The organism is Streptomyces sp. NPDC058619 (assembly GCF_042717785.1).
Taxonomy (GTDB): Bacteria; Actinomycetota; Actinomycetes; order Streptomycetales; family Streptomycetaceae; genus Streptomyces.
In genome coordinates this window covers 115,344-173,014 of the sequence record NZ_JBHXQN010000010.1, presented here as the reverse complement: position 1 = coordinate 173,014, position 57,671 = coordinate 115,344, and the positions used below count along the sequence as shown (strand labels likewise).

The 57,671-nt window shown below is 74.7% G+C and carries 38 protein-coding genes (2 of these 38 cut by a window edge); 18 read left to right on the top strand and 20 right to left on the bottom strand.

The features are described 5' to 3' along the window. Nucleotides 1–412, bottom strand: partial view of an LVIVD repeat-containing protein gene (locus ACFWTC_RS13200; protein ID WP_384026976.1) — the 5' end (the start) only. It extends 1,070 nt beyond the left edge of the window; only the first 412 of its 1,482 coding nucleotides appear in the window; the start codon lies at nucleotides 410–412; its stop codon lies beyond the left edge, outside the window. A 78-nt stretch (nucleotides 413–490) separates the two neighbouring features. On the opposite strand from ACFWTC_RS13200, the gene ACFWTC_RS13195 reads away from it, so the two are divergent. After that, nucleotides 491–1,150, top strand: coding sequence for a DUF305 domain-containing protein (locus tag ACFWTC_RS13195; RefSeq protein ID WP_383915542.1), 660 nt, complete (start codon nucleotides 491–493; stop codon nucleotides 1,148–1,150). Nucleotides 1,151–1,203: 53 nt separating this feature from the next. Next, a complete protein-coding gene (locus tag ACFWTC_RS13190; protein ID WP_384026978.1) occupies nucleotides 1,204–2,562 on the top strand; it encodes an FAD-dependent oxidoreductase in 1,359 nt (452 codons plus the stop codon). A 64-nt stretch (nucleotides 2,563–2,626) separates the two neighbouring features. Here the strand turns inward: ACFWTC_RS13190 and ACFWTC_RS13185 are convergent, their stop codons facing one another. The 3 genes from ACFWTC_RS13185 to ACFWTC_RS13175 form a co-directional block, all read right to left on the bottom strand. Next, entirely contained in the window at nucleotides 2,627–2,971 is a 345-nt protein-coding gene (locus tag ACFWTC_RS13185; protein ID WP_383915546.1) for an ArsR/SmtB family transcription factor, read from the bottom strand. A 148-nt stretch (nucleotides 2,972–3,119) separates the two neighbouring features. Beyond that, the gene (locus tag ACFWTC_RS13180; protein WP_383915548.1) at nucleotides 3,120–4,220 is read right to left on the bottom strand and encodes an NADH:flavin oxidoreductase/NADH oxidase; all 1,101 of its coding nucleotides are present in this window, start codon (nucleotides 4,218–4,220) and stop codon (nucleotides 3,120–3,122) included. Between the two features lie 80 nt (nucleotides 4,221–4,300). Then, the gene (locus ACFWTC_RS13175) at nucleotides 4,301–5,620 is read right to left on the bottom strand and encodes a wax ester/triacylglycerol synthase family O-acyltransferase (RefSeq protein WP_384026980.1); all 1,320 of its coding nucleotides are present in this window, start codon (nucleotides 5,618–5,620) and stop codon (nucleotides 4,301–4,303) included. Between the two features lie 271 nt (nucleotides 5,621–5,891). Here ACFWTC_RS13175 and ACFWTC_RS13170 point away from each other — a divergent pair, with 271 nt between their 5' ends. From ACFWTC_RS13170 to ACFWTC_RS13160, 3 genes are all read left to right on the top strand, one after another. After that, on the top strand, nucleotides 5,892–6,983 hold the full coding sequence (locus ACFWTC_RS13170) for a WD40/YVTN/BNR-like repeat-containing protein (protein ID WP_383915552.1): 1,092 nt from the start codon (nucleotides 5,892–5,894) through the stop codon (nucleotides 6,981–6,983). A gap of 11 nt (nucleotides 6,984–6,994) precedes the next feature. Continuing rightward, nucleotides 6,995–7,681 (top strand): uracil-DNA glycosylase, encoded by a 687-nt coding sequence (locus tag ACFWTC_RS13165; RefSeq protein WP_383915554.1) that lies wholly within the window; start codon nucleotides 6,995–6,997, stop codon nucleotides 7,679–7,681. Nucleotides 7,682–7,777: 96 nt separating this feature from the next. After that, nucleotides 7,778–8,692 (top strand): sirohydrochlorin chelatase, encoded by a 915-nt coding sequence (locus ACFWTC_RS13160; RefSeq protein WP_383915556.1) that lies wholly within the window; start codon nucleotides 7,778–7,780, stop codon nucleotides 8,690–8,692. A gap of 58 nt (nucleotides 8,693–8,750) precedes the next feature. Here the strand turns inward: ACFWTC_RS13160 and ACFWTC_RS13155 are convergent, their stop codons facing one another. The 3 genes from ACFWTC_RS13155 to ACFWTC_RS13145 all read right to left on the bottom strand — a co-directional run bounded on the left by ACFWTC_RS13155 (nucleotide 8,751) and on the right by ACFWTC_RS13145 (nucleotide 11,841). Beyond that, nucleotides 8,751–9,836, bottom strand: a complete 1,086-nt coding sequence (locus tag ACFWTC_RS13155) for a lactonase family protein (RefSeq protein ID WP_383915558.1) — start codon at nucleotides 9,834–9,836, stop codon at nucleotides 8,751–8,753. A 57-nt stretch (nucleotides 9,837–9,893) separates the two neighbouring features. Beyond that, nucleotides 9,894–11,030: a nitric oxide synthase oxygenase gene (locus tag ACFWTC_RS13150; RefSeq protein WP_384026982.1), complete on the bottom strand. Its 1,137-nt coding sequence runs from the start codon at nucleotides 11,028–11,030 to the stop codon at nucleotides 9,894–9,896. Between the two features lie 208 nt (nucleotides 11,031–11,238). Beyond that, complete coding sequence (locus ACFWTC_RS13145) at nucleotides 11,239–11,841, bottom strand: GNAT family N-acetyltransferase (RefSeq protein ID WP_384026984.1); 603 nt, start codon at nucleotides 11,839–11,841, stop codon at nucleotides 11,239–11,241. 148 nt (nucleotides 11,842–11,989) lie between these two features. Between ACFWTC_RS13145 and ACFWTC_RS13140 the strand changes: the two genes are divergently transcribed. Further along, nucleotides 11,990–14,332 carry a HelD family protein gene (locus tag ACFWTC_RS13140; protein ID WP_384026986.1) on the top strand — a complete coding sequence of 781 codons (2,343 nt, stop codon included), beginning with the start codon at nucleotides 11,990–11,992 and terminating at the stop codon, nucleotides 14,330–14,332. 202 nt (nucleotides 14,333–14,534) lie between these two features. Here ACFWTC_RS13140 and ACFWTC_RS13135 read toward each other — a convergent pair whose 3' ends face one another. Continuing rightward, nucleotides 14,535–16,022 (bottom strand): FUSC family protein, encoded by a 1,488-nt coding sequence (locus tag ACFWTC_RS13135; RefSeq protein ID WP_384026988.1) that lies wholly within the window; start codon nucleotides 16,020–16,022, stop codon nucleotides 14,535–14,537. A 521-nt stretch (nucleotides 16,023–16,543) separates the two neighbouring features. Here ACFWTC_RS13135 and lanKC point away from each other — a divergent pair. The 4 genes from lanKC to ACFWTC_RS13115 all read left to right on the top strand — a co-directional run bounded on the left by lanKC (nucleotide 16,544) and on the right by ACFWTC_RS13115 (nucleotide 23,318). Next, nucleotides 16,544–19,156, top strand: coding sequence for a class III lanthionine synthetase LanKC (gene lanKC / locus ACFWTC_RS13130; RefSeq protein ID WP_384026990.1), 2,613 nt, complete (start codon nucleotides 16,544–16,546; stop codon nucleotides 19,154–19,156). A gap of 37 nt (nucleotides 19,157–19,193) precedes the next feature. Beyond that, the gene (locus tag ACFWTC_RS13125) at nucleotides 19,194–19,325 is read left to right on the top strand and encodes a SapB/AmfS family lanthipeptide (RefSeq protein ID WP_383915567.1); all 132 of its coding nucleotides are present in this window, start codon (nucleotides 19,194–19,196) and stop codon (nucleotides 19,323–19,325) included. Nucleotides 19,326–19,485: 160 nt separating this feature from the next. After that, nucleotides 19,486–21,471 carry an ATP-binding cassette domain-containing protein gene (locus ACFWTC_RS13120; RefSeq protein ID WP_384026992.1) on the top strand — a complete coding sequence of 662 codons (1,986 nt, stop codon included), beginning with the start codon at nucleotides 19,486–19,488 and terminating at the stop codon, nucleotides 21,469–21,471. After that, a complete protein-coding gene (locus tag ACFWTC_RS13115; RefSeq protein ID WP_384026994.1) occupies nucleotides 21,468–23,318 on the top strand; it encodes an ATP-binding cassette domain-containing protein in 1,851 nt (616 codons plus the stop codon). Before ACFWTC_RS13120 ends, ACFWTC_RS13115 begins: the two co-directional genes overlap by 4 nt. A 109-nt stretch (nucleotides 23,319–23,427) precedes the next feature. On the opposite strand, the gene ACFWTC_RS13110 is transcribed toward ACFWTC_RS13115, so the two are convergent. Beyond that, the gene (locus ACFWTC_RS13110; RefSeq protein WP_384026996.1) at nucleotides 23,428–24,036 is read right to left on the bottom strand and encodes a response regulator transcription factor; all 609 of its coding nucleotides are present in this window, start codon (nucleotides 24,034–24,036) and stop codon (nucleotides 23,428–23,430) included. Nucleotides 24,037–24,398: 362 nt separating this feature from the next. Between ACFWTC_RS13110 and ACFWTC_RS13105 the strand changes: the two genes are divergently transcribed. Then, entirely contained in the window at nucleotides 24,399–24,935 is a 537-nt protein-coding gene (locus ACFWTC_RS13105) for a MarR family winged helix-turn-helix transcriptional regulator (RefSeq protein WP_383915575.1), read from the top strand. 129 nt (nucleotides 24,936–25,064) lie between these two features. Next, nucleotides 25,065–28,166: a BTAD domain-containing putative transcriptional regulator gene (locus ACFWTC_RS13100; RefSeq protein ID WP_384026998.1), complete on the top strand. Its 3,102-nt coding sequence runs from the start codon at nucleotides 25,065–25,067 to the stop codon at nucleotides 28,164–28,166. A gap of 89 nt (nucleotides 28,167–28,255) precedes the next feature. Here ACFWTC_RS13100 and ACFWTC_RS13095 read toward each other — a convergent pair whose 3' ends face one another. Further along, the gene (locus ACFWTC_RS13095; protein ID WP_384027000.1) at nucleotides 28,256–28,492 is read right to left on the bottom strand and encodes a hypothetical protein; all 237 of its coding nucleotides are present in this window, start codon (nucleotides 28,490–28,492) and stop codon (nucleotides 28,256–28,258) included. A 198-nt stretch (nucleotides 28,493–28,690) separates the two neighbouring features. Between ACFWTC_RS13095 and ACFWTC_RS13090 the strand changes: the two genes are divergently transcribed. The 6 genes from ACFWTC_RS13090 to ACFWTC_RS13065 all read left to right on the top strand — a co-directional run bounded on the left by ACFWTC_RS13090 (nucleotide 28,691) and on the right by ACFWTC_RS13065 (nucleotide 37,855). Continuing rightward, a complete protein-coding gene (locus ACFWTC_RS13090; RefSeq protein ID WP_384027002.1) occupies nucleotides 28,691–30,586 on the top strand; it encodes a BTAD domain-containing putative transcriptional regulator in 1,896 nt (631 codons plus the stop codon). Between the two features lie 96 nt (nucleotides 30,587–30,682). Further along, a complete protein-coding gene (locus tag ACFWTC_RS13085; RefSeq protein ID WP_383915583.1) occupies nucleotides 30,683–33,982 on the top strand; it encodes an amino acid adenylation domain-containing protein in 3,300 nt (1,099 codons plus the stop codon). A 46-nt stretch (nucleotides 33,983–34,028) separates the two neighbouring features. After that, nucleotides 34,029–35,438, top strand: a complete 1,410-nt coding sequence (gene glyA, locus ACFWTC_RS13080; RefSeq protein WP_384027004.1) for a serine hydroxymethyltransferase — start codon at nucleotides 34,029–34,031, stop codon at nucleotides 35,436–35,438. After that, complete coding sequence (locus ACFWTC_RS13075; protein WP_383915587.1) at nucleotides 35,435–36,133, top strand: DUF2461 domain-containing protein; 699 nt, start codon at nucleotides 35,435–35,437, stop codon at nucleotides 36,131–36,133. Before glyA ends, ACFWTC_RS13075 begins: the two co-directional genes overlap by 4 nt. Then, nucleotides 36,130–37,248, top strand: coding sequence for a threonine aldolase family protein (locus tag ACFWTC_RS13070; protein WP_383915589.1), 1,119 nt, complete (start codon nucleotides 36,130–36,132; stop codon nucleotides 37,246–37,248). The genes ACFWTC_RS13075 and ACFWTC_RS13070 overlap by 4 nt, the downstream gene beginning before the upstream one ends. 25 nt (nucleotides 37,249–37,273) lie before the next feature. Next, nucleotides 37,274–37,855: a GNAT family N-acetyltransferase gene (locus ACFWTC_RS13065; RefSeq protein ID WP_383915592.1), complete on the top strand. Its 582-nt coding sequence runs from the start codon at nucleotides 37,274–37,276 to the stop codon at nucleotides 37,853–37,855. 114 nt (nucleotides 37,856–37,969) lie between these two features. On the opposite strand, the gene ACFWTC_RS13060 is transcribed toward ACFWTC_RS13065, so the two are convergent. The 10 genes from ACFWTC_RS13060 to ACFWTC_RS13015 form a co-directional block, all read right to left on the bottom strand. After that, complete coding sequence (locus ACFWTC_RS13060) at nucleotides 37,970–39,115, bottom strand: acyl-CoA dehydrogenase family protein (RefSeq protein ID WP_383915594.1); 1,146 nt, start codon at nucleotides 39,113–39,115, stop codon at nucleotides 37,970–37,972. Then, complete coding sequence (locus ACFWTC_RS13055) at nucleotides 39,112–40,302, bottom strand: acyl-CoA dehydrogenase family protein (protein WP_383915596.1); 1,191 nt, start codon at nucleotides 40,300–40,302, stop codon at nucleotides 39,112–39,114. The genes ACFWTC_RS13060 and ACFWTC_RS13055 overlap by 4 nt, the downstream gene beginning before the upstream one ends. A gap of 10 nt (nucleotides 40,303–40,312) precedes the next feature. Then, nucleotides 40,313–41,716, bottom strand: a complete 1,404-nt coding sequence (locus ACFWTC_RS13050; RefSeq protein WP_384027006.1) for a condensation domain-containing protein — start codon at nucleotides 41,714–41,716, stop codon at nucleotides 40,313–40,315. Beyond that, nucleotides 41,716–45,072, bottom strand: coding sequence for an amino acid adenylation domain-containing protein (locus ACFWTC_RS13045; protein WP_383915600.1), 3,357 nt, complete (start codon nucleotides 45,070–45,072; stop codon nucleotides 41,716–41,718). Before ACFWTC_RS13045 ends, ACFWTC_RS13050 begins: the two co-directional genes overlap by 1 nt. Then, complete coding sequence (locus ACFWTC_RS13040) at nucleotides 45,065–49,159, bottom strand: amino acid adenylation domain-containing protein (protein WP_384027008.1); 4,095 nt, start codon at nucleotides 49,157–49,159, stop codon at nucleotides 45,065–45,067. The genes ACFWTC_RS13045 and ACFWTC_RS13040 overlap by 8 nt, the downstream gene beginning before the upstream one ends. 321 nt (nucleotides 49,160–49,480) lie before the next feature. Continuing rightward, nucleotides 49,481–50,755 (bottom strand): MFS transporter, encoded by a 1,275-nt coding sequence (locus ACFWTC_RS13035; RefSeq protein ID WP_383915604.1) that lies wholly within the window; start codon nucleotides 50,753–50,755, stop codon nucleotides 49,481–49,483. 89 nt (nucleotides 50,756–50,844) lie between these two features. Next, the gene (locus ACFWTC_RS13030) at nucleotides 50,845–51,915 is read right to left on the bottom strand and encodes a winged helix DNA-binding domain-containing protein (RefSeq protein WP_384027010.1); all 1,071 of its coding nucleotides are present in this window, start codon (nucleotides 51,913–51,915) and stop codon (nucleotides 50,845–50,847) included. Nucleotides 51,916–51,927: 12 nt separating this feature from the next. Next, complete coding sequence (locus ACFWTC_RS13025; RefSeq protein WP_383915608.1) at nucleotides 51,928–52,572, bottom strand: 4'-phosphopantetheinyl transferase family protein; 645 nt, start codon at nucleotides 52,570–52,572, stop codon at nucleotides 51,928–51,930. Then, a complete protein-coding gene (locus ACFWTC_RS13020; protein WP_384027012.1) occupies nucleotides 52,572–56,510 on the bottom strand; it encodes an amino acid adenylation domain-containing protein in 3,939 nt (1,312 codons plus the stop codon). The genes ACFWTC_RS13025 and ACFWTC_RS13020 overlap by 1 nt, the downstream gene beginning before the upstream one ends. Nucleotides 56,511–56,525: 15 nt before the next feature. Beyond that, nucleotides 56,526–57,671 carry the 3' portion of a cytochrome P450 gene (locus tag ACFWTC_RS13015; protein ID WP_384027014.1) on the bottom strand. Its footprint extends 66 nt past the window's final position, so the window shows 1,146 of its 1,212 coding nt (coding positions 67–1,212); the start codon falls outside the window, past its right edge; its stop codon occupies nucleotides 56,526–56,528.

Sequence of the window (57,671 nt, the reverse complement as noted above, 5' to 3'; positions counted from 1 at the left end):
GGACGGAGATGTCGTTCTGGCCGCCCGGGCAGAGCACCCGGGTGACCGTCTTCGGCGCCTTCGGGTTCCCGATGTCGTAGATCGTGAAGCCGCTGTAGTTGCCCGCGTACGCGTACCTGCCCTGGAACGCCAGGTCGGAGTTGATCACGGTCGGGTCGGCGCTCGGGATGTTGGCCAGCGGCTTGATGTTGGCGCTGTGCACGATCTCGTCCTGGCCGGGGATCTCACCCGGGGCGAGCTCCCGGCCCTCGACCAGGCTGGAACCCTGCTGTCCGCCGGTGCCCGGCGTTAAGTCACCCGGGTCGGGGGTGGCGGCCGCCGGGCCGGCGGCCAGGAGCGTGGCGAGGCCGGCCGCCGCGACGACCGCTCCCAGACTCCTTTTCCGCACTCTGATGGTGTGCAACGAGGTCACTGTGCCCTCCCATGGGAGTCCGATCGGTTCCGCGCCGGGTGGGCGCGGAACCAGGACCCCGGCAGTATCTTCCTTTCCATGGACATGGCAAAAGGGTTACTCGGCCGATTCTCCGGAGCGGTTGTGGCCGCCGGCCTCCTGTCGGCGCTCGCCGGCTGCCGGGCGGACGCACCGCAGGACCGGGCCGACGACGGCCGGGCCGTGATCGTCGCGCCGGGCAGGCCCGGCGAGAAGGCGCGCACCCTCACCCCCGAACAGGCCGCGCGGGAGAAGCCCGACGACAGCGCGAACGCCGCCGACCGCGCCTACGTGCGGAACATGGTCGAGCACCACCGGCAGGCCCTGACGATGAGCGCACTGGCGCCGACGCGGGCCGCGGCGGACGGCGTCAAACGCCTGGCGGAACGGATCACGGCCGCCCAGCAGCCCGAGATCGGGGCGATGGAGAAGTGGTCGGCCCTCCATCCCGCGCCGCAGTCGGACCCCGGCGCGCACCCGCACGACCACGGCACGATGCCGGGGATGGCGACGCAGCAGCAGCTGGCGGACCTGGCCGCGGCCTCGGGGGCCGACTTCGACACGCTCTTCCTGAGGCTGATGACCGCCCACCACGAGGGCGCCGTGAAGATGGCCGGCGAGGCACTGGCCGGCGGCAACAACGTGGCCGTCGAGGAGATGGCCAACGAGGTCGTGGCCACGCAGAGCGCCGAGATCCACCGGATGCGCGCCATGGGCTGACGGCCGCGCGACCCGGTGTCATGCTGGGGACCACCCGCGTGAGGAGCTCCGCCGTGCTTCGTATCGCCGTCGTCGGATCGGGCCCCAGCGGGGTCTACGCCGCGCAGACCCTGGTTCAGCAGCGCGAGGTGCCCGGCGTCCGGGTCGACGTCCTGGACCGGCTGCCGGCCCCGTACGGACTGGTGCGATACGGGGTCGCCCCCGACCACGAGAAGATCAAATCGCTTCAGGGCAGTCTGCGCGCCGTGCTGGAGGACGAGCGGATCCGCTTCCTCGGGAACGTCGAGGTCGGCGGGGAGGCCCTGTCCGCCGAACGGCTGCTGGAGCTGTACCACGCGGTGGTGTACTGCGTGGGGGCGGCGCGGGACCGGCTGCTGGACGTCCCCGGCGAGGACCTGGCGGGGGTGTACTCCGCGACGGACTTCGTGGCCTGGTACAGCGGGCACCCGGACGCCGCCGCGGCCGCCTTCGACCTGGCCCGGGTGGAGTCGGCGGTGGTCGTCGGCGCGGGCAACGTCGCCGTGGACGTGACCCGGATCCTGGCCCGGGGCGCGGCCGAACTGGCCCCGACGGACATGCCGCAGCCGGCGCTCGGCGCGCTCGCGGACAGCGGGGTGCGCGCGGTGGCGATGGTCGCCCGGCGCGGGCCCTCGCAGGCGAAGTTCACCACCAAGGAGCTGCGGGAACTGGGCACGCTGCCGGGGGTGGACGCCCGGGTGGATCCCGCCGAGCTGGCCCTGGACCCCGCGTACGCCGATCCGGGCGCGGCCGCCGCGCTGCCCGCGGTGGCGCGGCGGAACCTGGAGGCGCTGCGCGGCTGGGCGGAGGGCGGCCCCGGCGGCGCCCCGCGCGCGGTCACGCTGCGGTTCTACCTGCGTCCGTCGCGGGTCCTGGGCGGCCCGGACGGCCGGGTCACCGGGGTGCGCTTCGAGCGGACCGCCCCGGACGGGCGCGGCGGGGTGACGGGGACGGGCGCGTACGAGGACGTCCCGGCGCAGCTGGTGCTGCGTTCGGTGGGGTACCGGGGCGTCCCGCTGGCCGGCCTGCCCTTCGACCCGGCGCGGGGTACGGTCCCGCACGCGGCGGGCCGGGTGCTGCGCGCGGGCCGGGCCTCGGTGGGCGAGTACGTGGCGGGGTGGATCAAGCGCGGCCCGACCGGGGTGATCGGCACCAACCGCCCGTGCGCGAAGGAGACGGCGTCCTCGCTGCTCCAGGACTCGGGGCGGCTGGCGGGGCGCGAGCTGCCCGGCGACCCGGTGGACGCGATGCGCGCGGCGGGCCTGCGTCCGGTGCAGTGGCCCGGGTGGCTGGCGATCGAGGCGGCCGAGAGCGAGCTCGGGCGCTCGCTGGGACGCCGCTCGGTGAAGATCCCGGACTGGGACGGGCTGCTGGGCGCGGCCGGCCGGACGTAGGGCGGGCTGCCGGGTCGCGGCGGCCGGACCCGGAGCGGGCTGCCGGGTCGCGGCGGTCGCGCGGCTACGCCAGGCGGGCTTCCTCGGCGGCCGCCGCCGTGAGGACGGAGTCGAGGAGGCCCGGGAAGAGCGCCTCCAGCTCCTCGCGGCGCAGGGCGTTGAGCTTGGTGGTGCCGCGGTAGGTCTGGCGTACGACGCCGCTCTCCCGCAGCACGCGGAAGTGGTGCGTGGTGGTCGACTTGGTGACCGGCAGGTCGAAGTGCGAGCAGGCCAGGTCGGCGGCGGAGACGGCGAGGTCCCGGGTGATGGAGAGGCGGACCGGGTCGGAGAGCGCGTGGAGCACGCCCTCCAGCCGGATCTCGGCGGCCTCGGGATGGGCGAGGGCGCGGGCCGTGTCGTGTTCCGTCATGTCCCTGCTCCACTCGCTCGACCCACCCGGCTTGCTCGGCTCGCTCGACCAGCTCGCCGGGGCCCTTCGCGCCCGGCCCCATCGTACGAGAGCCGTCGTAGGACCGGTGGGGCGCGGCGCGGGCGGGCGCGCCCGCGCCGCGCCCGGTTCACCAGGAGCGGTGGTACTGCTCCGGGGTGCGGAGCTCCGCGCCCAGTTCGGCGGCCGCGCGGCGGGCCCAGTAGGGGTCGCGCAGCAGTTCGCGGCCGAGCAGCACCGCGTCCGCCTCGCCGTTGGCGAGGATCTTCTCGGCCTGCTCCGGCTCGGTGATGAGGCCGACGGCGGCGACCGGGAGCGAGGTCTCGGTCTTGACCCGGGCCGCGAACGGCACCTGGTAGCCGGGGCCGACCGGGATGGTCACCCCGGGGGCGAGCCCGCCGGTGGAGACGTCGAGGAGGTCCACCCCGTGCTCCTGGAGCAGGGCGGCCAGCCGGACCGTCTCGTCGGCGCTCCAGCCGTCCTCCTCCAGCCAGTCGGTGGCGGAGATCCGGAAGAACAGCGGGAGCTCCTCGGGCCACACCGCCCGTACGGCGTCGACCACTTCGAGCGCGAAGCGGGTGCGGTTCTCGAAGGAGCCGCCGTACGCGTCGGTGCGCCGGTTGCTGTGCGGGGAGAGGAACTCCCCGATCAGGTAGCCGTGGGCTCCGTGCACCTCCACGACCTCGTAGCCCGCGGCCAGCGCCCGCTCGGCGGCGGCCGCGAACTGCGCGGTGATCGCGTGGATCTGATCGGTGGTCAGCTCGTCCGGCACCGGGTGGCCCTCGTGGAACGGCACCGCGCTGGGGGCGACCGGCCGCCAGCCGTGGGCCTCGGGTCCGACGGGGGCGCCGCCCTTCCAGGTCCGGTCGGTGGAGGCCTTCCGGCCGGCGTGGGCGATCTGGATCGCGGGCACCGCGCCCTGGGACTTCACGAAGGCGGTGATCCGGCGGAGCGCCTCGACCTGGGTGTCGTTCCAGATGCCGAGGTCGTAGGGGGAGATCCGGCCTTCCGGGGAGACGGCGGTGGCCTCCTGGACGATGAGCCCGGCGCCTCCGACGGCGCGGGCGGCGTAGTGCGCGAAGTGCCAGTCGCCGGCCACGCCGGCGTTCGGGCCGGAGGGCTCGGCGCTGTACTGGCACATCGCCGCCATCCACACGCGGTTCGGGACGGTGACCGACCGCAGCGTGTACGGCGCGAACAGGGCGGCGAAGGCGGTGGGGGCAGCACTCATCAGGACTCTCCAGACGTCACCGGGCGCGCCGGGGATCGGCGGCTAAGTACGAAGCCCACCGTACTACGAATTGCCTCGTACTACGAGACCTCTCGTACAAGCGCGTCCAGCTCCGCGCGCAGCGCCCCGGCCAGGGCCGCCAGATCGGGTACGGCGGCCGCGTCGGCGACCAGCCCGTAGTGGACCGTCCCCTTGTAGGTGGAGACCGCGACGGCCAGGGACTGGCCGCGCGCCAGCGGCGCGAGGGGGTAGACCTCGCGGACCCGGCTCCCGCCGAGTGAGAAGGTCAGTCCGGGCAGCGGAACACTGGTGACCAGGATGTCGAAGAGCAGCCGGGCGGCCTGGGCGACGAGCGGGCCGCCGAGGCGGTGGCCGAGGGGGTGGACGTGGTCGGCGAGCAGGGCGACCGCCCCGGCGCCGCGGGCGGGCCCGGCGTCCTTGTTGCGGTCCATGGCGGCCCGCACCCGGTCCAGGCGCAGCAGCGGGTCCCGCTCGGCGAGGGGGAGGCGCAGCAGGTAGCCGGAGAGCCGGTTCCCGCCGCCGGACCCGGGCCTGCCGCGGCGGGAGACGGGGATCAGCGCGCGCGGGCCCGGCCCGCGGGGTGCGGGGTCGCCGCGCTCCTCCAGCCAGCGCCGCAGCGCGCCCGCGACCATCGCGATCAGCACGTCGTTGACGGTGCCGCCGGCGGCCTTGCGCACGAGGTTGACCTCGTCCAGGTCGAGGGCGAGGCCGGCGACCGCGCGGGCCCCGGGTCCGTCCGGGTCGGCGACGAGCGCCCCTGGCACGCCGAGCGGGAGCCCGGCGCGGGCGACGGCGGCGCCGATCTCCAGGGCCTGGCCGACGTCCTGCATCCGGGCGGCCAGGGCCCCGGGCAGCCTGCGCAGCGCGGAGTCGGCGTCCCGCTGGGCGGGGACCGGCCGGGCGGGGGCCCGCGGGGCCGGGCCCTCGTCGAAGAGCGAGGCCGCCAGCGCGAGCGCGCCGAGGCCGTCGGCGAGCGCGTGGTGGAACTTGAACAGCACCGCGAAGGCGTCCGGGCCGGGCCCGGCGAGCACGTGCGCCTCCCAGGGCGGCAGGTTCCGGTCGAGCGGCCGGGCCATGAGCGGGCCCGCGGCCTCGTGCGGGGTCGCGTCCCCGGTCCGTGCGAGAAACACGTGCCGCGTCGCGTCGAAGTCCGGGTCCGGCGACCAGGCGGCCGCTCCGACCGGCAGCAGCACGTCGTGGATCCGGCGGCGCAGGCCCGGCACGGCGGCGCAGCGGGCGGTGAGCAGTTCGGCGGCGCGCTCGGCGGCGCCGGGGCCGCCGGCCTCGAAGACGGCGAGGGCGCCCAGGTGCATGGGGTGGGCGGCGGATTCGATCCGCCAGAAGGCGAGGTCGAGCGGCGACAGGTGCTCCGTGGCCACGTAGGTCCTCTCGCATGCGACGGCAGTGGCCTGAAGTCAATCCATTCCGAACACCCCTATGCAAGCAGCAGTCATTTCTGTCGGGTAAATGATCGGGCAAATGATCTGCACCGATCAGCCCCGTGACCCCGGTGGCGCCCGCCGGTCCACTGTCGGTGGGCGGGTGCAGACTGGCCGGAAAGACCCGCACGGACCGCCGCACCGCGAGCGGGCCGGGCGGGAGCCCCGTAGGAAGACCCGCCGGGGACAACGACGTCCGGAGGTGCCGGCCATGGCCGACGTACTGCTGCTCGTGGGAACCCGCAAAGGACTCTTCGTCGGCCGCCGGCAGGGCGGCGGCGCGTGGGAGTTCGACGGACCCCACTTCAACGCCCAGGCCGTCTACGCGGTCGCCGTCGACCGGCGGGGGCCCGCGCCGCGGCTGCTGGTCGGCGCGGACAGCCTGCACTGGGGACCGTCCGTCTTCAGCTCCGACGACCTCGGGGCGACCTGGCACGAGCCGGCCGCGGCGGCCGTGAAGTTCCCCAAGGACACCGGCGCCTCCTTGGAGCGGGTCTGGCAGTTGCACCCCGCGGGCCCCGAGGCCCCCGGAGTGGTCTACGCGGGGACCGAGCCGGCCGCACTGTTCCGCTCCACGGACCGCGGCGACTCCTTCGAGCTCGTCCGGCCGCTGTGGGAGCACCCGAGCCGGTCCAAATGGGAACCCGGGGGCGGCGGGGAGGGCTTGCACACGGTGATCACCGACCCGCGCGACCCGGACGCGCTGACCGTGGCCGTCTCCACGGCCGGGGTGTTCCGCAGCGCGGACGGCGGCGCCAGCTGGTCGCCGTCGAACGACGGGGTCTCCGCGGTCTTCCTGCCCGATCCGCACCCCGAGTTCGGCCAGTGCGTGCACAAGATCGCCCAGGACGCCGCGGACACCGACCGGCTGTACCTGCAGAACCACTGGGGCGTCTACCGCAGCGACGACGCGGGGGCCCGGTGGACCGACATCGGCGGCGGCCTCCCCTCCGACTTCGGCTTCGCGGTCGCCGCGCACCCGCACCGGCCGGACACCGCGTACCTCTTCCCGCTCAACGCGGACTCCGACCGGGTGCCGGCCGGGCACCGGTGCCGGGTCTTCCGCACCCGGGACGCGGGCGCCACCTGGGAGCCGCTCTCCAAGGGCCTGCCCGACGGGGACCACTACGGCACCGTGCTCCGCGACGCGCTGTGCACGGACGACGCCGACCCGGCGGGCGTCTACTTCGGCAACCGCAACGGCGAGCTGTACGCCAGCCACGACGACGGCGACAGCTGGCAGCTGCTGGCCGGGCACCTGCCCGACGTCCTGTGCGTGCGGGCGGCCACGTTGGGCCAGTAGAGTGATCGACCGTGGCAGCACGACCGTTGAACGAGATCGTCGAGCAGGGCTGGGCCCGTGCTCTGGAGCCGGTGGCGGGGCAGATCGCCGCCATGGGCGACTTCCTGCGCGCCGAGATCGCGGCGGGGAGGAGCTACCTGCCGGCCGGATCCCACGTGCTGCGGGCCTTCCAGCAGCCGTTCGACGAGGTCAAGGTCCTCATCGTCGGCCAGGACCCCTACCCCACCCCGGGGCACGCCGTGGGCCTGTCCTTCTCGGTCGCGCCCGAGGTGCGTCCGGTACCGCCGAGCCTGGACAACATCTTCCTGGAGCTCCACCGGGACCTCGGCACCGGCCGCCCCGCCAACGGGGACCTGACCCCGTGGACGCGGCAGGGCGTCCTGCTGCTCAACCGCGCGCTGACGACCGCGCCGCGCCGTCCCAACGCCCACCAGGACAAGGGCTGGGAGGCCGTCACCGACCAGGCCATCCGCGCGCTCGCCGCGCGCGGAAAGCCGCTGGTGTCCATCCTGTGGGGCCGTGCGGCGCGCAACCTGCGGCCGCTGCTCGGCGAACTGCCGGTGGTGGAGTCCTCGCACCCCTCCCCCAGGTCGGCCGACTACGGCTTCTTCGGTTCCAGGCCGTTCAGCAGGACGAACGACCTGCTCATGGGCCTGGGTTCACAGCCTGTGGACTGGCGCTTGCCGTCAGTCAGTTGATCGTATCTGACATTCACCGGATAAATACGGACAGATGCCACCCGAGAAGGCCCTGCCCGAACACCCGGTTCCGATAAGCCAGTAGCATGCGGCGCCATGAGCTCCCCCACTGGGCCCGCAAATGGCCTGCCCGTACGAATGCCGCGACCCCGCCAGACCGGACGGCACCGCCGGCCCGAGCCCGCGGCGGCGCCCGAGGGCGCGCCCGCGCTGGTGCTCGCCGTGCCCGGTGCCCCTTCGGCCTCCTCCCGGAGCCTCGCGGAAGAGATCATCAGCATCGGCCGCTCCGAGCTGCCGGGCCTCGACGCCCGGATCGGCTTCATCGACGGTGACGACGCCTCCGAGTTCCCGTCGCTGTCCGGCGCGTTGGACGCGGTCGCGTCCGATCGCGCGGCGCGCGCGGAGTTCGCCCGCGCCGCCGGCCACGAGGTGCCCGCGCCGACCGGCCCGGACGCCGTGGTGGTACCGCTGCTGGCCGGTCCCGACGGCGATCTGCTGCGCCGGATCCGCCAGGCCCTGATGGAGTCCTCGGCGGCGACCGAGCTGGCCGACGTGCTCGGCCCGCACCCGCTGCTCGCCGAGGGTCTGCACGTGCGCCTGTCCGAGGCGGGCCTGGCCCGCGCCGACCGCGCCCGGCTCTTCACCGTGACCACCGCCGCCGACGGCATCGTGCTGGCCACCACCGGCGGCGAGGAGGCCGTGCAGGCCGCCGGGATCACCGGCATGCTGCTCGCCGCCCGCCTCGCCGTGCCGGTGAAGGCCGCCGCGCTCGACGAGGAGGGCTCGGTGGCCGCGGTCGCCGAGCAGTTGCGCCGCGAAGGGTCGACGCAGCTGGCCCTGGCCCCGTACCTGATCGGTCCGGAGGCGGCCGAGGGCCTGCTGGACACCGCCTGCAAGGATGCGGACTGCGCCACCGCCGAGGTGCTCGGCTCCTACCCGGCGCTGGGCAAGCTGGCCGTCGCGCAGTACTCCGCGGCCCTCGGGATCACGCAGGGCGCCGCGGCCCACTGACCCGCACCCCGAAAGGGCCCGTACCCGCGCGGCGCGGGTACGGGCCCTTCGGCGCGCCTCAGGCGAAGACCACGCAGGCGGCCGCGGGAACGGCCACCGAACCCGCCCGGACCGGCCGGCCGGTCAGCGGCTCCACGTCGAACCAGGTGACGTCCCCCGAGCGCTCGTTGGCCGCGTACAGCCTGCGCCCCGAGCGGTCCGCGACGAGGTCGCGCGGCCAGCTGCCGCCGCAGTCGACGGTACTCGTGAGCTGCGGTTTCTCGGCGCCTCCGGCGAGCGAGAAGGTGGCGATCGCGTCGGTGCCCCGGACGGCGGTCCAGAGGAAGCGCCCGTCGGGCGGGACGGCGACCGCCGAGGGGTAGGGCCGTACGGCTCCCGCAGCGGCCCCGGAGGCAACCGGGACCTCCGCCACCGGGTCCAGCCGCCCGGACGCCGGGGCCCAGCGGCAGACGGTCAGCTGCGGCTCCAGCTCGTGCAGGACGTAGACCACCGCGCCACCCGGGTGGAACGCGAGGTGGCGCGGTCCGGTGCCGGCCCGGAGCGCGGTCTCGGCGTGCACCCGCAGCGCGCCGGTGGCCGGGTCGAGCGCGCAGACCCGTACCGAATCGGTGCCCAGGTCCACGCTGAGCACCCAGCGGCCCGTCGGGTCGGGCAGCACCTGGTGGGCGTGAGGGCGTTCCTGGCGGCCGGCGTCGGGCCCGGAGCCCCGGTGAGCGAGGACCGAGGCGGGCCCGCCCGGAGCCCCGTCGGCGGCGAGCGGCAGGCTGCTGACGCTCCCGGAGGTGTAGTTCGCGGTGAAGAGCCGCCGCCCGGCCGTGCTGAGGTGCGTGGGACCGGAGCCGCCGACGGGGACGGCCGGGCCGAGCGGTTCGAGTCCCCCGGTGGTGGACCGGAAGGCGGCCACCGCGCCCCGTTCCGCCTCGCTCACCGCGTAGAGCACGCCGGTGTCCCGCGCGTAGGCGAGGTAGGAGGGGTCTTCGACCGACCCGACGGCCGAGAGCACGGTGAGCGCCCCGGTCTGCGGGTCCACGGCCGCGGTGGTGACCCCGCACCCGCCCCCCGAGGTGAACGAGCCGATGTGGACCCGGTGTCCGCCGCCCGGGTCGGTACCGTCCACGCCGTCCACGATGTCACCGCTGTCCACGGGGTTCGCCCTCTCCGCCGCTCTCGGATCCGTTCGGAGCCGACGGTAACAGAAGGTCTAGACCAAGTCCCGCCCGTGGGCCCGCTCCTGAGCACCGGGGTGGTGGACGTACGCCGTGCTGCTCGGCCGGTCGTCGTACGTGCGGTGGAAGACCGGGGTGGCCGAACCGGAGATCGGCGGCACGATCCAGGACCAGTCCGCGCCGACGTCACGGCCCTTGCGCTCCTCGCGCTCCACGTGGGTCAGGAACCGGCGGGACTCGGTGTGGTGGTCGGCGATGGTCACTCCGGCCCGGTCGAAGGAGTCCAGCACCGCGCGGTTCAGCTCGACCAGCGCGCGGTCCTTCCAGAGCGAGCGGTCACTGGAGGTGTCCAGGCCCAGCCGGCGGGCGACGGCGGGCAGGAGGTTGTAGCGGTCGGTGTCGGCGAGGTTGCGGGCGCCGATCTCGGTACCCATGTACCAGCCGTTGAACGGGGCGGCCGGGTAGTGGACGCCGCCGATCTCCAGGCACATGTTGGAGATGGCGGGTACGGCGTGCCAGCGCAGCCCCCAGGCCTCCCAGCCCGCGTCCTCGGGGTGCCGGATCGGGACTTCGAGGACGGCGTCCGCGGGGGTGTCGAACCAGCGGGGCTTGTCGTTCACCCCCTGGACCACCAGCGGGAGCAGGTCGAAGGGGGTGCCGGAGCCGCTGGCCCAGCCGAGCCGGAGCAGGGCCCCGGTGAGCGGGGCGTTGCGGGCGTCCCCGACGGTCACGGAGGGGTGGTCGCCGTAGCCGGCGTAGCGGACCAGTTGCTCGCTCCAGATCAGCGGGCCGGGGCGGTCCGGGGCGTCCGGTGCGAAGACCGTCACGGTGGGCCGGATACGCCCGCCGTTGGTCGCCTCCCGCAGGTGCGCGAAGCACTCGTCGGCGATCTCGTCGGCGGCGACGAGGTCCCGGCGGTCGCGCACCCGCAGGGAGTTCCAGTAGAGCCTGCCTATGCAGCGGTTGCTGTTGCGCCAGGCCACGCGCGCCCCGTGGACCAGCTCCTCCGGGGTGTGCCGGTAGGTTCCCGTTTCCGCGAGCTCCTCCCGCACGGCGACGAGCCGGGCGCACGGACCGCCGGCCTCCGGGTTCTCCCGGTGGAAGAGCCGGATGAACTCCTCGGCCGCCTCCCACATCTGAGCGGCGGTGACACGCTGTGGAGGTATTTCCATTACGGGCGATCCCCCCTGTCCGACCGGATCCACCCTGACGTGCGGGATGAATGCAATGAACCCTCGCCCATTTTACATGTCGCAGGTCAGCGCCGTGCCGCAAGCGCGTACGGAACACTCCTCCGAGTGGTCCTCGGCCGACGGGCTGCGGGAGGGTGGAGTGGGGCGTATCATCCGCCTCGGTCGGGCAGTTGGTCGTGCGGGGTGCTCAGCGGCAGGGCCGGCTCATGTAGAGCGCCTGCTCGCCGGCGGCGGGCGTGCCGCCGTACAGGCTCGTGTCGAGGCCGCAGAGGGAGAACCCCATGCGCCGATAGGCGTGCACGGCCGGGGCGTTGACGGTGCTGACCTCCAACCACAGGTGCTCGGCGCCCCGTTCGCGGGCGAAGTCCGCCGCGCACTCCATGAGCCCGCGGCCGACGCCCCGCCCCCGGGCGTCCGGCGCGACCTCGATGTCCTCGACCGTCAGCCGCCGGTTCCAGGCGGAGTAGCCGACGGCGGCGAACCCGCAGACCCGGCCGCCGTCCAGGGCGACGTAGGTCCGCGCGTCCCCCGCGCTGTCCGTCCCGACGGCGCCGAGCGCCTGCTCGTCGTGCTCCTCGGGCGGGAACACCTTGCGCACCGGCGGGTCCACGGGCACCTCTCGCAGGGCGAAGCCGGTGTCGGTCACCGCCACCTCGAAGACGGTGGAGGTGGTGAAGGAGCCGTCCAGGGCCTCGATGGCGCCGGCGTCCCCGGGGCGGGCGGGCCGGTAGACGATCCCGTCGGCGGAGCCGGGTGTGGTGCCGGGTGCGGTGCCGGGTGCGGTGGTCATGGGAACCACGGTACGCAAAAAATCCCCCGGTCGAATTGGCTGGGCCAATTGACTGCCGAGGGATGGATGAGCGTATATTTATCAGTTCACGACTTCATTTGAATTGAAGACGTGGAGCAGCTTACGAGGACACTGTATCGCGGCAGGAGTGCAATTGCCAACCGAGGAATTCCGGAAAGAGCAGCAATTCGTCACCGGTCTCTATCGACGCCTCGACGATCTGCGTGACCAGGCCGAACGCGCGGTCGGTGGCGCATTGCGCGAGGTCGGCACCGGGTTCCAGGCCCGTCTGGAGCGGGACGTCGTGGTCGCCGAACAGTCGGGCCTGCTTTCCGCTCTGAATGCCGGGGAGAACGGCCTCTGTTTCGGCCGTCTGGAGTTCTCCGACGGCCGCGACCCCCACATCGGCCGGATCGGAATCCGGGCGGACGACGCGGACCGCACCCCGCTGGTCCTCGACTGGCGCGCCGAGGTGGCGCGCCCGTTCTACCTGGCGACCGGCCACACCCCCATGGGGCTGCGCCGCCGCCGCCACATCAGCACCCGGGGGCGGGAGGTCACCGCCCTGCACGACGAGATCCTCGACCTCGCCGACGCTGAGCGCACCGGCCACGAGGGCGCCGACGCGGACGCCGTGCTGCTCGCCGCGCTCGACGCCGCCCGGACGGGCCGCATGCACGACATCGTGCGCACCATCCAGGCCGAACAGGACCGGGTGATCCGCTCCACCCACCGCGGGGTGCTGGTCGTCGAGGGCGGTCCCGGCACCGGGAAGACCGCCGTCGCACTGCACCGCGCCGCCTACCTGCTGTACGCCCACCGCGAGCTGCTGGCCAGGCGCGGGGTGCTGATCGTCGGCCCCGGCCCCGCCTTCCTCGGGTACATCGGCGGGGTCCTCCCGGCGCTCGGTGAGACGGGCGTGCTGCTCGCGACGCCGGGCGAGCTGTTCCCCGGCGTCCGCGCCACCGGAACCGACCGTCCCGGCGCCGCCGCGGTCAAGGGCCGGGCCGCGATGGCGGAGGTGCTGGCCCGGGTGGTGGCCGACCGGCAGTGCCTGCCGGAGACCCTGCCGGCGGACAGCGGCGAGGAGTACGACACCGTCCCCGAGCCCGCTCTGGAGATCGACCACGACGACTACGGGGTCCTGCTGCTGGACCGCACGATCGCCCACGCGGCCCGGGACCACGCCCGCGCCACAGGACTGCCGCACAACCGGGCGCGGCCCGCGTTCGCCTTCCGGGTCGTCGACGCCCTCACGGCCCAGCTCGTGGACCGGCTGGGCGCCGACCCGTACGGCGGGCCGAACCTGCTCGGCCCGGACGACGTCGCCCAGATCGGCAAGGAGATCGCCATGAGCCCCGCCGTGCACGCCGCGGTCGACGCGCTGTGGCCCTCCCTCACCCCCGAGCGGCTGGTCCGCGACTTCCTGGCCGGTCCCACCCACCTGCCCGCGCACGAGGCGGCCCTGATCCGGCGCGAGGACACCGGCGCCGCCCCCGACTGGACGCCGGCCGACGTACCGCTGCTGGACGAGGCCGCCGAGCTGCTCGGGGAGGACGACGACGCCCTGCGGGCCGCCGAGGAGCGGGAGCGGCGGCAGCGCGTCGCGTACGCGCAGGGGGTGCTGGACCTCTCGCAGGGCTCGGACTCGTACGAGTTCGAGGACGAGGAGAACGAGTTCCTCTCGGCGCACGACATCATCGACGCCGAGCGGATGGCCGAGCGGTACGAGGAGGCCGACCACCGGAGCACCGCGGAGCGCGCCGCGGCGGACCGGACCTGGGCCTTCGGCCACGTCATCGTGGACGAGGCGCAGGAGCTGTCGGAGATGGCTTGGCGGCTGCTGATGCGCCGCTGTCCGACGCGGTCGATGACCCTGGTCGGCGACCCGGCGCAGACGGCGGAGGAGGCGGGCTGCGGGGCGTGGGAGCGCGCCCTCGCCCCGTACGTGGGCGACCGCTGGGAGCTGGTCCGGCTGGACGTGAACTACCGCACGCCCGCCGAGATCATGGAGGTGGCGGCGGCGGTGCTGCGGGAGCGCGACCCCGCGTTCGAGCCGCCGCGCTCGGTACGGTCGACCGGCGTGCGGCCGTGGGCACGCGCCGCCGGCGACGACCTGGCGGGAGCCGTCGCGGAGGCCGTGGAGCGGGAGCTGCGGGAGCGGGGCCGGCCGGAGCGGGGGCTGTCGGAGCGGGGGCGGCTCGCGGTCATCGCTCCGCGCGCGCTGCACGCCGGGCTGGCCGGCGTCCTGCCCGGTGTCCGGGCGGGCGCCGAGCCGGACCTGACGCGGGAGGTGGTCCTCCTCGACCCCCGGCAGGCGAAGGGGCTGGAGTTCGACACGGTGGTCGTGGTGGAGCCCGCCGCGCTGCCGCCGAGCGACCTGTACGTGGCGCTGACCCGCGCGACGCAGTCCCTCGGCGTGGTGCACACGGCGGGCCGGCTGCCGGCGGGGCTGGCCGGGGCGCCGACGGAGCTGCTGCGGCGCTGCTGAGGGCGGTGCCCTCCGGCCGGGGGGCTGACGTACGCGGCCGGGGGCGGTCGGTGCCGTACCGGCCGGACGCCGGTGGGGCCCGTCGGGAGGCCGGTGCGGCCCGGCGCCGGGGGCGTCGGTGCCGTACCGGGCGGGAACCGGTACGGGCCGACGGGGCCCGGCACGGCACGGCCCGGCGCGGCCCGGCGGGAACCGGCACGGTTCAGGCGCGGACCAGCGGGCTCCGGGGGTCGCTGCGCAGGGGCGCCGCCAGCTCGGCGAGGGCCCGCTCCAGGCCGTGCAGGTGGACGAGGGCGGCCGGTTCGGTGGCGGCCGGACGGACCGGAGCGGGCCGCTCCAGCTCCCGTTCGCCCGCGGTGAGCGCCTCCACCGCGGCCTCGACGCGCCAGCAGGCGGCCGCGAGCCGGGCGTCGTGGGACGCCGCCGGGTCGGCGGCGACCGCCGCCAGGCCGCGCACCTCACGCGCGCACGCGTCCAGCAGGGCGATGACCTGGCGCGCCCGCGCCTTGCGGGCCCGGAACGGGCTGAGCGGGTGCACCAGCGGGGCGAGGGCCATCCGCACCCGTGCGAGCAGCAGCTCCAGCTCGGCGGCGTGCGGGGTGGGGTCGGCCCCGGCGGTGCCGGCGAGGCGGGCGGCCGCTTCGCCGGTGGCCGCGTGCACGCAGCGCAGGGCGCGCTGGATCCAGGCGTGGTTGGTGGCGTGGGTGGTGACGGGGAGCACCAGGACCACGGCGAGGGCCGCTCCGACGGCGCCGATGGCGGTCTCCTGGAAGCGCAGGAGCAGCAGGCCGGGGTGCAGGACCCCGAGGAGCCCGTAGAGCAGTCCGGCCATGACCGTGACGAAGAACATCATCCAGGAGTACGAGGGGGCCGCCGTGTAGAAGATCCCGAAGACGCACACGGCGACCAGCGCGGCGGTGGGCGCGGGCGCCCCGTGCAGCGGTACGGCGATCACCAGCCCGGCGGCGATGCCGACGACGGTGCCGACGACGCGGCGGAAGCCGCGGACGAGGGTCTCGCCCCGGGAGGCGGTGTTCACGAAGATCCACCAGGCGGTGCCGACGGCCCAGTACCAGCGGTCCTCGGAGAGCGCCTGGCCGATGCCGAGGGCGAAGGAGCAGGCCAGGGTGGCCTGGAAGGCCTGCCGCGTGGTGGGCCGGGCGATGCCGGAACCCGGCAGCCCGGGCGGGGCGGCGGCGGGCGGGGTGCGGCGCTCGATGGGCCACAGCACGAAGCGCACGGCGGCGGACGCGAGCAGGGCCAGCCCGACGGCGGCGTACAGCTCGGGGAGCTGGCCGGGTACGGCGTGCAGGAACTGCGTCACGAAGAACATCATGAAGCCGAAGATCCCGAGGGCGTGCCCGCGCGGACCGAAGCGGCGGGCGTAGACCCCGGCGAACACCACGGCGAGGAACGCGCCGTCCCGCGCGAGCGGCGCCCCGTGCAGGGTGGTGGCCAGCGCCAGCACCGGGAACCCGGCGACCGGCAGCAGGGCGGTGGTGATCCGCTGGGCGCGCACGGTGGGGTCGAGCACGGTGAAGAGGGCGAGCATGGCCGCCAGTCCCCCGGTGATGGAGGCGGTCAGGGAGAGCCCGGCGACCTCGGCCGTCACGACGGCGAGAGCGACGCCGACGACGGCGCGGGACGAGTTCCTCAGTCTCACGCGCCCCGGATCCGGAGCCACGAACATCCTCTTCACGGCGGTGTGCCGCCCCCCTTGCGATGGCGCACGCCGGGCGCGGTCCGCCCGGGGGTGGTGGGCGGCGTACGGGCACGGCGAAGGCGCCGCGCTCCGAACCGGCTTCGTTGCCGTCCGGCGCTGCGCGGCGCCGTAAGTACATGGATACGCCACAGATAACCACCCGGAGGGGCAATGGCTCAACCGGACTCCGCCGGACTGGACCAATGGCACAGCCCGGAGCCGCGATCATCGGCCACTTACGGACCAACGGACCGACCGCCGACCTGCCGCCCCCTTCCCCACCGGTCGGGCGTCGGGTCGGCGCCGCCGGCGCGAACGAGATCCGGCGCACCGTCCGGGAGGGGCTGGGTGCCCGCTGCTGATCGGAAAGCTTCTCCTCTGATCATTTTCTGATCGTTCCCCCGTCAAGTGACGCATGCGTACTGCACACCCCGTCGGTGACAGCCGTGACTGTCGCGGTGACTCCCGCGAGTGGCACGGTTAGTCCGCAGCCGACCGAGGGAGCAGGAGTGAACAAGGGGTACGCCGCCTTCTGCGACGCCGACCGGTGGTTCTACGACGCGCCGTACCGGCGGGCCGAGGAGAACTACCGTGCCGCGCTCGCCGCCGTACCGCAGGGGTGGCAGTCGCACCGCAGCGGGGACTGGTACGCCTTGCGGCCCCTCGGATGCGAACTGCCCTCCCAGGGCTGGAAGATCCACGTCTCCGCCTGCCTCGACAACGCCGAGTCCGTGTTGGAGCGGGTCTACGACTACTGCACGGCGCGGCACATCGCCTTCAAGTTCGTGCCGAGCCGCTACCTGCTGCACCTGCGCAACGCCAAGTACGCCGACCGCGCGGCCAGCGGCAAGTTCCTGACCGTGTACCCGGCTGACAAGGAGCAGTGCCGGCGGATAGCCGAGGACCTCGACGCCCTGCTGGCCGGCGAACCCGGCCCGTACATCCTGAGCGACCTGCGCTGGGGCGCGGGCCCCGTGCACCTGCGCTACGGCAGCTTCACCCTGCGGCACTGCTACGACGAACACGGCGAGCTGGTCCCCGCGATCGAGGACCCGGACGGCGTGCTGGTGCCGGACCCGCGCGGGCCGGTGTTCCAGCCGCCGGCGTGGCTCGACCTGCCCGGCTTCCTGAAGCCGCACCTGGACGCGCGCTCCGCCGTCACCCTGGCCGGAGTGCCGTACACGGTGGAGCGGGCCCTGCACTTCTCCAACGGCGGCGGGGTGTACGCCGGACGCGACACCCGCACCGGCGAGCCGGTGGTGCTCAAGGAGGCCCGGCCGTACGCGGGTCTCGCCGCCGACGGCGCCGACGCCGTGACCCGGCTGCACCGGGAGCGGACGGCCCTCGAACGGCTGGCCGGGCTGGACCGCGTACCGGCGGTCCGCGGCACCTTCACGGTCGGCGACCACCACTTCCTGGTCATGGAGTACCTGGAGGGCAAGCCGCTCAACACCTACTTCGCCCACCGGCACCCGCTCATCGAGGCGGACCCGGATCCCGCGGAGCTCGCCTCCTACACGGACTGGGCGCTGAAGATCCACCGCCTGGTGACGGAGGCCGTGGACGCCGTCCACGCCCGCGGGGTGGTCTTCAACGACCTGCACCTCTTCAACGTCATGGTCACGGAGGACGAGGCGGGCGAACCGTCCGTCGCGCTCCTGGACTTCGAAGCCGCCGCGCACATCGACGAGGGGCTGCGGCAGACGGTCGCCAATCCGGCGTTCGTCGCGCCGCCCGGGCGGCGCGGCTTCGCCGTGGACCGCTACGCCCTCGCCTGCCTGCGGCTCGCGCTGTTCCTGCCGCTGACGAGCCTGCTCGTACTGGACCGGGCGAAGGCCGTGCATCTGGCCGACATCGCCGCCGAGCAGTTCCCCGTACCGCGCCGGTTCCTCGACGAGGCAGTCGAGGAGATCCTCGCCGGTCCGGACGGGGCCACCGCCGCGGCCGTGGCCGGCGGCGGGCGGATACCCGCCCCGGACGGGCCCTACCTCCCCGTGGAGCCCGGCGACTGGGCGGCCGCCCGGGAATCGATGACGGCGGCGATCCGCGCCTCGGCCACCCCCGACCGCGAGGACCGGCTCTTCCCCGGCGACATCGCCCAGTTCGCGGCGGAGGGCGGGGGCATCGGCTTCGGGTACGGCGCGGCCGGGGTGCTGTATGCCCTGGCGGAGACCGGGTCCGCACCCTGGCCCGAGGCCGAGGAATGGCTGCTGGCCCGGACCAAGGAACCCGGCTCGGGGACCCCGCTCGGCTTCTACGACGGGCTCGCCGGAACCGCGTGGACCCTGGAGCGGCTCGGCCACCGGGACAGGGCGCTCGCCCTCGCCGAACAGCTGCTGCGCCAGCCCTGGCAGGACGTCGGCCCGGACCTGCACAGCGGGCTCGCCGGCATCGGACTGGCCCTGGACTCGCTCGGCACCTCGACCGGGGAGGGCGCCCTGCACGACGCGGCGGTGCGCTGCGCCGAGCTGACCGCCCGCTCCGCCCCCGACCTGGCCCGCGCGGGCCTGCTGCACGGCGGGTCCGGCCCGGCGCTGCTCTTCCTGAGGCTGTACGAGCGCACCGGCGACCGGGAGTACCTGTCGCACGCCGGCCGCGCCCTGCACCGCGACCTCGACCGCTGCGTGACCAGCGTGTTCGGCACGCTCCAGGTGGACGAGGGCCGGCGCACGATGCCCTACCTGGGCGCGGGCAGCGTGGGCATCGGCATGGTGCTGGACGACTGGCTGGGGCACGGCGCGGACCCTCGGTTCGAGCAGGCCCGGCTGGAGATCGTACGGGCCGCCCAGGCGACCTTCTACGCGCAGCCCGGGCTCTTCCGCGGCGCCGCCGGAATGGTCCTCCACCTGGCCCGGACCACCACGCCGGGGCCCGGCACCCGGGATGCCGACATAGCCCGCCAGATCGACGCACTGGCCCGGCACGCGGTGCCGTACCAGGGCCGTCTGGCCTTTCCCGGCGAGCAGTTGATGCGCCTGTCCATGGACCTGTCCACGGGCACCGCGGGCGCCCTGCTCGCCCTCGGCGGCGCCGCGCCCGGCGGGCGCGCGCAGCTGCCGTTCCTCCCGCCGCCGCGGCGCGCCGCGGCGGCCCCAGAGCCGGTCCCGAACCCGGGGCCGTGACCCATCGGAACACTCCTTCGAAGAAGAGGAAAACGACATGACCCTTCTCGACCTGCAGTCGATGGAAACCCCCAAGGAAGAGACCACCGAGGCCGCGCACGGCGGTGGCAGCCGGGCCAGCCTGCTCCTCTGCGGAGACAGCAGCCTGAGCGTCACGACCTGTAACTGACCCAGGTCCTACCCGGGCCCGGGCGGTTCGCCGCCCGGGCCCGCACCACGTCCCATCCCGCACCACGTCACGCATTACGTCACGCATTACGTCACGCACCGGTGTCGGGCACCCGCTGCCTGCGCCCGATGTCCGCACCACACGTCTGGAGCATCCGCCGATGACCCCGCCCGATCCCACCGGCGAGGCGGCGCTCGCGCAGAGCGGTGACCGGGCCCTGGTGGCCGCCGCACGGCACACCGCCGGGCGGACCGCGGCCGTCGGCGCGTGCTCGGTCGCCGCCGCCTTGGCGGCCCTCGCCGAACCGGCCGTCCTCGGCCACGCCCTCGACCTGCTGCTGCGGCAGGACCCCGCCGGCCCCGTGTGGACCGCGTGGTGCGCCGCGATCGTCCTCGCCGAAGTCCTGCTGGACGCCCTGACGACCCGGCTGACCGGGCAGGTCGACGGCCGCTCCACGGCCTGGCTGCGCCGCCTCGGGCTGGCCCGGCTGCTGGGCACCGCCCCGCACCACGCGCAGCGGTACGCGCCCGGGGAGCTCGCGGCGCGGCTGACCGCCCACGCCACCGAGGCGGGTACCGCGCCGGCCGCCGCGGCAGGCGCCGTCGCCTCGCTGCTGCCCCCGCTCGGCGGGCTCGTGGCCCTCTTCCTCATCGACGTCTGGACGGCGCTCGCCTTCGTCGTCGGCATCCCGCTGCTGGCCGTGCTGCTGCGCGCCTTCGCCCGGGACTCGGCCGCCAGCGTCTCCCGCTACCAGCGGGTGCAGCTCGTGATGGCGGGCCGGCTCGTCGAGGCGCTGGCCGGGGCACGGACCATCGCCGCCGCCGGCACCGTGGGTCGGGAACGCGCCCGGATCCTGGCCGGACTGCCCGAACTCGGCGTCGAGGGACGGCAGATGTGGCGGGTCTACGGCGGCACGACCGCCCGTACCTCGGCCCTCATGCCGCTGCTGCTGTACGCGGTCCTCGCCGTGGGCGGCATCCGCCTCGCGGCCGGCGCGCTGGGGGTCGGCGCGCTGCTCGCCGCCGTACGGTACGCGGGCCTGGCGGCCGGGGTCGGCGCCGTCACCGGCCGGCTGGCCGCCGTGGTGCGCGGCCGGGCCGCGGCGCGGCGCACCGCAGCCCTCTTCCTCCTCCCCGAACTCCCCTACGGCACAGCCGTGTTGCCCGAGGGCGGGCCGGGAGCGCTGGAGCTACGCGGCGTCCGCGTGGAACGTGCCGGGAAGGCGGTCCTGGACGGCGTCGACCTGCTGGTGCCCGGCGGCGCCACCGTCGCCGTCGTGGGCCGGTCCGGATCGGGCAAGACGCTGCTCGCCGCAGTGGCCGGGCGCCTCACCGACCCCGACGCCGGCGAGGTGCTCCTCGACGGGGTCCCGCTGGCACGGCTGTCGGAGCGGGCGCTGCGGGCCGAGGTGGGCCATGCCTTCGACCGGCCGGCGCTGCTGGGCGGGACCGTGGCCGGCGCGGTCGCCTTCGGCGCGGAGCCGCCGCCGAGCCCCGAGGAGGTCGGGGCCGCGGTCCGGGCGGCCGGAGCCGAGCCGTTCGTACGGCGGTTGCCCGGCGGCTGCGACACCCCGCTGGCCGACGCCCCGCTGTCGGGCGGCGAGTTCCAACGCCTGGGCCTGGCCCGGGCGTTCCTGAACCCGGGGCGACTGCTCGTGCTCGACGACGCCACGTCCGGCCTCGACACCGTCACCGCGCGCGAGGTCGAGCGCGCGCTGGCGCACGCGGTACGGCCGGGCACCCGGATCGTGGTGGCGCACCGGATCTCCTCGGCGGCCCGGGCCGATCTGGTGGTCTGGCTGGAGGACGGCCGGGTCAGGGGGACGGGCGGTCACGCCGTGCTGTGGCGGGACCCGGCCTACCGGGCGGTGTTCGCGGCCCCGGCGGACGGGGGGACGGCGACGGACCGGGAGGCGGGAGCCGAACCGGGGGCGGAGGGCGGACCGGTGGCCGCAGCCGGACCACGGGGCGGGGCCGGCCCGGCGACAGGAGCCGAACCGGAGACAGTGGCCGGGCCTGCGGCAGGAGCCGGGCCTGCGGCAGGAGCCGAACCGGCGACGCGGCCCGGAGCCGGGCCGTCCGTACGGAAGCCTGGAGCCGCGCCGGGGGCCGGGCCGCGGACCGCCGTCGGGGAGCCCGCCGTATGAGCGGCGGCGAGGGCGCCTGGGGACGGGTGGCGCCGGAGGCCCGCCGGTTCCTGCGCCGCCGCACCCGTACGCTCGGCACGCTGGCGCTCTGGTCGCTGCTGGAGTCCGCGCACACCTTCCTCGGCGGATACGGCGTGGCCCGCGCGCTCGACGACGGCTTCCTCGCGGGGCACACCGGAACCGGACTCGCCTGGCTCGGCGTCGCCGGGGTGGGCGCGCTGCTCGGCGGGATCGCGCTGCGCGGGGTGTTCGGCGGGCTCGCCGACCTCGTGGAACCGCTGCGGGACGGCCTGGTGCGCCGGGCCGTGCGCCACGCCCTGGACCGGGCGGTGGACGATCCGTCCCGCGCCGCCGACGCGAGCGCCGTGTCCCGGCTGACGCAGCAGACCGAGATGGCGCGGGACTCGTTCGCCGGGCTGGTGCTGACGGCCCGCTCCTTCCTGTTCACCACCGCGGGCGCGCTGGCCGGCATGGCAGCGCTCGCGCCCGTCCTGCTGGTGGTCGTGATCCCCCCGCTGCTGCTGGGGCTGGCGGCGTTCCTGGCCACGCTGCGCCCCATGGCGGCCGTGCAGCGCGAGGCCCTCGACACCGACGAGTCCCTCGCCGCGCGGGTGGGCGAATTGGCCGCGGGGCTGCGCGACGTGGTGGCATGCGGAGCCGGCGGCGCGGCGGCGGCCGGTGTGGAGCCGCTGATCGGCGCCCAGGCGCGGCTCACCGCGCGGCTCGCGCGCTGGGGCGCCGTTCGGACGCTGGCCCTCGGCTGCGCCGGGCGGGCGCCCGTCATCGCCCTGCTGGCCGCCACGCCCTGGCTGCTCGGCCGGGGCGTCACCGCCGGGACCCTGGCCGGCGCCCTGACGTACCTCGTGCAGTCGCTGCTGCCCGCGCTCAACACCCTGATGGCCGCGCTGGGTTCCGCCGGGACCCGGCTGGTGGTGGTGCTGGACCGGTTCTGCACGCCGCCGGCCCCGACCCCGCCGGTGCCCCCGGCGCCCGGGCCGGCGGCGCACCGGCGGGCGGCCTCCCGGCCCGCATCGGCGAAGGCCTTCCCGGACCCGGATCCGGACCCAGATCCGGCGCCGGTGCCCGCCCCGGCCCGGCCGGGCGCTCCCGCCGCCGCCGAACTGCGCGGCGTGGGCTTCGCGTACGGGCCGCACGCGCACCCCGTACTGGACGCGCTGGACCTGACGCTGCGGCCCGGCGAGCACCTGGCGGTGGTCGGCCCGAGCGGGATCGGCAAGTCCACGCTGACCGCCCTGCTCGCCGGGATGCTCGCGCCCGACCGGGGCACGGTGCTGGTGGCCGGCGCCCCCGCCCGGCCGCGGCCGGGCGGCGCCCCGGATCCGCGCCGGACGCTGCTGCCGCAGCAGGCGTACGTGTTCACCGGCACGGTCCGCGAGAACCTGACCCACCTGTGCCCCGAGCCGGAAGCCGTGCCGGAGGCCCGGCTGGGGCGGGCCGCGGCCGCGCTGGGGTCGGGGGAGCTGCTGGAGCGGCTCGGCGGCCTCGACGCGGTCGTCGACCCCGGCGCGCTCTCCCAGGGCGAGCGCCAGCTGCTGGCCCTGACCGCCGCCCACCTCTCCCCCGCCCCGCTGCTCCTGCTCGACGAGGCCACCTGCCACCTCGATCCGCGGGCCGAGGAGCGCGCCGAGCGGGCGCTGGCGTCGCGCCCCGGCACCCTGGTCGTGGTGGCTCACCGGATCTCGTCGGCGGTACGGGCCGACCGGGTCCTCGTACTCGACGGGACCCGGGCGGTGTGCGGCACGCACGCGGAACTCCCGGCCAGGTCGCCCCTGTACCGGGATCTCGTCGGGATGTGGGGCGCGGACGGCGGGGCCGCGCCGGGCTGAGGACGGCCGGATCGCACCGGGTCGCACCGGCCCGCCGCGCGCGGCGTGCGCCGGGGCGGGCGGCCGGGTCTCGTGGGGCCGGACCGCCCGCGTGCGCCGGGCGCGGGGGCTACACCCAGCCCTTCCTGCGGGATATGCGTATCGCGTCGATGCGGTTGCGGGCGCCGGTCTTGCGGGTCACGGCGGCCATGTAGTTGCGCACCGTTCCGCTGGCCAGGTGCAGGGAGCGGGCGATCTCGGCGACGGAGTCGCCCTCGGCGGTGCGGGCCAGCACGCTCAGCTCGCGCGGGCTGAGCGGCACGGGGTCGGCCTCCATGAACGCGGAGGCCAGGGACGCGTCGATGAACCGCTCGCCGGCGGCGAGCTTGCGCACGGCGCGGACGAGCCGGCCGGGGGAGCCGTCCTTGTCCACGTATCCGCGGGCCTCGGCCTGGAAGGCCCGGCCGAGCGTGCCCGGCGTACCGGCGGTCGCCAGCACGAGGAGCGGGGTGGGCGGGGCCAGCACGCGGCGACGGGAGCGGCCGTCCCCCGCCAGGACGGCCGTCGCCCCCGGACAGTCCACGTCGACGACCGCCACGTCCGGGCATAACGTTTCCGCACGCCGCGCAGCCGTATGCCATCCCGCCGACGTGACGTCGAAGTCCCCCTCGGATCTCAGCAGGGCGGCGAGGGCGGACCCGACGAGGCTGACACTGTGCAGAACGAGCACTTTCGTCATCACTGACTCTCCTTGGGGACTGACGGCCGAGCGGCACCAAGCGGCTGCCCCGGTACCACCCGGGCGGAACGTGGTCGCAGGGGGCGTGCGGGGGCGCATGGCCGGAATGGGGCGCCCCTCGACTACAGCCGCACGCCGCCGTGCCCACCTGGTGCTCCGCGATCACCCCGGCGCGGGGTCCCTTCACCCCCGTCGGCTCCCCCACCCGCACGAGGGACCGCCAACGCCCCTCGACACGCTCAATTTCGGCCATGTCGGCGCCCTCCCGCCGCGCCGGACGGAGCTGCGGCACACCCCTCGTCCACGTCACCACGCGCTGTTATCGTGCAGCGCCCGGAAGACCTACGGAGGGGGGACCAACGGTGACGCGCACGGGGGAAACGGGGGAGGCGGAGGCGTTCAGCCGCGCCGCGGTGGCGGTCTTCCGGCTGAACGGACGCTTCACCGCGGCGCTCGACCGGCTCGCCCTTCCCAGCGGGCTCAGCGCGGCACGCTGGCAGATACTCAGCTCGGTCGCGGGCGAGCACCTGTCGGTCTCGGACGTCTCCCGGCGGGTGGGGACCTCCCGCCAGAGCGTCCAGCGCATCGCGGACCTGCTGGTGGCGCAGGGTCTCGCGGCCTACTCGGACAATCCCGCCCACCGGCGCGCCAAACTGCTCGCCCCCACCGAGCAGGGCCTGGCCGCGATGCGGGAGGTCGATTCCTGTCTCGCCGAACTGACCCGGCAGCTGTGCGAGCGGCTCGGCGGAGAGGACGAGACCCGCCGTTTCTCCGAGGTGCTGCGCGGGCTGTCGGACACACTGGCCTCCCTCCCCGCCGCGGAGGCACCCCCTCCGCGGGCGAAACCCCGGCGCCGGAAGAGTCGGCCGGAAAATGCCCTTATTTTTCCAAACTGTTGACTGCACCGGGGATTCCTCTTTGCGGTAGCGTTCCGGCCTGAAGCGGGGGCTTCACTGCCGGGGGATCTTTTGAATCGGTTTGTCTTCAGAGTGCTGGGACCGCTGGTCGTCCAGACCGATGAGGGACCGTTGCGGATCAACGGACGGCGCCAGGCCACCGTCCTCGCCATGCTCGTGCTGAACGCCGACCGCGTCGTGTCGGTGGACACCCTGGTGGACTCCGTCTGGCCCGAAACACCCCCTGCGACCGCCCGCAACCAGATCGCCATCTGCGTCGCCACCCTGCGCAAGTCCTTCAAGCAGGCCGGGGTGTCCGACCTGCTGATCACCTCACCCCCGGGCTACCTGCTGGCCAAGGGCGAACACCGTATCGACGTACAGGAGTTCACGGAGCGCTCCGAGCAGGGGCGCGACGCCGCCCGGCACGGACGGGCCGAGGAGGCCTGCGCGCTCTTCGAGGAGGCGCTGAGCATCTGGCGGGGGTCCGCGCTCGACGAGCCCGCCGGCTCCCGGCTCGAAGCCGAGGCGACCCGGCTCGAACAGATGCGGCTCGCGCTGATCGAGGAGCGCGCCGGGCTGATGCTCCAGCTGGGCCGGCACCGGGCGCTCACCGGTGAACTCGCCGAGCTGGTGGCTCGGCACCCGCTGCGCGAGCAGTCCCGCGAACACCTCATGCTGGCGCTCTACCGTTCAGGGCAGCGCGCCGAGGCGCTCGACGCGTTCCTGCACGGACGCCGGCTGCTCATCGAGGAGCTGGGGATCGAACCCGGCCCTGGTCTGCGGCAGTTGCACGACCTGATCCTGCGGGACTCCCCGGAGCTGACCCGGCCCACGACCGCCCAGCCCGCCGCGCCGGCCGCCCTGCACACCATCCCGGCACAACTCCCGGCCGACGTCATGGCGTTCACCGGGCGCCAGCGGGAGATGGCGGCCCTGGACCGGCTGTTACGCGAGCCCTACACCCCCCACACCCCGGCACTGGCGACCATCGTCGGCGTCGGCGGGGTGGGCAAGACCGCACTGGCCGTGCACTGGGCCAGCCAGGTCGCGGACCGCTTCCCCGACGGCCAGCTCTTCGCGGACCTGCGGGGGTACGACGAGGAGAACGCACCGGTCTCCCCCGCCGCCGTGCTCGACCGGTTCCTGCGCGCCCTCGGGATCGGCGCCCCGCAGATCCCGGCCGACCCGGACGAACGGGCCTCCCTGTTCCGCAGCCTGCTGAGTACCCGCAAGACCCTGATCGTCCTGGACAACGTCCGTTCCTTCCCCCAGCTCAGACCCCTGCTCCCCGGCGGCGGCCGCAGCGTGGTGCTGGCGACCAGCCGGGAGAGCCTGGGCGACCTGACCGGGGACTACACGGCGCTGCGCATCCGGCTGCCGATGCTGGAGCCGACCGAGGCGACGGCCCTGCTGACCAAACTCGCCGGCGCCGAGCGGTTCGGCAGCGACCCGGTGGCGGTGGAGCAGCTCGGCGCGCTGTGCGACTGCCTTCCCCTGGCGCTGCGGATCGCGGGGGCGCGGCTGGCGGCCAAACCCGGCCTGAGCGTACGGAACCTCGTGGACCGGCTGCGCGACCAGCGCTGCCGGCTCGACGTGCTGAGCCCGGGCCAGGGCGGGGTCCGTGCCGGGTTCCGGCTCACCTACCGGGACCTGCCGCCGGAGGCGGCCCGGATGTACCGGCGGCTCGGGCTGCTGCGCACGGCGGACTTCGCGTCCTGGGCGGGGGCGGCCGTACTGGACACCGACGTGTGGCACGCCGAGGAGCTGATCGACCAGCTGGTCGACGCGCAGCTGCTCGAGGTGGCGGAGACCGAGCCGGGGCGGGCCGCGCGCTACCGCTTCCAGGACCTGCTGCGGCTGTTCGCCCGGGAGCGGGCGGAGTCGGACGAGCCGGCGGGCGAGATCGACGCCGCGCTGGAGCGGGCGTTCGCGGCCTGGCTGTGGCTGGCCGAGGAGGCGCACCGGCGGATGGACGGGCGGGAGTTCCCGGTCGGCCGGGCGGCGGCGCCGGCTCCGCGCTACCTGCCGGAGCTCGCCGACGAGCTGCTGGCCTCGCCGATGGACTGGTTCGAGTCGGAGCGCACGGCCGTGACGGACCTGGTGGCGCACGCGGCGGAGACGGACCGGGTGCGGTACGCGTGGACGCTGACGGAGAGCGCCGTTCCGCACTTCGAGACGAAGAACTACCTGGAGGACTGGCAGCGGTGCGCCGAGCAGGCGCTGTCCTCGGCGCGGCGGACCGGTGACGTGCCCGGCGAGGGGACGATGCTGCGGCTGCTGGGGTCCCTGGCGATCTACCAGCGGCGCTACGAGCAGGCCGAGGGCTGGAACATGGCCGCCCTGCGGCTGTTGCGCAGCACCGGGGACGCGGGCGGCGCGGCGCTGGCGCAGCGGAACCTGGCGATGTGCGCCCGGTTCCAGGGGGACTGGGAGCGGGCCCTGGAGTTCTGCGAGGCGGCGCTCAGCGGGTTCCACGCGTCGGGTGACACGGGCAACGAGGCGCACCTGCTCGGTTTCCAGGCCCAGATCGAGCTGGACCGGGGCAGTGCCGAAGCCGCCCTGCCGCTGGCGGAGCGGGCGTTGGCGCTGAGCCGGCGCACCGGGTCGGTGCGGGCGGAGGCGCAGTCGCTGTACCGGCTGGCCGAGGTGCGGCTGCGGGTCGGGGACTTCGACGAGGCGTCCGAGTCGTTCCGCGCGGTGCTGCGGCTGACCCGGGGCGAGGGCGACCGGGTCGGGGAGGCGCACGCGCTGCGCGGCCTCGGCCAGGCCCAGTGGAGCCAGGGCCTGCTGTCAGCGGCGGGAGTGACGCTGCAACAGGCCCTGGAGATCACTGATGAGCTGGCGGACCGTTTCCTCTACGCACGGGTGGAGACGGATCTCGGGTGCGTCGAGGCGATCGGCGGCCACTGCGCGGAGGCGGCGGAACGGTTCCGGCGTGCCTGTGCCGCGTTCGGGGAGGTGGGAGCCCAGCCGTGGCGGGCCCAGGCGGGCCGGCTGCTGGCGGCGGTGCAGGGCGCGGCCGGGGAACCGGGTGGCGGTTCCGGGACGGGCGGCGCGGGAGGCCTGGGCGGTACCGGAAGCCGGGACGGCGCCGGTGGCCCGGGGGGTGCGGATGGCCCGGGGGGTGCGGATGGCCGGGGCGATGCGGGTGGCCTGGCCCGGGAAGGGCGGGCGCATCGTTCCTTCACTCCGGAGGAGCTGACCCGGCTGCTGGTCGACCCCGCGCACTGAGTCCGCGGTGACGAGCGACGTCAAGCGGCGCTGAGCGGCGTTCCGCGGCGGTAGCGGTCCGGTCGACCCGGGGGGTGTTCCGGGCGGGGTCAGCCCCAGGGCATGTCCTGGGTGCGGTCGCCCTGGTGGCCGGCGCCGCCCTGGCGCGGGGGGGCCAGCGGATTGACGACGCCCCAGGGCATGTCGTCCGCCAGAACGGTGGTGCCCGCCCCCTCCGTGGCGGCCAGCGCGCCCCCCGTTCCCACGAACACTCCTGCGAGTACCACCAGGCAGGCCGCCGCCGTCTTGGTCGTCTTCGCCGTCTTCGCCGCGTGGGTGCTACGCATCGGGAATCCCCTCTCGGTGGAGCATCTGCGCCGCTCGCTGCGGCATGAATGGAACAGTAGGGACGCCTCCTTTTCGTTCAATGTTCCGTCGATTTCATGACGCGCGCCGCCCACGAAATCGACACGATATCGAGGAGACAACGGACTCCTCTAGCTTCGTTCAGAGATTCTTCCCATGAATCACGGATGGGGCGGTAGATGGAATTCCGAGTGCTCGGGCCAGTCGAGGTACGGCGGGACGGCCGGCGGGCCGCGTTCTCCGGGGCGAAGCTTCACACCGTGCTCGCGGCGCTCCTCGTGGCCCGCGAAGAGGTGGTCTCCGACGAGCGGCTGTGCCGCCTGTTGTGGGGCTGGGCTCCCCCGGCCACCGTCAGCGCACAGCTGTACACCTACATTTCGCGCTTGCGCAAGATCCTGGGCGGCGATGTCCTCATCGACCGCAGGCCACCTGGATATGCCATGAGCATTGGAAATGCCACGCTGGATCTCTGGGAATTCGAGGGACTGGCCCGCGACGGCCGGGAGGCACTGCTTCGCCAGGACTTCGAAAAGGCCGGAAACCTGCTGCGCGACGCCCTGGCCCGGTGGAACGGCCTGCCTTTCGCCAACGCGACGGAATATCTCGCCGACGCGGAGGCGCCGCGCCTGATAGAAGCCCGGACCGTGGCCCTGGAGCACCGCATCACCGCGGACCTGGCCCTCGGCCGGCACGAGCAGATCACCGGCGAACTCACCGGCCTGGTCGCCGAGTTCCCCCTGCGCGAACGCATCCGCTGCCAGCTGATGACGGCCCTGTACCGGTCCGGACGCCAGGCGGACGCCATCCACCTCTACCACCACGGCCGCGCGGTGCTCTCCGAGGAGCTCGGCGTGAACCCCGGGGAAGGGCTCCAGTCGACCTACCGGGCCCTGCTCGACGGCACGCTGGACCGCCGCCCGCGGCCCGCTCCGGCCCTGCTCTCCGGGGCCCGGCCGGCCGGTCCGGCCGGGCCGGCGGGTTCCAGCCGCCCGGCGGTCCCGCCCGTGCCCGCGATGCTGCCGCCGGACACCGTCGACTTCACCGGCCGGGAGCGCGAGCTGGCGCTGCTCTGCCGGGCGCTCGCCCCCGAGAGACAGAGCGCCGGGCGGCCCCGGCGGGTCCTGGTGACCGGTATGGCCGGGCTCGGCAAGACGGCCCTGGCCGTCCACGCGGCACACCGCTGCCAGCGGGACTTCCCCGACGGGCAGCTGTACGCCGACCTCCGATCCCCCGACGGCACGCCGCGGCACCCCACCCGGGTCCTGCTGCACCTGCTGCGCGCGCTGGGCCCGGTGGACGACGTACCCGTCACCGCGGACCAGGAGCACCTCGTACGCCTCTACCGCGAGCGGACCAGGGGCCGGCAGCTGCTGATCGTGCTGGACAACGCCTCCGGGGCCGCCCAGCTGGGCCCGCTGCTGCCCAACACCCCGGAGCCGGCCGTGCTGGTCACCGGGCGCACGGCCCTGCCCACCGTGGCCGGGGCGCACACCGTGGCCCTCGCACCCCTGGAGGCCGGGGACGCGATGGAGCTGCTCGCCGCCGCGGCCGGACCCGACCGGGTGGCCGCCGCACCCCGCGCGGCCTCCGCGATCGTGGAGCACTGCGCCGGACTCCCCCTGGCCCTGCGGATCGTCGGGACGCGGATCGCCGCCCGGCCGCGCTGCAGCCCCGACCGGCTGGCCGGCCGGCTCGCCGATCCGGCGACCCGGCTGCGGGAGCTGCACTCCGGCGACCTGGACGTGCACACCTCGCTGCTGCCGTCCTGGCGGGCCGTGGCGCCCGAGGTGCGGGAGGTGTTCCCGGTCCTGGCGGGCCTCGGACCGCAGCCGTTCCCGGCGGCGGACGCGGCGCTCGCGCTGAACCGGTCGGAGGCGGAGGCGGAACGGCTGCTGGAGGCGCTCGCCGACGCCGCGCTGCTGGAGGTCAGCGGCGCGGACGAGCGGGGCCAGCCCTGCTACCTGTTCCACCCGCTCGTACGGCTCTTCGCGCTCTCCCTCGGCGAGGACGCGGCGGCCCCCGCCGAGCCCGCCGCCCGCGCGGAGCATAACCGGCGGCTAACTCACCGCCCCTAGCCTCGCCCTGCCCCGCAGCACGACACCCCCGGGCCGGCACCGGTCCCGGGGCCGCCGGCCCGTATCCGTACCCGTAACACCGAATGGAGTTGGACCATGACCGAGCTCCTGCCCGCTCGCGCGGACAGTGCCGTGTCCTTCCCGATGACCGAGACGCAGCAGGCGCTGATGATCGGGCGGAGCGAAGCCGTCGACCTGGGCGGTATCGGCTGCTACGGGTACTTCGAGTGGGAGCGCCCGGACCTCGATCCGGAACGCTTCGCCCGGGCCTGGCGCACGGTGGTCGCCCGCCACGACATGCTGCGCGCCATCGGCGGGCCGGACGGCACCTCCTGGGTCCCGTCCGACCCGCTCCCCTTCGACATACCGGTCATCGACCTGCGCGACCTGTCCGAGGACGCGGCGCGGGAGCGGCTGGCCGCGCTGCGCGACGAGATGAGCCACGTGGTCTTCCCCGTAGGCAGCTGGCCGCTGTTCGATCTGCGGATCATCCGGCTGGGCGGCCCGGACGGCCCCGGCCGGATCCACCTCGGCATCGACCTCCAGGTGCTGGACGCGTCCAGCGCCTTCCAGGTGCTCTTCCCCGAGCTGGTCGACCTGTACGAGAACCCGGACGCCGTGCTCCCGGAGCCCGGTATCTCCTTCCCCGAGTACGCCCGTTGGCGCGCCGACGCCCTCCCGCACACCGAGGCCTTCCGCGCCGCGCGGGAGTACTGGGTCGAGCGGATCCCCACCCTGCCGCCCGCCCCCTCGCTGCCCACGGCCGGCGCCGCGGAGGGCGGGGACGGCCACGAGGTCCGCTTCGACCGGCGCGAGCACCGCCTCTCCCCCGCCGACTGGCAGCGGTTCGCGGCGCGGGCGCACGGGGCGGGCCTGACGCCGTCGGTCCTGCTCACCGCCGCGTTCGCCGAGGTCGTCCGCTGCTGGGCCGAGGAGACGGACTTCACCCTCAACTACCCCGTGTTCCAGCGCCCCGCCGTGCACCCCGACATCACCGGCGTGCTCGGCGACTTCACCAACGCGGTGATGCTCGCCGCCGACGGTTCCGGCGCGACCTTCCTGGACCGGGCGCACGCCCTGCGCGACCAGCTCGCCCGCGACGTGGAGCACGGCTCCTTCAACGGCGTCCGCGTCCTGCGGGAGCTGACCCGGCTGCACGGCATGGGCGCCCAGGCGGGGATGCCGGTGGTCGTCACGAGTCTGCTCGACTACCCGGTGCGCAGGCCCGTGACCGACCTGGGCCGGGAGGTGTACTCGATCTCGCAGACCCCGCAGGTCTCGCTCGACGTGCAGCTGCGCGAGCTCGACGGCGAGCTGCGCATCATCTGGGACTTCGTCGACGGGGCCTTCTCGCCGGGGTTCGTCGACGCGGCCTTCGGCGTGTACGTGGACCTCGTCGGGCGGCTCACCGAGGACCCGGACAGTCTGCACACCCAGCGCTTCGACCTGATCCCGCCGGCCGAGCGCACCCTGCGGCGCAAGGTCAACGACACGGCCGGGCGGATCCCGTACACCACCCTGCACGAGCTGTTCGCCGCGCAGGCCGGGCGCACGCCCGACGCCGAGGCCGTGGTCGACGGCGGCCGCCGCCTGAGCTACGCCGAACTGGCGGCGTACGCCTGGCGGATCGGGCGCACGCTGCGCGACCACGGGGCGGCCCCCGGCGAGCTGGTGGCCGTGGTGATGGAGAAGGGCTGGGAGCAGTACGCCGCCGTCTACGGCGTCCTCGCCTCCGGCGCCGCCTACCTGCCGCTGGACCCGTCGGTGCCGCCGGAGCGGCTGCGCCGGCTGCTCGCCGAGGCCGGCGTCGACCGGATCCTCACCCAGTCGTCCCTGGAGTCCCGGGTCAGCTGGCCGCCCACGGCCCGCCGCTACCGCGTGGACCGGGACTTCGAGTCCGGCGACGCCACCCGTCCCGACACCGCGCAGACCCCGGCGGACCTCGCGTACACGATCTTCACCTCGGGCTCCACCGGCGAGCCCAAGGGCGTGATGGTCGACCACATCGGCGTGGTCAACCTGGTCCAGGACGTCGCCGCGCGCTTCGGCGTCGGGGCGCAGGACCGGCTGCTGGCCATCTCGGGGCTGCACTTCGACGCGTCGGTCTACGACGTGTTCGGGGTCCTGACCCAGGGCGGGACCGTGGTGGTCCCACCGCCGTTCGAGCACGCGGAGCCCGACGTCTGGGCCGACCTGGTGCGGGCGCAGAAGGTCACGCTGTGGAACTCGGTGCCCGTCCTGATGGAGCTGCTCGTCGGAGAGGCCGAGGTCCGCGAGCGGCGCGGCGGCGGCCGGCCGCTGGAGTCCCTGCGGCTGTCGGTGCTGTCCGGGGACTGGATCCCGCTGACCCTGCCCGACCGCCTGCGGGCGCAGAGCCCCCGGATCGAGGTCGTGGGCTCGGGCGGTCCGACGGAGACGATCTGCTGGTCGCTGTTCCAGCCGATCGGCGAGGTCGACCCGTCCTGGACGAGCATCCCGTACGGCACGCCCATCACGAACCAGCGGTACTACGTCGTCGACTCCACGGCGTACGAGCGCCCCCTCGGGGTGGTCGGCGAGATGGCCGTGGCCAGCGACGTCGGGCTCGCGCTCGGCTACTGGAACGACCCGGAGCGCACCGGCAGCCGCTTCGTGAACCTCCCCGAGACCGGGGAACGGGCCTACCTGACGGGCGACCTGGGCCGCTACCTGCCCGACGGCGCCATCGAGATCCTGGGCCGCGACGACTTCCAGGTCAAGATCCAGGGCCACCGGATCGAGCTCGGCGAGATCGAGGCCGTGCTGCGCCAGGACGCCGACGTCGAGGCGGCCGTGGTCGTGGCCCCGGCCAGCGCCCACGGGGTGCGCCGGCTGCACGCGTTCGTCGTGTCGGGCTCGGGCGCAGAGGCGGCGGGACCCGTGCTGGAGCGGCTCGCCGCGCAGCTCCCCGCGTACATGGTGCCGTCCGGGCTCACCGTGCTGGCGGAGCTGCCCCTGACCCGCAACGGCAAGGTCGACCGGCTGCGGCTGGCGGACTCCGCGGGGCGCCAGCAGTCCGCCGCGGACTCGGCGGCCGCCGACGGCGCGCCGGCCGGTACGGGCAGCCCGCTGGAGCTCGTGCTCTGCGCGGCGGTCGCCGACATCCTCGGCCTGGACCGGGTCGCGCCCGGCGACAACTTCTTCAGCCTGGGCGGCGATTCGCTCAGCGGCACCCGGCTGGCGGGCCTCCTCAAGGACCTCCTCGGGGTTCCGGTGCCCGTCAAGACCGTGTTCCAGAACCCGCTGATCTCCGAGCTCGCCGGGAAGATCGCCGCTGACGAGCAGCACGGTGCGGAGGCGGTCGCGGCCGCCGAGGCGTTCGGCGAACTGGACGCGGAGGGGCCGGACGAGGCCGCCGGGGGCGCCGTCGCCCCGTAGAGCACAGCCCGCACGGTCACCAGGACCCATCCGAGAGGGGACAGTCATGAGTCTCACCCTGCCCGCGCCCATCACCGATCCCGTGGACGAGGAGGCGCCGCCCGCCGCGGTGGCGCCGCCCGTGCCCGCAGCCGATCCCGACCTGGTCGATTTCGCCGGCCACGCCACACGGAGGCTGAGAGAGCACGATTCCGCCCTGTACGCGCTGCTGGCCCGGGAGTCGGCCCGCCAGCGCGACACCCTGATGATGGTCGCGGCGTCCAGCGTCGCCGATCCCTCCGTCCTGGCCTGCGAGGGAAGCGCCCTCGGCAACCTGACCGCCGAGGGCTACCCCGGGAACCGCTACCACGCCGGGTGCGGGGTCGCCGACGAGATCGAGCGCCTGGCGATCGAGCGGGCGTGCGCGGCCTTCGGCGCGCAGGACGCGATCGTACAGCCGCACTCCGGGTCCTCCGCGAACCTGGCCGTGATCACCGCGCTGCTCAGCCCCGGCGACAGCCTGCTCGGCCTCGACCTGGACTGCGGCGGCCACCTCACCCACGGCTCGCCCGCCTCGGTGACCGGCCGCTACTACCGGGCCCACGGCTACCGGGTGACGCCGGACGGGCTGCTCGACTACGACCAGATCCGCGAACTGGCCCTGGAGCACCGCCCGAAGCTGATCGTGTGCGGGGCGAGCGCCTACCCGCGCAGCATCGACTTCGCCCGCTTCCGGGAGATCGCCGACGAGGCCAACGCCTACCTCCTCGCCGACATCTCGCACATCGCCGGCCTGGTGGCGGCCGGGCTGCACCAGAGCCCCGTCGACCACGCCCACGTGACGACGACCAGCACCTACAAGCAGCTGTACGGCCCCCGCGGCGGCCTGATCCTGCTGGGCCGCGACGCCCGCACCTCCGGTCCGGAGCGCGGCACCCTGGCCGCGACCCTGCGCCGCGCCGTGTTCCCCTTCACCCAGGGCACGCCCGACCTGGCGTCGGTGGCGGCGAAGGCGCGGGCCCTGGACTTCGTCGCCAGCCCCGACTTCGCCGAGCTCGCCAAGCGGCTCGCCGACGGGGCGCAGGCGATCGCCGAGCGGCTCACCGACCGGGGTCTGCGCCTGGTCACCGGCGGTACCGACACCCACATGGTCCTGCTCGACCTGCGGGGCACGGGAGTCACCGGCGACGTGGCCGAACAGGCCCTGGAGTCCTGCGGGATCGTCGTCAACCGCAACCGGGTGCCCGGTGACACCACGCCCGTGCGGGTGACCGGAGGGCTGCGGCTCGGCACCAACACCCTCGCCGCCCGCGGGATGGACCGCACCGTGGCCGCCGAGTGCGCCGACCTGGTCGCGGACGTCCTGGAGGAACTGCGCGCACCCGGCGGCGTCCTGCCGGACGCGGTGCGGGACCGGGTGCGCGCCAAGGTCTCCGAGCTGTGCGCCCGCCACCCCCTGCCGGGGTACCTTCCGTGACCTTCGGCGGCTTCCCGCCCTCGGCGCTGCGCCTGTACGAGGACCTCGCGGACGACAACGACAGGGACTCCTGGCGGCTGCGCCACCGCGAACGGTACGAGCGCGACGTGCGCGGGCCGATGGACGGGCTGGCCGCTGAACTGAACACGGCCTTCGGGGCCTTCGGGCAGTGGTCCGGGCCGGGCGGAGTGCAGGTGCTCGGTCCGGTCCGCGACACCCGGATGTCGCACGACAAGTCCCCGTACAAGACCTACCAGGGCGCCTACCTGGACCTGCTGCCCTGTCTGGGCCTGTGGGTGCACCTGGACCGGCACGGGCTGTACGCCTCCGGGCGCTACTACCCGTACGCCGGCGCCGAGGTCGCCCGGTACCGCGCCGCCGTCGAGGAGGAGGGCGGCGGCGCGGAGCTGGCCGCGATCACGGCCCGGCTGGAGCGCCGGGGCTTCACCATCGGCGGCGACCGGCTCAAGTCCCGGCCCCGGGGCGTCCCGGCTGACCACCCGAGGCTGGACCTGCTGCGCCACCGCAAGATCGACGCGGGCCGCCGCTTCGGGCCGGCCGACGGCCTGCACACGGCCCGCGCCGCGGACCTCGTGAGGGAGACCTGGCTGTCGGTACGCCCCCTGCTGGACTGGGTGGCGGCCCGCGACCTCACCCCGCGCCCACGCGAACAAGGAGCTGACGAAGCGTCATGAGAACCCCGACCACCCCCCGCCCCGGCCCGGGGCCCGACATCGGTACCACGGCCCGCACGCCCCCGGCCGTCGACCTGCGCAGCGACACCGTGACCCGCCCGGGCCCCGGGATGCGGGCCGCGATGGCGGCCGCGGAGGTCGGCGACGACCTGTTCGGCGAGGACCCGACGGTGCGCGCCCTGGAGGACCGGCTCGCCGGGCTGTTCGGTTTCTCCGCCGCCCTGTTCGTGCCGTCGGGGGTGATGGCCAACCAGATCGGGCTCCAGCTGCTCGTCGGCCCGGGCGAGGAGCTGGTGTGCGACGCCGAGGCGCACATCCTGGCCCACGAGGAGGCCTCCCCGGCCCGCTACGGCGGGATCCAGACGCGGACGGTGGCGGCGGACCGGGGCGTGATCACCGCGGCCGCGCTGGCGGGGGTGATCCGGCGCGGGAACCCGTACACGCTGGGCACCCGTGCGGTGGAGGTCGAGCAGACCCACACCCGGGCCGGCGGTACCGTCCATCCGCTGGAGACGCTGCGCGCGGTGCGGGAGCTGACGGAGCGGGCCGGGGTCGCGGTCCACATGGACGGCGCCCGGATCTGGAACGCCATGGCCGCGACCGGTACTTCGGCGGCGGCGTACGGCGCGACCGCCGACTCGCTCTCCGTCTGCCTGTCGAAGGGGCTGGGCGCACCGGTCGGCTCCGTGCTGCTGCTCGCGGCCGCACAGCTGCCGCGGGCCCGCAGGCTGCGGCACGGCCTGGGCGGCGGCATGCGGCAGTCGGGCATCCTGGCGGCCGCCGGGCTGTACGCCCTGGACCACCACGTGGAGCGGCTCGCCGAGGACCACGCCCACGCGGGCCTGCTGGCGGCGGGTCTGCGCGACGCGGGGTTCACGGTGCGCCGGCCGGAGACCAACATCGTCCTCGTCGAGGCGCCCGGCGCCGAGGCGGTCGTCACACGCGCCGCACGGGAAGGAGTGCTGGTGACCGCGCCCGGACCGGACGTGATCCGGCTGGTCACCCATCTGGATGTAGGACGGGAGGCGTGTCAGCGTGCCCTGGAGGTCCTGGCCGCGGCCAGGATCGAAGTCGTCCCCGGGGTGCGGAACTTCGCACCCGCGGGGCATCTGTAAGAGCGGAAGAGAGTGAAGTAGCGCCATGAGTTTAGAAGTACGGCCCGCCACGGCGGATCTGTGGGACGACGTGCGCAAGGTGCTCCAGCCGAAGAAGAGCGCGCACACGTGCTGGTGCATGGCGTGGCGGCTGTCCACGGGCGACTACGGCCGGATGACGGCTGACGAGCGGGGCGAGCACCTGCGCGCCCTCGCGGAGAAGGCCGATCCGCCGCCCGGGGTCCTGGGCTTCGTGGGCGGCGAGGTGGCCGGCTGGTGCAACGTGGCGCCGCGCCGGCAGCTCGACCGGCTCACCGCCTCCAAGACGATCACTCCGGTGGACGACCTGCCCGTGTGGTCGGTCACCTGCTTCGTCGTGCGCAAGGAGTTCCGCGGGAAGGGGGTCGCCTCGGGCCTGTTGGAGGGGGCCGTCGAACACGCGCGCTCCCACGGCGCTCCGGCCGTGGAGGGCTATCCGGTGGACCCGGAGGGCGGCCGGGTGAATCCGACGCTCGCCTATGTCGGGACGATGGACATGTTCGAGCGGGCCGGCTTCCGCCGGGTCACTCGGACCGAGGCGAAGAGCGACAAGCGGCACCGCTGGGTCATGCGGCGCGACCTGGAGTGAGGTGTCCCGGTCGGGGCCGGGTGATCCGGCCCCGACCGGGAGGCGAGGGGTTCCCGCTGGGCGGGGACCCCTTTCCCCGTACGGTCGCACAGCACCCCGTACGGGGGCCGGCCCTCAGGGGGTGTGCGCCGCGGTGTCCCACAGCTGGGCGGGACGGCCGCAGCGCATGGCCTCCCAGGCCGCGCGCCGGTAGCAGCCGGCCACCAGGCCGTCCCGGACCAGGCCGGAGGCGCCGTGCAGGTGGACCGCGTCGCGCGTCACGTCGAGGGTGGTCTCCGCGGTGAGCGCGATCAGTCCGGCGGCCTCCCCCGGCGTGAGGCGCCCCTCGTCGAGGTCCCGGGCGGCGTCGCCCACGGCCCAGCGGACGGCGTCGAGCCGGGCCAGCAGTCCGGCGACGCGCAGCCGCGGCCCCTGGTGCTTGACGAGGGCCTGGCCGAACTGCTGCCGGCCCCGGATCCGGGAGACGACCGCGGTGAGCGCGGCCGCCGTGATCCCGGCCAGCAGGGACGCCTGGTGGACCGCCGCCCGCAGCCCCACGCGGGCGAGTGCGTGCTCGGCGGCGAGGCCGCGCAGGAGTACCGCCTGCGCCGGTATCCGGGTCTCGTCGAAGACGGCGCTGGAGACGGCGCCGCCGCCGTGGTCGCGCAGCGGGCGTACCTGGACGCCCGCCGCGGGCAGCTCGACGAGCACCACGCACGGGCCGTCGGGGCCGCTCGCCAGGACCAGCAGGGCGCCCGCCCCGACGCCCGCGGCGAACGGGCCGCCCGCGCCGGTGAGCACGACGCCGCCGGTGTCCCCGTCGGGCTTCCACGTGATGCCCGGCGGTACGGCGCCGCGCGGGTCGGGCAGCCGCCCGGGGACGGCGAGGGGCAGCTCCCCGGTCCGCACCCGGTCGAGCAGGGCGTCGGCCGACTCGGGCGCGAGCGGTCCGAGGCCGGAGACCAGGTCCAGGGCGAGCAGGGTGTCGGGCAGCGGGACGGGCTGCATGGAGTTGCCCGCCTCCTCGCAGACCATGGCGAGAACCGCCTGGCCGAGGTCGAGCCCGTCCTTCTCGATGGGCAGCGCGAACTCCCACGCGCCGACCTGCGTCAGGGCGTCCCAGGCGCCGCCGGGGGTGTCCCCGTCGACCTCCAGGCCCTGGCGCACGGTGAGCCGGAGCTGCCGGAAGAGGGAGTCCTCGTCCTCCCGCTCGCGCCAGCGCTCGGGCGCCGCCGGCGCTCCGCCGCCCGTCCCGTTCCCGTTGACCGCCTGTGGTGTCACGGCCGTACCTCCGCCCCTGAGTCGAGACGCAGCCGGGCCAGCGTCTCCAGCATCATTTCGGCGGTGCCGCCGGATATGCGCATTCCCGGGGCTTCGCGCATCGCCGAATCGAGTGGGTGTGCCACCCCGTCGACTTGGGGGTCGTCGAGGGTCATGCTGCGGTCGCCGTCGAGTTCGGCGGCCCACCAGGCCACCTCCGCGGCGAGTTCGGTGGTGTACCACTTGGCCGCGGCGGCCTCGTCCTCGTTGAGTTCCCCCCGGTCGAGGCGGGTGAGGACGCGGCGGACCAGGGTGCCCGCCGCGAGCAGCCTGGCGTTGAGCTTGGCCAGGCCGATCTGGTCGTGCTGGCCGGCCTCCAGCCGGTCGGTGTGGGCTTCCAGGCGTTCCACGGCGGCCCGGTACCAGCGCAGCGCCTTGACGTAGTAGTCCAGGCCGGTGCGCTCGAAGGCGAGCGTCTTGACGACGATCGCCCAACCCTGGCCGGTCTCGCCGACGACGTCGTCGGCGGTCACGGCCACGCCGTCCAGGGTGACCTCGTGGAAGGCGTCGTCCATGATGCCGGGGATCTGCCGGATGGTGACGCCCGGCTGGGCCAGCGGGACGAGGAACAGGCTGAAGGCGTCGTCCTCGCCGCGGGCCAGGCACAGCCCGTAGTCGGCCATCCGGGCGAAGAGCGAGTGGACCTTGGTGCCGTACAGCTTGTACCCGCCCTTCCCGTCGGAGACGGCGCGGGTGGAGAGGATGTTGAGGTCCGAGCCGGCCTGGGGTTCGCTGAACAGCACGCAGCCGAAGGCGGTGCCGGCCGCGAAGCCCGGCAGGTGGCGGGCCTTCATCGCCGGGCTGGCGACGTTGAGCAGGGTGGAGCCGACGATCTGCACGGTGAGGGTGTGCAGCAGGTCGGGCACGTCGTGCATGGCCAGTTCCTCGACCAGGACGGCGGCCGCGACCTGGCTGACACCGCGGCCCCCGTACTCCTGCGGCCACTGCGGGGCGAGCAGGCCCCGCTCCCCCAGGGCCCGGTGGACGGGTCTCGGGTCGCGGGTGCGGCGGGCCTCGGCCACGGGCGCGGAGACCAGGATGTCGTGGACGTCCTCGCGCAGGGCCCGCATGGGGGTGCGGGGCACGTCGGCTCCGCTCCGTACGAGCCCGCAGTCCGCGGGCGCACGGTAGAACTCGGTGGTGAGCACGGGCAACTCCCTAGTGCCAGGGGGTGAGCGGGGATGCGGGGGCGGTGTGGGCCCGGTCCAGCACCTCCTCGATTCCGGTGAGCAGGCCCCGCACGTCCTCGGGCGCGGCAGCGTGCCGGTTGTACTCGGCGGTGCCGCCGATCTCGCCGTCCCGTTCGACGAGGCCGACGCAGGCGAGGGCGGCGGCCGGGTCGGGGCTGTAGAGCTCCAGGTGGCGGGCGGGCGGGCCGGGCAGCTGGCCCACCTCGATGCCCGGCAGGTCCAGGGGGACGGCCGGATAGTTGTGGAGGGCGAACAGGACGTCGTACGGCGGGGGCGCGCCGTACGCGAACAGGACGTCCACGGGCAGCCGCTGGTGGCCGAGGGCGTCGGCGACGGCGGCCCGGGTGCGGTGCAGCAGCTCCCGGAAGGTGGGCCCGCCCGTCAGGTCGAGCCGGATCGGCACGACGGTGGTGAACTGCCCGACGGCGCCTTCGAGCGCGCCGGCGAACCTCCCCGCGGCCGGGGTGCCGATCACCACCGCGGTACGGCCCTCCCGGCGGGCCAGTACGACGGCCAGCGCGGCGAGCAGGGTCATGAACGGGGTGGCGCCCTCGGCCGCGCCGAGCTCCAGCCCGCGGGCGACCGACCCGCGGGCCAGGCGTACCGGCAGGTGCCCGCGCTCGAACCCGCCGGCGGCCCTGCGGGCGGGCGGGTCCGCCGCGAACACCGCGCGGCGGCGGGTGAGTTCGGCGGAGCCGTCGGGCCCGTCGAGCCAGCGGTGCTGCCAGGCCGCGTAGTCGGGGAACTGGAGTTCGGGCGGGGGGAGGCGGCCGGTGCCCTCGCGGTAGCCCGCGGCCAGGTCCGCGAGGAAGACCCCGGAGGACCAGCCGTCGAAGACCGCGAGGTGCGAGGCGAGGATCAGGACGTGCTCGTCGGGCGCGGTACGCAGCAGCCGGAACGCGCTGGTGCGGCCGCTCTCCAGGTCCAGGACGGTGGAGGCGCTCTCGGTGATCTGCAGGGCGGTGCGCGCGGCCGCCGCCTCCGCGGTGAAGCCGCTGAGGTCGGCCTCGGTGAACCGCAGGACCGGCTCCGCGTCCACCTCCAGCAGCGGCCGGCCCGCGGTGGATCCGGTCAGCCGGATCCGCAGCGCCTCGTGGCGGCGGAGCACCCCGGTGAGGGCGTCCCGCAGCCGCCGCGTGTCGAGCGGTCCCGTGAGCCGGAGCGCGTGCGAGCCGGTCGCGACGGCGGGGTGGGTGCGTTCGCGCCGCCACAGCCGGGTCTGGAGCGCGGTCGGGGGGACCGGCCCCGCGCCGGAGCGCGGGGCCGGGTGGGCGGGGACGGGCTGCCGGGCGGCCAGCATCAGCCGGGCGAGTTCGCGCTTCGCCTCGGGGAGCGCGGCGAGCGCTCCTTCGAACCCGGCCGCGGTGGCCATCAGGGACCGTCCGGGTGCTGCATGGAGCCCAGGAGGGCGGCGGCTTCCTCGTCGCTCATGTTCTCGATCTGCTCGAAGACCGCGAGCAGCCGGTCCTGTTCGCCGGCCGCCTCGGCCTTCGCACCGCGGACGAGTTCGGCCAGCGCGGCGACGGTCGGGTGGCCGAAGAAGTCGGCGAGGGCGATGTCGATGCCGAAGAGGGCGCGGACCCGGGAGACCACGATGGTCGCCTGGAGGGAGCTGCCGCCCAGGGCGAAGAAGTCGCCCTCCACGTCCGGGTTCTGCCACTCCAGCAGCGGGGTGAGGATGTCCCGGCAGATCTGCTCCTCGATGGCGTCGCGCGGCGCGGTCCCGCCGGTTCCGGTCTGGTCGGCCGGCAGGGGCAGGGCGGCCGTGTCGACCTTGCCGTGCGGGGTGAGGGGCAGCTCGGCCAGGACGACGACGACCGGCACCATGTAGCCCGGCAGCCGCACGGCCGTGTAGGCGCGCAGGCCCTCGGCGTCGGCGACCTCGGAGGCGTAGGAGCCCACCTGCTCGACGGTGACGTAGGCGGTCAGCATGCGCTCGCCGCCCGCCGCGGGCTGGGCCACGACGACGGCCTGCTGGACGGAGGGGTGCCCGGTGAGGACGGACTCCACCTCGCCCGGCTCGATGCGGTGGCCGCGGACCTTGAGCTGGCGGTCGGTGCGGCCGAGGAAGTCCAGGTTCCCGCCGGGCAGCCAGCGCACCAGGTCGCCGGTCCGGTAGAGCCGGGCGGTCTCGGGTCCGTCGGCGTACGGGTTGTCGGCGAAGCGGTCGGCGGTCAGGTCGGGGCGGCCCAGGTAGCCGCGGGCGACGCCGGGCCCGGCCACGCACAGTTCGCCGGGCACGCCGGGCGGGACGGGGCGCAGCCGCTCGTCGAGCACGAAGGCCTGGTGGCCCGGCATGGGGCGGCCGATCGGCGGGTTGCGGTCGTAGCTGCCGGTGCAGTCCATGAGGGTGACGGCGACGGTGGCCTCGGTGGGGCCGTAGCCGTTGACGAACCGGCGTTCGCCGGCGGTCCACTCGGCGACCAGGCGGCCGGGGAAGGCCTCGCCGCCGACCGAGACCAGGCGCAGGTCGGGCAGGGCCGCCTGGTCGAGGAGCGGCAGCAGGGCGGGCGGGAGTTCGGCGACGGTCACCGCGTCCTCGCGCATCCGGGCCTGGAGCAGGGCCGGGTCGCGGCGCTCGTCGTCGGTGGCGATGACGAGCGAGCCGCCGGCGAGGAGGGTGGTGAAGAGCTCGAAGACCGAGACGTCGAAGGTGAGCGGCGCGAACTGCAGGACCCGGTCCTCGGCCCGGACCTCGTAGGCCTTGGCGATGGTCCGGGAGAAGTGGGTGACCGAGCGGTGCTCGATCATCACCCCCTTCGGGGTGCCGCTGCTGCCCGAGGTGTAGAGGACGTACGCCAGGTCGCCGGGGGTGGCGCTCGGCGCGAGGGACGGGACCTCGCGGACGGGCGCGGCCGTGCCGGTGTTCACCAGCTCCAGCGGTACGGGCAGTTCCGCGGAGCCGTCGACGAGGGCGTGCCGGACCTTGGCGTCGGCCAGGACCGTACGGGTCCGCTCGACCGGGGCGGACGGGTCGACCGGGATGTAGTGGGCGCCCGCCTTGAGCACGCCGAGCACGCCGGCGACGGCGGCCGGGCCGCGGGCGACGCAGACGGCGACCGGGTCGCCGTGCCGGACGCCGCGGTCGCGCAGCCGGTGGGCGATGGCCTCGGACCAGCGGTCGAGGGCCGCGTAGTCCAGCCGGACGGAGCCGAAGCGGACGGCTTCGGCGTCGGGGTGGATGGTGGCGCGCTCGCGGAACGCGCGGTCCAGGGTCGTCGTCCAGGCCGTCTCGTCGAGGGGGCCGCCGCGGGACAGCTCGCGGGCGTGCCGGGAGGCGGCGGGCTCCTCGACCAGGCTGATGTCGCCGACCTGGAGTTCGGGGTTCTCGGCGACCTGCTCCAGGACCTGCTGGAAGGCGGCGAGGAGGGCGCTGGCGGTGCCGTGCCGGTAGAGGCTGGTGTTGTACTCGAGGGAGAGTTCCAGTCCGTCGTTCTCGCCGACCAGGAAGCTCATGTCGAACTTGGCGGCGCCGTCGTGCAGTTGGTCCATGGTGAAGTCGACGTCGGCGGCCTGTGCGCGGTGGGTGCCCCACCGGCCCAGCGAGGTGAACTCGATCTGGAAGAGCGGGTGCCGCAGCGGGTCGCGGACGGGGCGGACGGCCTCCACGACCTGCTCGAAGGGCAGTTCGCTGTTGGTGAAGGAGTCCATCACCGAGGCGGCAGTGCGGGCGACGAGCTCGCGGAAGGTGAGCTGGTCGGTGACCTCCGTCCGCAGGGTGATCATCTGGACGAAGCAGCCGATGACCTGTTCGAGGTCGGGGTGCGGGCGGGAGGCGCTGGCCGTGCCGACGACGACGTCCTCGGTCCGGGTCCAGTGCCGCATCAGCGCGTTGAAGCCGGCCAGCAGGGTCGTGAAGACGGTGGTGTTGTTGGCGTCGGCGAGTTCGGTGAGCCGGTCCAGCAGTTCCTGGTCCAGGTTCAGCTTCAGGCCGCGGCCGTCGCCGCGGGTCTCCGGGCCGCGCGCGTGGTCGGGCATGACCTCGGTGGCGACGGCGCCGGCGAGGATCTGGCGCCATTTGCCGGCGAGCGCCCGGCCGTGCTCGTCGTGCTCCAGCTTGGCCCGCTGCCAGGCCGCGAAGTCGGCGTACTCCACGGCGAGCGGCGGGGCCTCGGGGCGCTGTCCGGCGGCCGCCGCGGCGTAGCTGGCGGTCAGCTCCTCGGTGAAGATCCGGGTCGAGCCGGGGTCCCAGGCGACGTGGTGGACGACCCAGAGCAGGACGTGCCGGTCCTCGGCGAGCCGGACCAGGTGGGCGCGGACGGGCGGGGCGGCGGCCAGGTCGAAGGGGGCGGAGGCGCAGGAGGAGGTGAGTTCGGCGAGTTCGCGGTCCGCGTCCTCGCTGCCGGCCAGGTCGGTGCTCTGGACTCCGAGCACGAAGGAGGGGACGGGTTCCTGCCACGGGACCCCGTCGATCTCGACGAGTTTGCTGTGCAGCACCTGGTGGCGGGCGACGACGGCGTTCAGCGCCTCGTGCAGGGCGGCCCGGTCCAGCGGTCCGCCCAGCTGTATCGCCAGGGCTATGTTGTTGCGGGCCTTGCCCGCGCCGAGCTTGTCGACGAACCACATCTGCTCCTGCTGGAAGGAGGAGCGGGACCGCGGTCCGTGGTCGGCGCGCTGGAGTTCGATGCGGCGGCCGACGCCGGCCGTCATCTGGTTGCGCATCCGGCCCAGCAGCCGGGAGCGCTGTCCCTGGGGCAGCCGGCCGAGCCGTTCGGCGAGATCAGACATGGGTTCCTCCGTTGCGGTGCAGATCGGCCAGCAGGGCGGCCAGCCGGTCGGGCAGGTGCTTGGCGAAGTAGTGGCGGCCGCCGGGGATCACGGCGAGCCGCAGGTCGGACGCGTACCGGCCCCAGGCGCGGTAGCCCTCCTCGTACCCCTCGGTCGCGTCGTCGGCGTCGCCGATGATGCAGGTGAGCGGGGTGGTCAGGGGCCGGTCGTAGCCGTCGGGGGTGCGGGCGAAGAAGCGGGCGGCCTCGGTCATGTCGTGCCGGACCATGCGCAGGACGGCGGTGAGGTCGCTGTCGTCGAGGACGCCGTCGAAGCCGTCCATGGTGGTCAGATAGGCGACGAGGTCGTCGTCTCCGGAGACGCGCTCCATCTCCAGGGCGTACTCGGGGTCCTCCTCGGGCAGGGCCGCGGCGAGGTCCAGGGCGACCGGTCGCTGCCCGAGGCGCTCCAGTACGTGGGTGGTCTCCAGCGCGGTGACGACTCCGGCGCAGTGGCCGTAGACGGCGTAGGGGCCGCGGACGGTGCGGGCGATCTCCGCGGCGGCGAGTTCCGCGAAGTCGGGGACCGGCAGCATCGGGCCGGGGCGCAGCGGGTCGTGCCCCGGCGGGGAGACCGCGAGGAGCTCGATGTGCGGCGGGAGCTGGGCGGCCAGCGGCTGGTAGGCGATGGCGTCGCCGCCCCCGTGCGGGAAGCACACCAGGGTCAGGGTGGTGGTCCCGGCGGGCCGCTCCGGGGTGAGCCGGTGCAGCAGCCGGTGCTGTGCGGCGCCGGCGGCGCTGCCGGCGAGTTCGGCGGCCCGGGCGGCGAGCCCGGCCGGGGTGGGGTTGCTGAACAGGTCGACGACGCGCAGGGCGGCGGCTGCGCCGTCCGGCAGGGCGGTGGCGACGGCGCGGACGGCGCGGACGGCCGCGAAGGAGTCTCCGCCGAGGGCGAAGAAGTCGTCGCCGGGGGCGACCTCGGCCACGCCGAGCACCTCGGCCCACACGGCGGCGATCCGCAGCGCCGCCGGGTCGGCGTCCGCGTCCGGCCGGGCGGCGGGGCCGCGGGCCGGCTGCGGTCCGCCGGCCCGCGGGTCGGGCAGGGCGCCGCGGTCCACCTTGCCGTTGGGGCTGAGCGGCAGCCGCTCCAGGAGCACCAGGTCGGACGGGACGCAGTGCGGGGGCAGGACGGCGGCGAGCGCGGTGCGCAGGGCCGCCGGGTCCGGGGCGGCGCCGTCCTCGGGGACGACGTAGCCGGTCAGGCGGGCGGAACCGGCCGCCTGGCGGGCGGCCACCACGGCCTCGCGGACTCCGGGGAGGTCGCGCAGAGCGCTCTCCACCTCGCCGGGCTCGATGCGCAGCCCGTTCAGCTTGATCCGGAAGTCGGTGCGGCCGAGGAGTTCGATGGTGCCGTCCGGGCCGTAGCGGGCCAGGTCGCCGGTGCGGTAGAGCCGCTCGGTGCGGCCGGGCTCCAGTTCGACGTCGGCGAACTTCTCCCGGGTCAGGTCGGGGCGTCCCAGGTAGCCGCGGGCCAGCCCGACGCCGCCGAGGTGGAGTTCGCCGGGGACGCCGACGGGGACGAGGCGGTCGTGCGGGTCGAGGATGAAGGCGAGCTGGTTGGCCATGGGCCGCCCGTACGGGAGCTTCGTCCAGGCGGGGTCGACGCGGCCGACCGGGAACTCCACCGAGTGGATGGACGCCTCGGTCGCCCCGCCCAGGGCCACGAACGACAGCTCCGGCGCGAAGGCGCGGATCCGGTCCGGCTGGGTGACGGGGATCCAGTCGCCGCCGAGGAACGCGGTGCGCAGCCGCGGCAGCCGGGGGCCGTTCGCGTGTTCCAGCTGGTCGGCGAGGAGGCCGAGGAGCGCGGGGGCGGAGTTCCAGACGGTGACCCCGTGGCGGTCGACGAGGTCGGCCCAGTGGGCCGGGTCCTTGGCGGCGGCCGGGTCGGGCAGGACGAGCGTGCCGCCGGCCGCGAGGATGCCGAGGGTCTCGTAGACGCTCATGTCGAAGCTCGGCGAGGAGAGGGCGAGGACGGAGTCGCCGGGGCCGATGCCGTGGGAGCGGTTCAGGTCGAGCAGGTTGTTGACCACGCCGCGGTGTTCCAGGGCGATGCCCTTGGGGGTGCCCGTGGAGCCCGAGGTGAAGATGACGTACGCGAGGTCGCGGGCGGTCACGGGCACGGCCGGACGGGTCGCGGGCAGCTCGGCGAGGGCCGCCCGGTCGGTGTCCAGGAGCACCTGTGCGGTGCCGTCGGGCACGGGCAGCCGGCCGATCAGTTCGGAGTCGGAGACGACCAGCGGCGGGGCGGCGTCGCGCAGCAGCAGCGCCAGGCGCTCGGCCGGGTAGTCCGGGTCCAGCGGCACGTAGGCGCCGCCGGCCTTGAGGACGGCGAGGATCGCGGTGACCAGCGCGGGGCCCCGGCGCAGGCACAGGGCCACGGTCCGGTCGGGTCCCGCGCCGGCTTCGACGAGGCGGTGCGCGAGCCGGTTGGCCCGCTCCTCCAGCTCCCGGTAGGTGACGCTCCAGCCGCCGAGGCCGCCCAGGACCACGGCGGGCGCGTCGGGCCGCCGGTCGGCGTGCTGCTCGAAGAGCTGGTGCAGGCAGGCGTCCTGGGGGAAGGGGGCGCGCGTGGCGTTCCAGTCGTCCAGGGCGGCGCGGCGCTCGCCGTCGGTCAGCAGCGGCAGGGCGGACAGCGGGAGTTCGGGGCGGGAGACGGCCCCGTCGAGGGTGGTGAGGAAGTGGCCGAGCAGCCGGTCCACGGTCGGGGCGTCGAACAGGTCGGTGGGGTACTCGACGAGGGCGCGGACGGCGGTGCCGGTGTCGTGCACGCTGATCATGAGGTCGTACTTGGTGGCGTGCGAGGAGAAGTCGATCGGCTCGGTGGCGAGACCCGCCAGGCCCGGCGCCGTGTCCGGGGTCTCGTCGAGGAGGAACATCACGGAGGTGAGCGGCGGCCGGCTGGGGTCCCGGGGCAGCGCGAGCGCGTCGACGATGAGGTCGAAGGGGAGCTCCTGGTGCGCGTACGCCTGGAGGGTGGTGCGGCGGGTGGCCCGGACCAGCTCGGCGAAGCCGGGGTCGCCGCCGGTTCTGATGCGCAGCGGCAGGGTGTTGACGAAGAAGCCGACGAGGTCGCCGAAGGCCGGGTGGTCGCGTCCGGAGACGGACGTGCCGACGACGATGTCCTCCTGGCCGGTCCAGCGGCGCAGGGTGGCGGCGAAGCCGGCCAGCATCGTCATGTAGAGGGTGGCGCCCTCGGACTTGCCGAACTCCCGGAGTCTGGCGATGAGCTGGGGCGGCAGGTCGATGTAGCGGGAGGCTCCGGCGTGTCCGAAGACGGGCGGCCGGGGCCGGTCGGTGGGCAGGTCGACGGGCGCGGCGCCGCCGAGCTCCTCCTGCCAGAAGGCCGTGAGCTGCTCCAGCCGGTCGCCGCTGATCCGGCGCCGCTGCCAGGCGGCGAAGTCCGCGTACTGGAGGGCGAGCGGGGCGAGCCGCTCGGCGGCGGCGCCGGTGCGGGCCGCGTAGGCGCGCTCCAGTTCGGTGTAGAGGAGCCGCATCGACCAGCCGTCGGTGACGATGTGGTGGAGGTTGAGGACGAGGACGTGGTCGTCGTCGGCGAGCCGGCCCAGCCGGGCGCGCAGCGGCACGGCGCCGGCCAGGTCGAAGGGGGCGCCGGCGTCCGCTGCGTAGAACGGCCGGACGTCCTCCTCGCCGGGCAGTTCGATCACCGGCAGGGGCAGCCGGAACCCGTCGATCACCCGGGGCACGGCCTCGGAGGCGCCCTCCCGGTAGGTGTAGACGGTGCGCAGCACCTCGTGGCGGTCCACGATCTCCTGGAGCGCCGCGTGCAGGGCGGGCAGGTCCAGGGGGCCGCGGATGCGGGTGGCGACGGGCACGTTGTACGCGGGACTGCCGGGCTGGAGCTGGTCGATGAACCACAGCCGGCGCTGGGCGAAGGAGAGCACCGGCGGTTCGGCGGGGTCACGGGGGGCCGGCTCGGGGTCCTCGCGTACGGCGGCGCGCCCGCCGTTGCGGCCCGAGAGGGCCTGGAACAGTGCCCGGCGGGACTTCGGCAGTGCGGCTATGCGTTCGGCGAGGGACTCGCTCACCTTGAGCCTCCGTGCGTCTTCGGGAGTCGGGAGAGGAATACGGCGAGGGCGCCGCGGATCGCGGCGCGGCGGTGCGGGTGCGGCGGTACGGGTGCGGCGGTACGGGTGCGGCGGTGCGTGCGGGGTGTACGGCCATACCGGTGGGTGCGGGCGTACGTCACACGGGTCGCGGGGCGGCCGGACGGTACGGGCGCACGCGGTACGGGTGCGGTCCGGGTGCGTTGTCCGGGCGGCGGCCGCGTGGCCGCGGGGTGGTGCGCGGAGCAGTGCGGAGCGGGTGCCGTTCGGCCGGCACCCACTCCCGCACCCCCGGGGTGCCGCTCAGGCAGTGATCTTCGATTCGGCCGCGGCCGGACTGGCTTCCCCGGCGTCGTCGCCGCCGGGCATCTCCTTGATCTTGGAGACCGGTCCGCCCAGCAGCGTCAGTCCGCCGACGATGGTGACGGCGCCGGCCACCGCGAGGCCGGCCGTCAGGCCCACCGCCTCGCCGAGGGCGCCGCCGGCGAAGTAGCCCAGCGACAGGGCGCCGTACACCGCCGAGAGGGCGGTGCCGCTGACGCGGCCCATCTGCTCGTTCGGGGTGACCCCCTGCACGAGGCTGAGCACGTGGATGTCGAACATCGGGGAGACGAAGCCGATGACGGCCTGGACCACGATCAGTCCGACGAAGCCGCCGACGGCGCCGCCCGTCGGGACGAGGATGTAACCGATGCCCAGGACGACCGCGGTCAGCACGAGGACGCGGCCGACGGTCAGGACCTTGGCGACCTGCTCGGAGAGGACCGCGCCGACGATGACGAAGACCGACATGACGGCGAAGGCGATGCCGACCTGGCCGGGGCTCAGGTCGAGCACCTTGTAGGCGTAGACGATCAGCAGGGCGTCGCCCATGGCGGCGCCGAGGTTGACCACGACGTTGGCGGTGAACAGGCCGCGCAGCACCGGGTTCCCGAACAGGGTCCGCATGCCCTCCTTCATCTCCGCCTTGGCGGAGGCCTTCCGCTCCTCGGTCCGCTCGCGGACGTCGCGGTGGCGGATGACGAGCAGGGCGATCAGCGAGATCAGGAAGGTGAACGCGTCGGCGGTGATGGCGCGCGCGGCGCCGAGCATCTGGATGAGCGCACCGCCGGCGCCCGCGCCGACCGCTTCGGCGACGCTGCGGCTGATCTGGAGCTTGGTATTGCCCTCGATGAGGTTCTCGGTACCGATGAGCTGGGGGAGCCAGGACTGGTACGAGACTTCGAAGAAGGTGGTGAGGCAGCCGGTGACCGCCGCCACGATGTAGATGTGGACCATGCTGACGGAGTCGAGGGCGAACGCCAGCGGGATCGTGCCCAGGGCCAGGAAGCGGCCCAGGTCGGCGACGATCATGACGGTGCGCCTCGACACCCGGTCGGCCACCAGCCCCGCGAGCGGGGCGAGCAGCAGGAAGGGGAGGAAGCGCAGCGCGCCCAGCACGCCGACCTCGAAGGCTCCCCCGTCGAGGATCACGACCGCGAGGGTCGGGAGCGCGAGGAGGGAGATCTTGTCGCCGAAATTACTGACGGTCTGCCCGAACCACAGGCGATTGAAATCGGAATGCCGACCGAGTGCCATGTCGACGCCCTTTTCTGATTGGGTACGGAATTGTCGGACGGCACTGACGCTATGGACCCCGAGTTAGCGTCCGGTTATGAATCCGCGGACTATAGGCCTTTTGTAGACAGGCTGTGAGTTCCGCTGGAGAAACGGGCGATGTCGGCGCTCTCGCGGGCGAGGGCGACGGTGACGGCGGGGGTCGGGGGCGCGGCCGAGGGGAACGGCTCGACGTTCACGCCGGCCCCTGCGCGACCCCGCGACCAGGTGCCGACGGCCAGACCGTCGACCAGGACGGTGGCCCGGATCTGCCCGCCGCCGGGCCAGACCCGGCGTTCCTCCGCGGCGGGGACGGACAGGTCCCGGCTGCGGTAGCCGACGAGGTAGTTGTCGTACGCCGGCAGCAGCCGTACGTCCGGTGCCGCGGGGTCGGGCGATGTGGCGGGAGCTCCGTCCCTGCCCTCCCGTACGGCGGCCCAGGCCGCCTTGCCGGCCGTGGTCCTGAGCCCGGACCAGTGGATGAAGTCCAGTGCGTCGCTGGGGCCGTGGGCGAGGCGGTAGCGGCGGGCGAGCTCGCGCGCGGCGGCCGCTCCGGTGAAGGGCGGGGGCCCGCCGGCGGGCAGCCAGTCGTCGAGGAGGACGAAGGTGGCCTCGCCGTCGCGCTGCGGCCCGTGGCAGATCCGGCCGGCCAGCGCCGCGCGGCGGATCAGGTGGAAGGCGGACTGGCCCTTGGGCTCGACCCCCAGGGTGGTGAGCCGGTCGGTGAGCTGGGCGCGGGTCAGCGGCCCCTCGCCGTCGATCGCGTCGGCGATGAGCCGTTCGGAGCGCTCGCACAGGACTTGGTCCAGGCCGAGTTCGCGCAGCCGCCGCGCCGCGAGGGCGAGGTACACCGGCCCGAACAGGGCGAGCAGCCAGCGGGCGTCGGCGGCGGGCACCAGTTGGAGGGTGCCGCGCATGAACCAGCCGCGGACCGCCGTGCGTTCGGTGTCGATGGCCCGCCGCACCGCGTCCAGGGTCAGTCCGCGGGACCGGACCCGCAGCCCGAGCTCCGCCGCGGGCAGGTCCTGGGCCTGGACGGCCAGCACCCGGTCGAGGACGGCGGCGACGGAGTCCTCCCGGACCCCGCCCCCGATCGCCTGTGCGCGTGCCCTGAGCAGCCGGTCGGTCGTGCGTCGTTCCACGGTTCCAGTCTTTCAGCCGAGCAGCCGCAGCCGCGTCTCGTCGCGGGCCGCCACGCATCCGACGGCTCCGTCACCGCCCCAGTCCACCAGGTGCCAGCCCCGCCAGCGGGGCGGCTCCTGCCCATACACGGGAAGGTCGAGGCGGGCCGCCTCGTCCAGCGTGCCCGCCCCGACCTTGACCAGGGACTCCTTTCGCACCCACTGGCGCAGGAAGGCGCGCCGCGGGTCCCCGGCCGCCCGCAGGGCGTCCAGTTCCCTCTCCGTACAGGCCAGTGCGGCCGTCCGCCAGTCCAGCGGGCGGCCGTCCACGGCCTCCAGGTCCACGCCGACCGGGCCGGGCGCCGCCGCGGCCGCGACCCAGCCCCGGGTGTGCGCGAGGCTGACGCCGGTGCCGGGGGCCTCGGCCAGGCTCGGCCTGCCGTGCGGCCGCGTGCACCTCCCGCAGCTCTGGACGACGGTGAGGCTCCGCGCCGGACGGCCCAGGAGCCGCCCGGCGCAGAGCCGGACCAGGGCGTGGGCGGCCAGGAAGTCGTCCCGGTCACCCGCCGACCGCAGGGCGCCGGCCCGGTCCAGTTCGGTACGGGTCAGCAGCTCCCGTACGTCCCCGGCCGCGGCCAGCACCGCTGCGGTCGGCCCCGCCAGTGCCAGACCGGCCATCAGCGCCGGCGGCGCAGCACCGCGTAGTAGCCGGGCAGGCGCAGCGCGTCCGAGTCCGACTGCGGGTCGATGGCGTGCAGTTCTATCGCCTCGTCCTCGACGATCTCCCACGCGTCGGCGCCGAACGCCTCGGCGAGCTCGGGCCGGGTGAAGCGGTGCGAGTGCCGCACGCCGGCCGCTTCCAGCGGTCCGACGAGGTCCTCGGCGCGGCCGCGCTTGCCGCCGACGAACCCGAGGTAGCCGAAGGAGTTGCTGGAGTAGTCGGGCTCGTGGACGATCAGCGTCCCCTCGCTGCCCAGCAGGCGGCCGGCGATGTCGGCGAGCCGGGCCCGGGCCTCGCCGTCCAGGACGTGGAAGACGCCGCGGACGAAGATGTTGTACGGCCCCTCCCCCAGAACGGCCGCCTGGTCGGCGTCGGTCATGTCGATCGCCAGGTAGTCGACGTTGTCGACGCCCTTCGCCTCGCGCTTCGCGTGGTCGATGGCGCTGGCGGAGACGTCGACGCCGATGACCGAGGGGTAGTGCGGGGCGAGTTCGCGGCTGTAGCGGCCGTTGCCGCAGCCGAGGTCGATGACCGGCAGGCCGGACCGGAAGTGGTTCTGCGCCTGGCCGAGCAGCCAGTGGAACTCCTCGCCGCTGTCGGCGTCCCAGATGACGTCGCCGCCCCGGCCGGTGCGCTGGATGCCGGCCCAGTAGCGCTCCCAGGCGTCGCCCGTGTCGCGCTCCTCGGCCTTGCCCGGGGCGGCGCTCTCGTCGCCGGGCGGCGGCGAGTGGCGCTCCCACGCCTCGTCCTCGGCGAGCGCCTCCAGCAGCGCGGTGAACTCCTCGAACATGGAGTCGATTAGCCCGTCGGGGTAGACGGCCGGCAGGAAGTCCCAGTTGAAGGTCAGCCCGTCGGGCTTCTCGAAGACCTGGAAGTCCAGGGAGACCTGCGGGGTCTGGGAGATCCCGTAGACGGGCGCGCCCAGTTCGGTCTCCTCGTACTGCGGCGGGTGGCCGGCCAGGCTGGTCATCACCACGGGCATGGCGGGGGCGAGGGAGCCGCGCAGTTTGGTGAGCTCGCGCAGGACCTGTACGCCGCTGAAGTAGCGGTGTTCCAGGTCGGCCCAGAGCCGGCGCTGGACGGCCTGGGCCCGCCCGGCGAAGGTGCTGTCCTGCTGTTCGACGGCGAGCAGCAGCGTGGTGGTGGTGTCCGCGAGCAGCGCGTTGACCTGCGGGTGCAGCGGAAGCCGGTTGAAGAGGGGGAAGTTGATGGTGAAGCGGGCCTGGCCGGACGCCGTGCCCAGGATCTCGGCGTACGCGGCGGCCAGCACCCCGGAGGGGGTCACCTCGCGGGCGTGTGCCCGCTCCTGGATCCGGGTCCACAGGGCGGGGGCGACGACGTGGCTGCGCCGTTCGAAGCGGACGGGCAGCTCGGGGGCGTCGGCCGGCCGCTCCGGCAGGGCCGGGGCGGGCGGCAGCGTCGCGAGGCGGTCGCGCCAGTACCACTCGGAGCGGCGGTAGAGCTCGCTGTCCCGCAGCGAGTTCCCGACCGCCAGGACGTAGTCGCGGAACGTCAGCTCCAGCGGGGCCAGTTCGGCGCCGGGCTCCACGTAGTAGGTGACCAGGTCCGGAATGAGGACCTGGAAGTAGCTCCAGGCGTCGGCCACCAGGAAGTCCAGCGAGAGGTGGATCCGGGCCCGGCCGCCGCCGAGCAGACTGATCCGTACGTCGAACAGCGGCCAGCTGTCGGCGTCCAGCACTTGGTGGGACAACCGCTCCCGCAGGGACGCCAGTTCCTCGTGGCGGGACTCCTCGTCGAGCCCGCCGAAGTCGGTGACGGGGATCTCGTAGGCCGGGATCTCCTCGAAGACCTGCTGGGTTCCGTCGGGCAGGACCCGGGTGCGCAGCGCGTCGTGGCGTTCGACGAGCCGGCGCCAGGCGCCCTCGAAGCGGGCGACGTCGAGCTGCTCGCTCTCCCACTCGAAGTAGCCGTGGCAGCCGACGTTGCCGAGCTCGACGAGTCCGCCGCGCCCGATCCACAGTGCCTGCTGGCTCTCGGTGAGCGGGAACGGCTCGAAGCGTCCCGCCGGGTCGGGGACGATCGCCGGGAGTCCGCCGAACGAGCCTCGGGCGCCGGAGCGTTCGGTGGTGACGAGGGTGGCGAGTTCGGCGACGGTCGGGTAGGTGGACAGGTCGGAGAGGCTCAGCTCGACGCTGTAGCGGCGGCGGATCTCGTCGATCAGCTGGAAGGCGAGCAGGGAGTGTCCGCCCAGCTCGAAGAAGTTGTCGTGGATGCCGACGCCGTCGGTGCGGAACGCCTCGGCCCACAGGCGGGTGAGGCCGTCCTCGACCTCGTTGCGGGGGGCCTCGTACCCGGCGCCCACGCCGTCGCGGCCCTCCGGGGGCTCGGGCAGGCTGCGCCGGTCGAGCTTGCCGTTGGGCAGGCGCGGGAGGGCCGGCAGGACGACGACGGAGGCCGGGACCATGTAGTAGGGCAGGGTGCGGGCGACGTCCGCGCGCACCGCGGCCGGGTCGGGCGCGGCCGCGCCGTCCGCCGACACGTAGGCGACGAGGCGCTTGTCGCCCGGGCCGCGCTCCTGGGTGACGACGACGGCCTCGGCGATCCCGTCGAGGCGGGCGATGTGCGTCTCCACCTCACCGAGTTCGACGCGGAAGCCGCGGATCTTCACCTGGGAGTCGGAGCGGCCGAGCAGTTCCACGGCCCCGTCCTCGCGGCGCCGCGCGAGGTCGCCCGTGTCGTAGAGCACCGGGTGCGGGTCGTCGGCGAGGAAGTTGGGGTGGAACTTGGCGGCGGTGAGCTCGGGGCGGCCGTGGTAGCCGGCCGCGACGCCGGCGCCGGAGACGTGCAGTCGGCCGACCTCGCCCTCGGGCACCGGGGCGCCGTCCTCGTCCAGGAGGTGGACGCGGAGGTTGGCGATGGGCACGCCGACGGGGACCTGGCGGGTGGCCCGCACCTCGTCGGGGGTGGCCTGGCTGGTGAAGTCGGTGCCGGCCCCGAGGTCGAGGCAGGACAGCACGTTGGTGGTCTCGGTGGTGCCGTACGTCATGACGACCCGGAAGGGGGTCTCGACGGGCGGCCAGCTGTGGACCCGCTCGGCCGTGGTCACCAGGATCCGAAGCGCCGTGTCCGCGGGCCACTCCAGACCCCAGGCGGGCTCGGCGAGGGCGGCCACCAGCATGGTGTGGGTGATGCCCTCGCCCACCAGCCAGTCGCGGATCTGCTCCGGGGTCTGTGCCTGACCGGCCTCCGGGATGTGGATCGCGGCGCCGGCCGGCAGGTAGGCGAGCCACTCCATGATCTGGACGGCGAAGCCGGGCGTGGACATCCAGGAGGCGCGGTCGCCCTCCCGGACCCCGTACGCCCGCCGGGTCCAGTGCACGAGGTTGGTGAGCGCGCCGTGGCGTTCCAGGACCGCCTTGGGGGTGCCGGTGGAGCCGGAGGTGTAGATGAGGTGGCTGACGGTGTCCGGCCCGGTCACGACCCCGGGAGCGGTGTCGGGCAGGCCCTGGCCGGCGGCGAACACCTCGGCCTGCGGCACGTCCTGCGGTATCCGGCGGCCGAGCTCGGCCGGGGTGAGGACCAGCAGCGGCGCGGCGTCCGCGATCATCGCGGCGAGCCGGTCGTCGGGGTTGACGGGGTCGAGGGCGACGACCGCGGCGCCCGACTTGAGGACGGCGAGGGAGCCGATGACGTACTCGGCGCCGCGCGGGTAGCAGAGCCCGACCCGTTCGCCGGCGGCGGCGCCGCGGGCGATCAGGGCGTGGGCCAGCCGGTTGGTGACGGCCTCCAGTTCGGCGTACGTCCAGGAGCGGTCGCCCTGCGCGAGGGCCGTGGCCCGGGGGGTGCGGGCGGCCTGCTCGGCGAGCAGCTCGGGGTATCCGGTGGCGGGGAACGCCGTGTCGGAACGGTTGAAGTCGACGAGTGCGGTGGTCACAGTGCGGGCCCTTTCTTACTTCGCGAAGGCTCGGCTGCGCAGCAGCCGCACGGGGAGACTGTTGATCCCCCAGGTGAAGTTGGACGAGTTGAAGGTGGCGGGTCCGGTCAGCTCGAAGCCATCCAGGACGGTGAGCATCTCGGTGAGCAGCGCCCCGAGTTCGAAGCGGGCCAGGCGGGCGCCGAGGCACAGGTGGCGGCCGTGGCCGAAGGCGACGTGCCGGTTGGGCCGGCGGTCGACGCGGAAGGCGTGCGGGTCGGCGAAGAGGTCCTCGTCCCGGTTGGCCGAGACGTTCCAGAGGGTGACCCGGTCGCCCTCGGCGATGCGGGTCCCGTTGATCTCGGTGTCGCGTACGGCGGTGCGCAGGGCGTGCACGCCGGGGGTGGTCCAGCGCAAGATCTCCTCGACGGCCGGGGCGACGCCCTCGGGCCCCAGGCCCCGCAGCAGCCGCCACTGGTCGGGGTGCTCGGCGAACATGTGCACGGCGCCGGCGGCCGAGTAGCGGGTGGTCTCGTTGGCGCCGGAGAGGACGCCGTTGAGGTTGAAGACGATCTCCTCGTCGCTGAGCGGCCGTTCGGTGCCGTCGCCCTCGTCGACGAGGGTGTCGTGGGCGATCTGGCTGACCAGGTCGTCGCCGGGGCGCACGCGCCGTTCGGCCAGCAGCTCGATGAAGTAGAGGAAGATCTCCGAGTGCGCGTTGGTGCGGACCGCCTCGTCCGGCGAGTCGAAGGCGCCGGTGGTCAGGGCTCCGATCCACGCCCAGTCGGCGCGCGGGATGCCCATCATGGCGCAGACGACCCGGTTGGGGAGCTGCTTGGCGAGGTCGATGAAGTCCAGCTCGTCGCGTTCGGCGGCCTCGGACACCAGCTCGCCGACGACCTTCTCCACGAGCGCTTCCAGGCGGGGCATCTGCTGCGGGCCGAACGCCTGGTAGAGCGCGCGCTTGAGACGGGTGTGGTGCGGGACGTCGGAGACGATCAGCATGCGCTGGGCGACGGCGGCGACGGCGGCCGGGTCGCTGCCCAGCCGCATGCCGCGCGCCGAGCTGAAGGTGTCGCTGTCCGCGTAGACCTTCACGATGTCGCGGTGCTTGCTCAGCACCCAGAAGCCGTCGTCGCCGCCGGGCTCGGGGTGCCAGTGGACCGGCGCGTTGGCCCGCAG

What these genes read in the sequence shown, in the direction of transcription:
- ACFWTC_RS13135 (WP_384026988.1), bottom strand. Translation starts at nt 16,022, where the DNA reads ATGTTCGTGGCTCCGGATCCGGGGCGCGTGAGACTGAGGAACTCGTCC.
- ACFWTC_RS13115 (WP_384026994.1), top strand. Translation starts at nt 21,468, where the DNA reads ATGAGCGGCGGCGAGGGCGCCTGGGGACGGGTGGCGCCGGAGGCCCGC.
- ACFWTC_RS13045 (WP_383915600.1), bottom strand. Translation starts at nt 45,072, where the DNA reads ATGTCTGATCTCGCCGAACGGCTCGGCCGGCTGCCCCAGGGACAGCGC.
- ACFWTC_RS13170 (WP_383915552.1), top strand. Translation starts at nt 5,892, where the DNA reads ATGGCCGACGTACTGCTGCTCGTGGGAACCCGCAAAGGACTCTTCGTC.
- ACFWTC_RS13110 (WP_384026996.1), bottom strand. Translation starts at nt 24,036, where the DNA reads ATGACGAAAGTGCTCGTTCTGCACAGTGTCAGCCTCGTCGGGTCCGCC.
- ACFWTC_RS13150 (WP_384026982.1), bottom strand. Translation starts at nt 11,030, where the DNA reads ATGGAAATACCTCCACAGCGTGTCACCGCCGCTCAGATGTGGGAGGCG.
- ACFWTC_RS13035 (WP_383915604.1), bottom strand. Translation starts at nt 50,755, where the DNA reads ATGGCACTCGGTCGGCATTCCGATTTCAATCGCCTGTGGTTCGGGCAG.
- ACFWTC_RS13120 (WP_384026992.1), top strand. Translation starts at nt 19,486, where the DNA reads ATGACCCCGCCCGATCCCACCGGCGAGGCGGCGCTCGCGCAGAGCGGT.
- ACFWTC_RS13180 (WP_383915548.1), bottom strand. Translation starts at nt 4,220, where the DNA reads ATGAGTGCTGCCCCCACCGCCTTCGCCGCCCTGTTCGCGCCGTACACG.
- ACFWTC_RS13070 (WP_383915589.1), top strand. Translation starts at nt 36,130, where the DNA reads ATGAGAACCCCGACCACCCCCCGCCCCGGCCCGGGGCCCGACATCGGT.
- ACFWTC_RS13050 (WP_384027006.1), bottom strand. Translation starts at nt 41,716, where the DNA reads ATGGCCACCGCGGCCGGGTTCGAAGGAGCGCTCGCCGCGCTCCCCGAG.
- ACFWTC_RS13090 (WP_384027002.1), top strand. Translation starts at nt 28,691, where the DNA reads ATGGAATTCCGAGTGCTCGGGCCAGTCGAGGTACGGCGGGACGGCCGG.
- ACFWTC_RS13195 (WP_383915542.1), top strand. Translation starts at nt 491, where the DNA reads ATGGACATGGCAAAAGGGTTACTCGGCCGATTCTCCGGAGCGGTTGTG.
- ACFWTC_RS13160 (WP_383915556.1), top strand. Translation starts at nt 7,778, where the DNA reads ATGAGCTCCCCCACTGGGCCCGCAAATGGCCTGCCCGTACGAATGCCG.
- ACFWTC_RS13095 (WP_384027000.1), bottom strand. Translation starts at nt 28,492, where the DNA reads ATGCGTAGCACCCACGCGGCGAAGACGGCGAAGACGACCAAGACGGCG.
- ACFWTC_RS13185 (WP_383915546.1), bottom strand. Translation starts at nt 2,971, where the DNA reads ATGACGGAACACGACACGGCCCGCGCCCTCGCCCATCCCGAGGCCGCC.
- ACFWTC_RS13085 (WP_383915583.1), top strand. Translation starts at nt 30,683, where the DNA reads ATGACCGAGCTCCTGCCCGCTCGCGCGGACAGTGCCGTGTCCTTCCCG.
- glyA (WP_384027004.1), top strand. Translation starts at nt 34,029, where the DNA reads ATGAGTCTCACCCTGCCCGCGCCCATCACCGATCCCGTGGACGAGGAG.
- ACFWTC_RS13145 (WP_384026984.1), bottom strand. Translation starts at nt 11,841, where the DNA reads ATGACCACCGCACCCGGCACCGCACCCGGCACCACACCCGGCTCCGCC.
- ACFWTC_RS13125 (WP_383915567.1), top strand. Translation starts at nt 19,194, where the DNA reads ATGACCCTTCTCGACCTGCAGTCGATGGAAACCCCCAAGGAAGAGACC.
- ACFWTC_RS13025 (WP_383915608.1), bottom strand. Translation starts at nt 52,572, where the DNA reads ATGGCCGGTCTGGCACTGGCGGGGCCGACCGCAGCGGTGCTGGCCGCG.
- ACFWTC_RS13065 (WP_383915592.1), top strand. Translation starts at nt 37,274, where the DNA reads ATGAGTTTAGAAGTACGGCCCGCCACGGCGGATCTGTGGGACGACGTG.